Annotated in this window: 60 protein-coding genes and 4 pseudogenes (2 of these 64 only partly in view); 38 read left to right on the forward strand and 26 right to left on the reverse strand. The window is 59.7% G+C overall.

Annotated features, from left to right (window positions below):
• Positions 1-837, reverse strand: partial view of a P-type conjugative transfer ATPase TrbB gene (gene trbB / locus EGT36_RS29940; protein ID WP_125271761.1) — the 5' portion only. Its footprint begins 135 nt before the window's first position; the window shows 837 of its 972 coding nt (coding positions 1-837); its start codon is at positions 835-837; its stop codon lies off the left edge, out of view.
• Positions 834-1472, reverse strand: coding sequence for an acyl-homoserine-lactone synthase (traI, locus tag EGT36_RS29945; protein WP_125271762.1), 639 nt, complete (start codon positions 1470-1472; stop codon positions 834-836). The genes trbB and traI overlap by 4 nt, the downstream gene beginning before the upstream one ends.
• Positions 1473-1830: 358 nt before the next feature.
• On the opposite strand from traI, the gene repA reads away from it, so the two are divergent.
• From repA to repC, 3 genes are all read left to right on the forward strand, one after another.
• On the forward strand, positions 1831-3036 hold the full coding sequence (repA, locus tag EGT36_RS29950; RefSeq protein WP_125271763.1) for a plasmid partitioning protein RepA: 1206 nt from the start codon (positions 1831-1833) through the stop codon (positions 3034-3036).
• 62 nt (positions 3037-3098) lie between these two features.
• Positions 3099-4106, forward strand: coding sequence for a plasmid partitioning protein RepB (gene repB / locus EGT36_RS29955; protein WP_125271764.1), 1008 nt, complete (start codon positions 3099-3101; stop codon positions 4104-4106).
• A 161-nt stretch (positions 4107-4267) separates the two neighbouring features.
• Positions 4268-5482: a plasmid replication protein RepC gene (gene repC / locus EGT36_RS29960; protein WP_125271765.1), complete on the forward strand. Its 1215-nt coding sequence runs from the start codon at positions 4268-4270 to the stop codon at positions 5480-5482.
• A gap of 316 nt (positions 5483-5798) precedes the next feature.
• Here repC and EGT36_RS29970 read toward each other — a convergent pair whose 3' ends face one another.
• Entirely contained in the window at positions 5799-6728 is a 930-nt protein-coding gene (locus tag EGT36_RS29970) for a recombinase family protein (protein ID WP_125271766.1), read from the reverse strand.
• A 283-nt stretch (positions 6729-7011) separates the two neighbouring features.
• Between EGT36_RS29970 and EGT36_RS29975 the strand changes: the two genes are divergently transcribed.
• Positions 7012-8121: an RHE_PE00001 family protein gene (locus tag EGT36_RS29975; RefSeq protein WP_125271806.1), complete on the forward strand. Its 1110-nt coding sequence runs from the start codon at positions 7012-7014 to the stop codon at positions 8119-8121.
• A 78-nt stretch (positions 8122-8199) separates the two neighbouring features.
• Here the strand turns inward: EGT36_RS29975 and EGT36_RS29980 are convergent, their stop codons facing one another.
• Positions 8200-8904, reverse strand: coding sequence for a phage exclusion protein Lit family protein (locus tag EGT36_RS29980; RefSeq protein ID WP_502697454.1), 705 nt, complete (start codon positions 8902-8904; stop codon positions 8200-8202).
• A 6-nt stretch (positions 8905-8910) separates the two neighbouring features.
• Positions 8911-9456 (reverse strand): annotated as a pseudogene (locus EGT36_RS29985) (IS6 family transposase); the annotation flags it as partial.
• Between EGT36_RS29985 and EGT36_RS29990 the strand changes: the two are divergent.
• The 6 genes and pseudogenes from EGT36_RS29990 to EGT36_RS30015 form a co-directional block, all read left to right on the forward strand.
• Positions 9457-10215: pseudogene (locus EGT36_RS29990) on the forward strand (IS256 family transposase); the annotation flags it as partial.
• 55 nt (positions 10216-10270) lie between these two features.
• Positions 10271-11677 (forward strand): transposase, encoded by a 1407-nt coding sequence (locus EGT36_RS29995; protein ID WP_502697453.1) that lies wholly within the window; start codon positions 10271-10273, stop codon positions 11675-11677.
• Between the two features lie 30 nt (positions 11678-11707).
• Positions 11708-12163: pseudogene (locus tag EGT36_RS30000) on the forward strand (transposase); the annotation flags it as partial.
• Positions 12164-12293: 130 nt separating this feature from the next.
• Complete coding sequence (locus EGT36_RS30005; RefSeq protein WP_153187278.1) at positions 12294-12584, forward strand: hypothetical protein; 291 nt, start codon at positions 12294-12296, stop codon at positions 12582-12584.
• 89 nt (positions 12585-12673) lie between these two features.
• Entirely contained in the window at positions 12674-14014 is a 1341-nt protein-coding gene (locus EGT36_RS30010; RefSeq protein ID WP_125271769.1) for a DNA cytosine methyltransferase, read from the forward strand.
• Positions 14015-14174: 160 nt separating this feature from the next.
• Positions 14175-14579, forward strand: a complete 405-nt coding sequence (locus EGT36_RS30015; RefSeq protein ID WP_125271770.1) for a hypothetical protein — start codon at positions 14175-14177, stop codon at positions 14577-14579.
• A gap of 15 nt (positions 14580-14594) precedes the next feature.
• Here EGT36_RS30015 and EGT36_RS30020 read toward each other — a convergent pair whose 3' ends face one another.
• The 4 genes from EGT36_RS30020 to EGT36_RS30035 form a co-directional block, all read right to left on the reverse strand.
• Positions 14595-15158 (reverse strand): pseudouridine synthase family protein, encoded by a 564-nt coding sequence (locus tag EGT36_RS30020; protein WP_125271771.1) that lies wholly within the window; start codon positions 15156-15158, stop codon positions 14595-14597.
• Between the two features lie 59 nt (positions 15159-15217).
• Entirely contained in the window at positions 15218-15907 is a 690-nt protein-coding gene (locus tag EGT36_RS30025; RefSeq protein ID WP_125271772.1) for a hypothetical protein, read from the reverse strand.
• Between the two features lie 290 nt (positions 15908-16197).
• Positions 16198-17205: a hypothetical protein gene (locus EGT36_RS30030; protein WP_125271773.1), complete on the reverse strand. Its 1008-nt coding sequence runs from the start codon at positions 17203-17205 to the stop codon at positions 16198-16200.
• Positions 17206-17504: 299 nt separating this feature from the next.
• On the reverse strand, positions 17505-19562 hold the full coding sequence (locus tag EGT36_RS30035) for a DNA cytosine methyltransferase (protein ID WP_172965759.1): 2058 nt from the start codon (positions 19560-19562) through the stop codon (positions 17505-17507).
• 213 nt (positions 19563-19775) lie between these two features.
• On the opposite strand from EGT36_RS30035, the gene EGT36_RS30040 reads away from it, so the two are divergent.
• A complete protein-coding gene (locus tag EGT36_RS30040; RefSeq protein ID WP_125271775.1) occupies positions 19776-20261 on the forward strand; it encodes a hypothetical protein in 486 nt (161 codons plus the stop codon).
• A gap of 148 nt (positions 20262-20409) precedes the next feature.
• Here the strand turns inward: EGT36_RS30040 and EGT36_RS30045 are convergent, their stop codons facing one another.
• From EGT36_RS30045 to EGT36_RS30060, 3 genes are all read right to left on the reverse strand, one after another.
• Positions 20410-20799, reverse strand: a complete 390-nt coding sequence (locus EGT36_RS30045; protein ID WP_125271776.1) for a type II toxin-antitoxin system VapC family toxin — start codon at positions 20797-20799, stop codon at positions 20410-20412.
• 859 nt (positions 20800-21658) lie between these two features.
• Entirely contained in the window at positions 21659-21925 is a 267-nt protein-coding gene (locus EGT36_RS30055; RefSeq protein WP_125271777.1) for a hypothetical protein, read from the reverse strand.
• 270 nt (positions 21926-22195) lie between these two features.
• On the reverse strand, positions 22196-22546 hold the full coding sequence (locus EGT36_RS30060; protein WP_125271778.1) for a type II toxin-antitoxin system prevent-host-death family antitoxin: 351 nt from the start codon (positions 22544-22546) through the stop codon (positions 22196-22198).
• A gap of 445 nt (positions 22547-22991) precedes the next feature.
• Here EGT36_RS30060 and EGT36_RS30065 point away from each other — a divergent pair, with 445 nt between their 5' ends.
• The 13 genes from EGT36_RS30065 (at position 22992) to EGT36_RS30120 (ending at position 30508) form a co-directional block, all read left to right on the forward strand.
• Entirely contained in the window at positions 22992-24341 is a 1350-nt protein-coding gene (locus EGT36_RS30065) for a replication initiation protein (RefSeq protein ID WP_125271779.1), read from the forward strand.
• Between the two features lie 211 nt (positions 24342-24552).
• Entirely contained in the window at positions 24553-25098 is a 546-nt protein-coding gene (locus EGT36_RS30070) for a hypothetical protein (protein WP_125271780.1), read from the forward strand.
• The gene (locus tag EGT36_RS30075) at positions 25091-25528 is read left to right on the forward strand and encodes a hypothetical protein (RefSeq protein WP_125271781.1); all 438 of its coding nucleotides are present in this window, start codon (positions 25091-25093) and stop codon (positions 25526-25528) included. Before EGT36_RS30070 ends, EGT36_RS30075 begins: the two co-directional genes overlap by 8 nt.
• A 294-nt stretch (positions 25529-25822) precedes the next feature.
• Positions 25823-26248 carry a DUF6634 family protein gene (locus EGT36_RS30080; protein ID WP_125271782.1) on the forward strand — a complete coding sequence of 142 codons (426 nt, stop codon included), beginning with the start codon at positions 25823-25825 and terminating at the stop codon, positions 26246-26248.
• Entirely contained in the window at positions 26248-26742 is a 495-nt protein-coding gene (locus tag EGT36_RS30085) for a hypothetical protein (protein WP_125271783.1), read from the forward strand. Before EGT36_RS30080 ends, EGT36_RS30085 begins: the two co-directional genes overlap by 1 nt.
• On the forward strand, positions 26739-27221 hold the full coding sequence (locus EGT36_RS30090; protein WP_125271784.1) for a hypothetical protein: 483 nt from the start codon (positions 26739-26741) through the stop codon (positions 27219-27221). The genes EGT36_RS30085 and EGT36_RS30090 overlap by 4 nt, the downstream gene beginning before the upstream one ends.
• Entirely contained in the window at positions 27218-27739 is a 522-nt protein-coding gene (locus EGT36_RS30095; RefSeq protein WP_125271785.1) for a hypothetical protein, read from the forward strand. Before EGT36_RS30090 ends, EGT36_RS30095 begins: the two co-directional genes overlap by 4 nt.
• A gap of 89 nt (positions 27740-27828) precedes the next feature.
• A complete protein-coding gene (locus EGT36_RS30780) occupies positions 27829-27981 on the forward strand; it encodes a hypothetical protein (RefSeq protein ID WP_172965760.1) in 153 nt (50 codons plus the stop codon).
• Positions 27982-28023: 42 nt separating this feature from the next.
• Positions 28024-28707: a hypothetical protein gene (locus tag EGT36_RS30785; protein WP_125271786.1), complete on the forward strand. Its 684-nt coding sequence runs from the start codon at positions 28024-28026 to the stop codon at positions 28705-28707.
• On the forward strand, positions 28704-29330 hold the full coding sequence (locus tag EGT36_RS30105) for a hypothetical protein (RefSeq protein ID WP_125271787.1): 627 nt from the start codon (positions 28704-28706) through the stop codon (positions 29328-29330). Before EGT36_RS30785 ends, EGT36_RS30105 begins: the two co-directional genes overlap by 4 nt.
• A 30-nt stretch (positions 29331-29360) precedes the next feature.
• Positions 29361-29807 (forward strand): hypothetical protein, encoded by a 447-nt coding sequence (locus tag EGT36_RS30110; RefSeq protein ID WP_125271788.1) that lies wholly within the window; start codon positions 29361-29363, stop codon positions 29805-29807.
• On the forward strand, positions 29791-30045 hold the full coding sequence (locus EGT36_RS30115; protein ID WP_125271789.1) for a hypothetical protein: 255 nt from the start codon (positions 29791-29793) through the stop codon (positions 30043-30045). Before EGT36_RS30110 ends, EGT36_RS30115 begins: the two co-directional genes overlap by 17 nt.
• A gap of 16 nt (positions 30046-30061) precedes the next feature.
• Positions 30062-30508, forward strand: a complete 447-nt coding sequence (locus EGT36_RS30120) for a hypothetical protein (RefSeq protein WP_125271790.1) — start codon at positions 30062-30064, stop codon at positions 30506-30508.
• 162 nt (positions 30509-30670) lie between these two features.
• On the opposite strand, the gene EGT36_RS30125 is transcribed toward EGT36_RS30120, so the two are convergent.
• Both EGT36_RS30125 and EGT36_RS30130 read right to left on the reverse strand, forming a co-directional pair.
• Positions 30671-31312 (reverse strand): hypothetical protein, encoded by a 642-nt coding sequence (locus EGT36_RS30125; RefSeq protein WP_125271791.1) that lies wholly within the window; start codon positions 31310-31312, stop codon positions 30671-30673.
• Positions 31309-31650, reverse strand: coding sequence for a type II toxin-antitoxin system prevent-host-death family antitoxin (locus EGT36_RS30130; protein ID WP_172965761.1), 342 nt, complete (start codon positions 31648-31650; stop codon positions 31309-31311). Before EGT36_RS30130 ends, EGT36_RS30125 begins: the two co-directional genes overlap by 4 nt.
• A 283-nt stretch (positions 31651-31933) precedes the next feature.
• On the opposite strand from EGT36_RS30130, the gene EGT36_RS30135 reads away from it, so the two are divergent.
• Positions 31934-32254 carry a hypothetical protein gene (locus tag EGT36_RS30135; protein WP_125271793.1) on the forward strand — a complete coding sequence of 107 codons (321 nt, stop codon included), beginning with the start codon at positions 31934-31936 and terminating at the stop codon, positions 32252-32254.
• A 155-nt stretch (positions 32255-32409) separates the two neighbouring features.
• Here EGT36_RS30135 and EGT36_RS30140 read toward each other — a convergent pair whose 3' ends face one another.
• Positions 32410-33006 carry a hypothetical protein gene (locus EGT36_RS30140; RefSeq protein ID WP_125271794.1) on the reverse strand — a complete coding sequence of 199 codons (597 nt, stop codon included), beginning with the start codon at positions 33004-33006 and terminating at the stop codon, positions 32410-32412.
• 347 nt (positions 33007-33353) lie between these two features.
• Between EGT36_RS30140 and EGT36_RS30145 the strand changes: the two genes are divergently transcribed.
• From EGT36_RS30145 to EGT36_RS30165, 5 genes are all read left to right on the forward strand, one after another.
• Complete coding sequence (locus EGT36_RS30145) at positions 33354-33671, forward strand: hypothetical protein (RefSeq protein ID WP_035226437.1); 318 nt, start codon at positions 33354-33356, stop codon at positions 33669-33671.
• Between the two features lies 1 nt (position 33672).
• Entirely contained in the window at positions 33673-33876 is a 204-nt protein-coding gene (locus EGT36_RS30150; protein WP_125271795.1) for a hypothetical protein, read from the forward strand.
• A 47-nt stretch (positions 33877-33923) separates the two neighbouring features.
• Positions 33924-34274, forward strand: a complete 351-nt coding sequence (locus EGT36_RS30155; RefSeq protein WP_125271796.1) for a hypothetical protein — start codon at positions 33924-33926, stop codon at positions 34272-34274.
• The gene (locus tag EGT36_RS30160) at positions 34210-34641 is read left to right on the forward strand and encodes a hypothetical protein (RefSeq protein WP_125271797.1); all 432 of its coding nucleotides are present in this window, start codon (positions 34210-34212) and stop codon (positions 34639-34641) included. Before EGT36_RS30155 ends, EGT36_RS30160 begins: the two co-directional genes overlap by 65 nt.
• Positions 34642-34819: 178 nt before the next feature.
• Positions 34820-35863 carry a DNA-methyltransferase gene (locus EGT36_RS30165; protein ID WP_125271798.1) on the forward strand — a complete coding sequence of 348 codons (1044 nt, stop codon included), beginning with the start codon at positions 34820-34822 and terminating at the stop codon, positions 35861-35863.
• A gap of 468 nt (positions 35864-36331) precedes the next feature.
• On the opposite strand, the gene EGT36_RS30170 is transcribed toward EGT36_RS30165, so the two are convergent.
• The gene (locus EGT36_RS30170) at positions 36332-36583 is read right to left on the reverse strand and encodes a WGR domain-containing protein (RefSeq protein WP_035226543.1); all 252 of its coding nucleotides are present in this window, start codon (positions 36581-36583) and stop codon (positions 36332-36334) included.
• 178 nt (positions 36584-36761) lie between these two features.
• Here EGT36_RS30170 and EGT36_RS30175 point away from each other — a divergent pair, with 178 nt between their 5' ends.
• The gene (locus EGT36_RS30175; protein WP_210211255.1) at positions 36762-37007 is read left to right on the forward strand and encodes a hypothetical protein; all 246 of its coding nucleotides are present in this window, start codon (positions 36762-36764) and stop codon (positions 37005-37007) included.
• A 284-nt stretch (positions 37008-37291) separates the two neighbouring features.
• Here EGT36_RS30175 and EGT36_RS30180 read toward each other — a convergent pair whose 3' ends face one another.
• Together EGT36_RS30180 and EGT36_RS30185 are read right to left on the reverse strand one after the other, a co-directional pair.
• Positions 37292-37531, reverse strand: coding sequence for a hypothetical protein (locus EGT36_RS30180; RefSeq protein ID WP_035226443.1), 240 nt, complete (start codon positions 37529-37531; stop codon positions 37292-37294).
• An 18-nt stretch (positions 37532-37549) separates the two neighbouring features.
• Complete coding sequence (locus tag EGT36_RS30185; protein ID WP_244667914.1) at positions 37550-37768, reverse strand: hypothetical protein; 219 nt, start codon at positions 37766-37768, stop codon at positions 37550-37552.
• Between the two features lie 329 nt (positions 37769-38097).
• On the opposite strand from EGT36_RS30185, the gene EGT36_RS30190 reads away from it, so the two are divergent.
• The gene (locus EGT36_RS30190) at positions 38098-39351 is read left to right on the forward strand and encodes an ATP-binding protein (RefSeq protein WP_035226446.1); all 1254 of its coding nucleotides are present in this window, start codon (positions 38098-38100) and stop codon (positions 39349-39351) included.
• 408 nt (positions 39352-39759) lie between these two features.
• On the opposite strand, the gene EGT36_RS30195 is transcribed toward EGT36_RS30190, so the two are convergent.
• The 8 genes and pseudogenes from EGT36_RS30195 to EGT36_RS30230 form a co-directional block, all read right to left on the reverse strand.
• A complete protein-coding gene (locus tag EGT36_RS30195; RefSeq protein WP_035226447.1) occupies positions 39760-40290 on the reverse strand; it encodes a DUF1269 domain-containing protein in 531 nt (176 codons plus the stop codon).
• Between the two features lie 85 nt (positions 40291-40375).
• A complete protein-coding gene (locus tag EGT36_RS30200) occupies positions 40376-41221 on the reverse strand; it encodes a universal stress protein (RefSeq protein ID WP_035226450.1) in 846 nt (281 codons plus the stop codon).
• Between the two features lie 361 nt (positions 41222-41582).
• On the reverse strand, positions 41583-42185 hold the full coding sequence (locus EGT36_RS30205; RefSeq protein WP_051796448.1) for an HdeD family acid-resistance protein: 603 nt from the start codon (positions 42183-42185) through the stop codon (positions 41583-41585).
• A gap of 46 nt (positions 42186-42231) precedes the next feature.
• Positions 42232-43350, reverse strand: a complete 1119-nt coding sequence (locus EGT36_RS30210; RefSeq protein ID WP_035226453.1) for an alpha/beta hydrolase — start codon at positions 43348-43350, stop codon at positions 42232-42234.
• Positions 43351-43475: 125 nt separating this feature from the next.
• Positions 43476-44192: pseudogene (fabI, locus tag EGT36_RS30215) on the reverse strand (enoyl-ACP reductase FabI).
• Between the two features lie 3 nt (positions 44193-44195).
• Positions 44196-45371, reverse strand: a complete 1176-nt coding sequence (locus tag EGT36_RS30220) for an acetate/propionate family kinase (RefSeq protein ID WP_035226456.1) — start codon at positions 45369-45371, stop codon at positions 44196-44198.
• Positions 45368-46783: a bifunctional enoyl-CoA hydratase/phosphate acetyltransferase gene (locus EGT36_RS30225; protein WP_035226457.1), complete on the reverse strand. Its 1416-nt coding sequence runs from the start codon at positions 46781-46783 to the stop codon at positions 45368-45370. Before EGT36_RS30225 ends, EGT36_RS30220 begins: the two co-directional genes overlap by 4 nt.
• A gap of 175 nt (positions 46784-46958) precedes the next feature.
• On the reverse strand, positions 46959-47576 hold the full coding sequence (locus tag EGT36_RS30230; RefSeq protein WP_286084387.1) for a TetR/AcrR family transcriptional regulator: 618 nt from the start codon (positions 47574-47576) through the stop codon (positions 46959-46961).
• A gap of 1080 nt (positions 47577-48656) precedes the next feature.
• On the opposite strand from EGT36_RS30230, the gene EGT36_RS30235 reads away from it, so the two are divergent.
• From EGT36_RS30235 to EGT36_RS30260, 6 genes are all read left to right on the forward strand, one after another.
• On the forward strand, positions 48657-49724 hold the full coding sequence (locus tag EGT36_RS30235) for an HlyD family secretion protein (protein ID WP_035226460.1): 1068 nt from the start codon (positions 48657-48659) through the stop codon (positions 49722-49724).
• Positions 49721-52504 carry a ribosome-associated ATPase/putative transporter RbbA gene (gene rbbA / locus EGT36_RS30240; RefSeq protein ID WP_035226462.1) on the forward strand — a complete coding sequence of 928 codons (2784 nt, stop codon included), beginning with the start codon at positions 49721-49723 and terminating at the stop codon, positions 52502-52504. The genes EGT36_RS30235 and rbbA overlap by 4 nt, the downstream gene beginning before the upstream one ends.
• A gap of 3 nt (positions 52505-52507) precedes the next feature.
• A complete protein-coding gene (locus EGT36_RS30245) occupies positions 52508-53620 on the forward strand; it encodes an ABC transporter permease (protein WP_035226464.1) in 1113 nt (370 codons plus the stop codon).
• Between the two features lie 93 nt (positions 53621-53713).
• Positions 53714-54754: an alcohol dehydrogenase AdhP gene (gene adhP, locus EGT36_RS30250; protein ID WP_035226466.1), complete on the forward strand. Its 1041-nt coding sequence runs from the start codon at positions 53714-53716 to the stop codon at positions 54752-54754.
• Positions 54755-54918: 164 nt separating this feature from the next.
• Positions 54919-55242 (forward strand): hypothetical protein, encoded by a 324-nt coding sequence (locus tag EGT36_RS30255; RefSeq protein ID WP_035226469.1) that lies wholly within the window; start codon positions 54919-54921, stop codon positions 55240-55242.
• Between the two features lie 17 nt (positions 55243-55259).
• Positions 55260-55624: the beginning of a phosphoketolase family protein gene (locus EGT36_RS30260; RefSeq protein WP_035226471.1), read on the forward strand. The gene runs 2029 nt beyond the window's last position; 365 of the gene's 2394 nt are visible here — the first part of the coding sequence; it begins with the start codon at positions 55260-55262; its stop codon lies off the right edge, out of view.

The raw sequence follows: 55624 nt of genomic DNA on the forward strand, positions 1-55624 counted from the left end.
GACAGCCTCGCCGATCACTTCCTGCATCGGTTGCTGGCTTGCTTCGGCCGTCAGCTGTTCCAGTCTGCGCAGTGCCGACATCGCCGTGTTGGAATGGATCGTGGTGACACCGCCGGGGTGGCCGGTGTTCCAGGCTTTCAAGAGCGTGAGAGCCGCGCCGTCCCGGGCCTCTCCGACAATGATGCGGTCGGGACGCAGCCGCATCGTGCTTTTGAGGAGCCGCGCCATATCGACCGTATCGCTGGTATGGAGGGAGACAGCGTTCTCGGCGGCGCACTGGATTTCAGCGGTGTCTTCCAGAATGACCATGCGATCGTCCGGAGCTGCTGTCACGATCTCGGCGATGATGGCATTGGCAAGCGTCGTCTTGCCGGAGCCCGTCCCACCGGAGATGACAATCTTCATGCGGGAATCGATCGCGCTGCGGATGGCGGAGGCTTGGGCTTCCGTCATCACTTTCGACGTCACATAATCGTCGAGCGGTATGAGGCGTGACGCCCTCCGCCGGATCGTAAATGCCGGCCCGGATACGATCGGTGGCAACAGTCCTTCGAACCTGTGTCCCCCGATCGGCAATTCGCCGGAGATGATTGGCCGCTCATCGTCAGCTTCGGACTGCAGGGCATGGGCAACACTGCCGATCACGACCTCCGCGGCTGCCGGTGTCATGGCGCCGGCAGCCGCGACGCCATGACCGAGCCGCTCGATAAACAGTCGGCCGTCGGGATTGAGCATGATCTCGACGACCGTCGCGTCATCGAGGGCAACGCAAAGCTGGTCGCCGAGCGCGTCCTGAAGTTTGCGAACGAGGCGCGGATGCGAGCGAAGCTGGGTCACGCAGCGCTCCTCAACGGGCGGCCGCTATGGTCGGCGATGATCGAACGGTATCCCGGCGGGCAGATCCGTTCGAAGCTCTTTCGGTCGGCGGGTAAATGTCCGGCGATGGCAACGGTGTTGCCGATCGCGACGGGCTCGCCCAGTCGCGTCATCGGCCAACCGGCGCGCTTCAGAATGCGCTCGAAGCGAAGATCGGTTGCCGTGACGATTTCGTCGTAGCCGTTTGCCATCGACCATTCAATGATGCCGGCGAACATGGTGAGCGTCGCGAGATGCAAATGGCCCCCTGCCCTCCCCGTCGGCAATGTCGTGTCAACGCAGAAGCGTGAGCTTTCGACCATTGCCGCAGTGGCGCTGAGGGAGCCGGCTGCCAGCAATTGCGGAAACGTCCTCTCCAGCATGGTCGGGCCTGATGCGGGAAGAAGCCGCGCGCAGCCGACCACCCTCTGCCCGCCGAAGATGGCGAGAATGTAGGTCGGGCTGAGGTCGTCGTATTGATCCCGTTCGCCGCCCCCCTCGATTGCGACATCCCACTCCAGACGGTTTTTGAACACCTCGGCGCGAAGCCGGTGCATTTGCTTCAGGTAGTGGCTCTGGTGTTCATATTGGCCGGGCGAGACGGTCAGAATCAGCATGTTGATCTCCGCAACAACAAACGATGCGGAGAGAAAACATCTCGTTCAGCGTGTGGCTATGTGCAGATCTGCACCCGCTGATTCTACTGAGTCGGGTGTTCAAGGAGCGATTTTCGATCGCAATCGCTATCGGGAAACGTTGATTTCATGTGCAAATCTGCACCTATAGTTGGCTACCTTGAAAGTGGCGGCGCTGCCTAACCCTTTACGATTCAATCATGATTCATTTTTCGGCAAAGAAACCGGACGGCCGTGTTAACTTCCTGTTAACCTTATTCTTCTTGCCACCGTCGGGGAATCGCCGATAATGACGGTACTTGGGCTGATTTCAGCCAAATGCCGTCATTCGGGGGAAGTTATGAGTAGTGTCGCTTCTAGCGCTGCGAAAAAGATTGGTTTCGACGATATTATCCTTGCTCAGGGGAAGGATATATCGCGCAGGCTTAACCAGTTGCGCATGGAAAGCTATCCGCCCGACGCACGCAAAACCCTCCGCCAGTTTTCAATGGCAGAGGCTGCGTACTTTTTGGGAGTGTCGCCGAGCAATCTGAAAAAGCTACACTTGGAAGGCAAAGGCGTCGTTCCAACCGTCCATGCTGGGGGTCGCCGGACATACTCAGCCGAGCAAATACGCGAACTAAGGCACTGGCTGGATCAGAATGGCCGCTCGGATGTTAAGAAATATGTCCCAAGTCGCCGCGCGAACGAAAAGCTTCAGGTGCTCGCCGTTGTGAACTTCAAAGGTGGCTCGGGAAAAACCACGACAGCGGCGCATCTTGGGCAACACCTGGCGTTGACGGGGCATCGCGTATTAGCGATCGATCTCGACCCTCAGGGATCGATGACAGCGCTCTATGGCATCCAGCCTGAGGTGGATGACTACCCGTCCGTATACGAGGCAATTCGGTATGATGAGAAGCGTTGCTCGCTCGCAGATGTGATAAAGCCTACCAATTTCCCCGACCTTGATATTGTCCCCGCGTCACTTGAGCTTCAGGAGTACGAGTACGACACACCTCTCGCGATGCAAGTTGGTACCGAAGGGAAGCGTTTTTGGAATCGACTCCAGAGCGCGCTCGAGGATGTGGACCCCCGCTATGATGTCGTCGTGTTGGACTGCCCGCCACAGCTTGGCTATTTGACACTCACTGCACTCGCGGCGTCAACTTCCGTTCTTATCACGGTGCATCCTCAGATGCTCGATCTGATGTCGATGTCGCAGTTTCTCTTGATGCTCGGCGATATCCTCAAGACTGTGAAGCAGGCTGGCGGCGATGTCGATCTTGACTGGTTCCGCTACTTGATAACGCGGTTCGAGCCCACCGACATGCCGCAGGCGCAAATGGTCGCGTTCATGAAGTCAATGCTGATCCCGCATATGGCGAAGCATGAGATGGTGAAGTCCACAGCGGTTTCGGATGCAGGCCTGACAAAGCAGACACTGTATGAAGTTGAACGGTCTGCGATGAACCGCGGAACCTATGACCGCGCCATGGAAGCAATGGAAGCCGTCAACGGGGAAATTCGGGACCTCATTCATGAGGCTTGGGGGCGAAGGAAATAGACTGCGGTCTAAATTGAATTTTTTGTTTGTTTTTACAGTGACTTAAATGTCGGAGCATGGCGATGGCGAGGAAGAATATCTTCAACAGTGTAATGAATGACGATCAATCGGTCGATGAGACGATTGAATCGGCTGCGCCAGTTACACGGTTCGGAGCTGCCAAGTCGCTCTCGTCCTCCATTGATGCGTTGGCTCGACAAGCTGAACGGATCAATGACGGTGATGTGGTTGTCGAGCTTGATCCGGAACTGCTTGAGGCGTCCTTCGTTCGCGACCGACTTTCTGGGGCCGCAGAAGGTTCGACGACGACCGATGAGGAGTATAGCGAATTGTTGGCCGCCATCCGTGAAAGGGGCCAAGACTCGCCTATTCTCGTTCGGCCAATCCCAAACAAATCTGATCGCTACATGATCGTTTTCGGTCATCGCCGCGCGCAAGTAGCGAGAGAGCTTGGCCGAAAAGTCCGGGCTGTTGTTCGTCAGCTCGACGAGCAGGCACACGTTATCAGCCAGGGGCAGGAGAATTCTGCACGCGCGAACTTAAGTTTTATCGAGCGGGCGACGTTCGCGGATCGCCTCGAGAAGCTTGGTTACTCCCGTGAAGTAATCCAGGTAGCGCTTTCGGTTGATTACCAAACTCTGTCTAAGATGCTGACTGTTCCAGGGGCGTTTGGAGAACGGCTGATCGAGGCGATCGGTCCGGCCAAGGGCGTAGGGCGTGACCGATGGTTACAACTTCGCAAGCTCATCGACGTCCCCAAGAACAAGGCACTCGCAGAGGAATTCACCAACGAAGAAGAGTTTACTAGACTTGATCAGGTCGACAGGTTCGAGGCACTATTCAAGCGGCTTCGATCTGGCAAAGAAAAGGCGGCGGTAAAGCGCTCAGAGAACACCCAGCCTCGGCAGGTTTGGAATGCAAAAGACAACGCCGTGAACGTTTCGCGGAAAGTCACGCCAAAAGCTGTGACGCTTGTTCTCTCGTCATCCAACGGCATCGCATTCGGTGATTGGATCACGAACAATATTGAAAGCCTCTATGAGACTTTCCAGCAGCAAGGGAAAAACTGAGAAGAAAAACCGCAAAAGAAAAAGGCCCCCAATCGACGCTGTCGTGGAAGCCTCTCTCAATTCGTAGCAGGCTGAGAATCGCATTTCCACGAATCGCTGTCAAGAGTCGAACCGTCGTTTAGGCGGCCGGGTTTCTTTTGCCTTTTGAAAGGTGAAGGCGAATGCAAATCGGAAATGTGACGACGCCCTTTGGGCGGCGGGCGATATCTCTTGCCCTGGTGAAAGGGCAAGTGGCCGCAGCAGACATCAAGGCAGGCAAGACCGCTGAAAAGTGGAAGGTGTTCCGCGACATCAGCGAAGCCCGCAGCTTGCTAGGTCTCCAGGATCGAGCTCTAGCAGTGCTGGACGCACTGCTCAGCTTCTATCCGGAAAGCCAGTTGTCAGAAGAGTTCGGCATGGTGGTCTTTCCGTCCAATGCTCAGCTCTCGGTTCGGGCGCACGGGATTACCGGCACGACGCTGCGCCGGCAACTTGCCGCACTCGTTGATGCTGGTTTGATTCATCGCCGCGACAGCCCGAATGGAAAGCGTTATGCGCATCGCGGCAAGGAAGGCGAGATCGAGCAAGCCTTCGGCTTCAGCCTGGCGCCGCTTCTGGCCCGCGTCGAAGAACTGGCCCAGTTGGCGCAGCAGATTGCCGAGGAACGCCGGCTGTTCAAGCGTGCCAAGGAAGCGCTGACGATCTGCCGTCGTGACGTTCGGAAACTCATCACGGCTGCGGTAGAGGAGGGGGCCGACGGTGATTGGGAGGCGATCGAGGGCATGTATGTCGCTGCTCTTGCCAAGCTGCCGCGCAATCCGGGACATGATGACGTCGTCTCCGTACTGGATGAAATGACGCTTTTGCGCGATGAGATCGTCAACCTGTTGGAAATCCAGCAAAATACTGAAAATATGGCTAGCAATGGTAGTCAGAATGGCTGCCACATACAGAATTCAAAACCCGAATCCATCCATGAATCTGAACTATGCTCTGAAAAAGAGCAGAGCGGACCGATAGTGGAAGAACCGAAGCCGACAGCCGAGACGAAAAGGCCTTTCCCGTTGGGCATGGTGTTGCGGGCTTGCCCCGAAATTGCGATGTATGGGCCGGGAGGCGCGATCAACCATTGGCGGGAGTTGATGACCGCGGCCGTCGTGGTCCGGTCGAGCCTCGGGGTCAGTCCGTCTGCGTATCAGGACGCCTGCGATGTGATGGGGCCGGAAAATGCGGCGACGGCGGTGGCGTGCATCCTCGAAAGGGCTGGCCACATTAACTCGGCCGGCGGATATCTGCGCGACCTTACCCGGAAAGCGGCCCGGGGTGAATTCGGGCTCGGCCCGATGCTGATGGCTTTGCTGAAGGTTCAGTCCGGCGGAGACCGGAAGTCGGCGTAGCGGGGGAGGGCGCGTCAGATGCGAAAACTTAGGAGTCGCCGGGTCGGGTCAGTCCTCGGGGACCAGCGCATCGAATACCTTGAGGAGCGTATCCACGATTGCCTGACGCATCGCGTTGGCGCTCTAGGCAAGTTTGGTCTCGTCGTCGCGTGCAGCAAGCGCAAGATCTCCGCCCTTCTCGGCTATGGCGGCGGTCGCACGCTCGATTGCCGATTGTGCGAAGTCGGCGCGATTTTCGATCGTAGCGGTTTGAATCGTCTATCCCTCTTCAGCTTGTTCCGGTGCGGGCGGTAGTATCCTGGGTTGGATTAGCGCGTTATTCCCCGCCGGTCCCGACGAGACCTGTTTTCTTTGCCCGATCGAGCAGGTTCTTGACGGAGGATGGGGACCATTTTGTGCCACCGCAAGGCGTCCGCTCATGGAGACGTTCGAGCTGGATGGCGATCTCCCGCAGCGTCAGTTCGGAGTTGGACGCGTACATGCCCGCGACAAGCGTCATCAAGCGATCTTCGGGTGGCCGTGGGGATGACTTCTTCAGCAGGCCCGGATCGGCAAGGTGTTCGGCCACGAGCCATTTCACGGCGCGGCGAAGTCGTTCGGGCGTCCAGTCCATACCGCGCTGTTTAAGGACGCGCGCAATGTCGTCCCAGCTGTGGTCCGGGCGCATTCGCCTGACGGTCGGGAGCCATTTGTTGACGTCGATCTGGATGCGCTTGCCATACGCAGCTTTCTGAGCCGCCGTCATTTTGGCGAGCATCTCCGGCCGACGTTCTCTAATACCTGGATTGCCGGGTAGTTTGCCCTTCGACTTTGCCGCGTTGATACCAGCCTTCGTTCGTTCGGAGATCAGTGCGCGTTCGAGTTGGGCCACAGCGCCGAGGACCTGCAGCGAGAACATCCCCTGCGGAGTCGCAGTGTCGATCGGATCTCGCAGAGATCGGAAGTGCGCGCCCTTTGTCGTCAAGTCCTCGATCACGGCAAGCAGATGGCTGACGGAGCGCGCCAGTCGATCGAGACGGACCACGACAAGTGTGTCGCCGGCGGTGATGTGGCAAATCACCTTTGCCAGCGCCGGCCGGGTTCGCGATGCGCCCGAACCGTGCTCTTGGACGATCGTCTCACATCCGGCGGAGCGCAGCTCAATTTCTTGGGCTTCGGTTGCCTGCTCGTCCGTAGAGACGCGGGCATAGCCGATAAGTCGGCCCTGTGGTCGACGAGACGTTCGATTCAGCATGTCAGCGGCCATTTAGAGCGTCTGAGAGATAGTTGCGAAGCAGTTTTCCAAAACCAGAAGATAAGGATAACTGATCGTTTGTAAACGTCTCTTGAGCCTATGATGCGGTTGTTTCGACGTCTCAATGCCTTGGAAAACAACGCTTTTCGTCGATGTGAGGCCTGGCGGCTCTGATCCTGTACAGTCCGGAAGGCTCGTCTGCTCTATATTGTACGCGCGCAAGAAAAACTATCTCCTACGACTGAAGTGTATGTTAAGACAGCTTCAACATCGTTCAAAATATGACGTTTTAACAATGAGATACGAAGCAGGTGATTTGCCTCTGAAGGCCCTCCTTCCGGCCGTCGCAAGGGCCGAGGATCAACTTGCCCGCCTCGACGAGGTTGTCAGGCACAGCCCGGTAGGCCAGGGGTTTGCCAAGAGACAGCATTTTGCGGAGGCGACTGCCAGCATGTGGGTGGCCGGCGAGCTTGTCCATATCGAGGATCTGGTTCTCCACGATGCAGATCGGGATGTTCGCACGCCGACTCACGAAATCACGATCGCCCATGCGATCCTGCGGTCACGCCGGCGCATCGCGGTGGCCGACGTAGGATGGGCGTTGACCAGAACGGGAATGGCCAACCTGATCGGCCTATCATCCGACACGGCAAATGGCGTCGGGGAAGGGGAGGGGTATCGGCTCTCTCCAGCCGAAATCGAACCTAGAGAGGCCGGCTCTGGTTTTGCGGTGGACCTTGCGGAAATCGATGCGGTCCTTGATCGTTCCTCCCGGGTGCTCGAAACAGCGGAGAAGATCGAAAGACACATGGCGGATCCTCTCGTGGTTGGCGAGCTTGTCATCCGTGACCCGGAGTGGGACGAAGACAGTCGACTTTCGGAATGGAGGACAGTTGCGAAGGAAGTCGAATCCTTGCCCGCGACGTTGGCAGGGGCAATCCTATGGGACGCGTGGGAAAGCATAGAGCCGTTACAGCGCCAACACTGGCTTGGCGCGCAGCTCGTGAATTCCTATTTCCGGGCACAGAAAAAGGTGACCTCCCATTTGTTTGGATTCAATGTGGGTCTGAAGACTATTCCGCGTGATCGTCGGCGCGCTCGGGAGCGGGCATCTCGGCTGCTGGCCGGCCTCGAGGCAATGGCGGCAGGGGCGGAGGTTGCGATGAAGGAGGTGATCCGCCTCGGGCACGCGCGAGACCTACTCGAGCGAAAACTGCGGACGAAGCGTGCATCGAGCAGCCTGCCCGGTCTCGTAGAGCTAATGCTGACGCAGCCGATTGTGTCTTCTTCGCTGATCGTGAAGGAATTGAAAGTGAGCCATCGAGCGGCCCTAAATCTTGTCGAAGAGCTCGGAGTCCGGGAGGTTACCGGGCGAGGAAGTTTTCGTGCCTGGGGACTATTCTGAGGAACGCCCGGCATCGCCTTTCCACGCACGACCGTTCGCGTTCATTGATCGGCATCATGTTTTGATCGATGGGGGCGTTCACCGGCTGCGGGTGTAGTCTATGAGCTGATCGGTGAAGCCATCCTTCGCGCTGTCGGCCTGTGGGAGGTCCGTCGTCGGATCGAAGAAGGCCTTCAGCGCATAGTAGCTTACTTCCAAGGCCGGGCTCTCTGTCGGCACATTTCCAAAATTGTTGAAGGCATCGGCAAAGCGTTGGGCAGCAGGCGGATGGGTAGATGTGGCCTTCCGAACTTCATTGATGAGCCCGATCCAGATGAACGCTACGCAAATCGCCAGCGTTCGGAACTCACGATGGGCATCACTCGGAACTTTATGGAGGATCCAGGACACTGCCCACGCATCCGCCTCGCGCTCCTGTTGGTGCATGAGCGCCGTATATGCCTGATGTCCAAGTACAAGGTGCCCGCACTCGTGCAGGACTACGAAGCTTGCTGCCGCAAGGAACAGATTGTTGGTCAGGCCGTCCGGGGAAGAGGGATCGGCTGCCGTATCTGGGACTACTGGAGCAACGTCCCAAGAAAATTCTTCGTTTCGTATGAGCGCTAAAGCAGCGTTCTTCAGCTCGATTGCAGCAGAGCCCGCACCGCCCGGCGTGATGACGACCTGTGAAAGGTTCATCTCGACGGCGGTTTGCGTAAGAACCGATAGGACACGGATGGAGGCGGCGACCGCCCAGAGGGCGTTGTCACGTTGTTCGATTGAGGCCGGACGAAGCGCTTTCAGTTAAACTCAGGCAGTTGCGCCGGTCACGGCCTTCCAGTGCGCCATGGCGCGGATCCGATGAATGTGGGTGGCGAGGGCGGAGTGTTTTTGATGCGACGGGACAAAATGATTTCTAACCGCTGAAAACACGGGGACAAATTGTTGCAGACTGCCGACGGATCGGAAGCCCTGCATCACTCGTTCTCGTTTTCGCAGCGGCAGATGGGAATTTTCCGCACGGTTGTTAAGGCCCTTGTGTGATCTATGTTCAATGGCCGGCATCACATCTCGCTTTGCCGCCCCGTATGAACACAGTTTATCGGTGACAATCCTCTTTGGCGCGAGGCCTTGCTTCTTCAGCAGCCTGATCAGCAATCGCTTGGCAGCCTTGGTGTCTCGACGGGTCTGCACGATCTCGTCGAGAACATATCCGTCCTGGTCGACGGCTCGCCAAAGCCAATGCTTTCGCCCGCCGATCGTTACGACCACTTCGTCCAGATGCCAGATATCCTCTCGCGACGGCGTCTTTCTGCGCAGTCGCTTTGCGTAGGCCGCACCTGAGGGACACCACCGATGACCGACGACATGATGAACCTGCGCTCACTCGTTGAGAAGAGCGCCGACGCCGATTTGCTGCGCGAGATGATCGGCTTCGCTGCCGAGAAGCTGATGGCGCTGGAGGTCGGCACAAAGACGGGCGCGGGTTATGGCGAGAAGAATGGCTTCCGACTTGCCCAGCGCAACGGCTATCGCGACCGGGACTGGGAGACACGGGCGGGCACCGTCGAGCTGCGCATTCCAAAGCTTCGCACAGGCAGCTATTTCCCGAGCTTTCTCGAACCACGCCGCATGGCAGAGAAGGCCCTGACGGCGGTGATCCAAGAGGCCTATATCCAAGGCGTCTCGACCCGATCCGTCGATGACCTCGTTAAGGCCATGGGCATGTCGGGCATCTCCAAGAGCCAGGTATCCCGGCTCTGCGAGGAGATCGACGAGAAGGTGAAGGCCTTTCTCGACAGGCCCATCGAAGGGGAATGGCCCTACCTTTGGATCGATGCGACCTACCTCAAGGTCCGGCGCGGCGGGCGCATCGTCTCCGTTGCCGTCATCATCGCCGTCGGCGTCAACACCGACGGTCGACGCGAGGTGCTCGGTATGGAGATCGGCACATCCGAGGCCGAGGCGATCTGGACCGAGTTTCTTCGAAAGCTGACCAGGCGGGGTCTGCGTGGCGTCAAGCTCGTCGTCTCCGATGCCCATGGGGGCATCAAAGCCGCAGTATCGAAGGTGCTTTCCACCACCTGGCAGCGCTGCAGGGTGGGGCTGTTGAAGAAGTCAGCCTCACGTGATTCGATTCATTTGCGATTGATTCTCTGGGTGCACCGGCATGTTGGGACATAAGGAACGCGGTCAGCTCGAGCTGTTCATGACGGGCTCGCTTCGACAGCTCATCCCCGACGACTACATTCTCGCCAAAGTGGATCGTGTCCTCGACCTCACGTGGCTTAGGGCAGAGGTTGCGGATCTCTACTGTGAGCATAACGGACGACCTGGGATCGATCCGGAGGTCGCTGTCCGGCTAATGCTTGCGGGCTTCCTGCTCGGGATCGTTCACGATCGTCGCCTGATGCGGGAGGCGCAGGTCAACCTCGGGATCAGGTGGTTTATTGGCTATGGGCTGCACGAGACACTGCCTGACCATTCCTCGCTGACGCGGATACGGCAGAGATGGGGGGTGGAGCGCTTTCGAAGGATTTTCGAACGCACGGTGGAGGCCTGCATTGCGGCAAAGATCGCGAAGGGGGACGTGGTGCATGTCGATGCCTCACTCATTCGCGCGGATGTGAGCTGGGAAAGCCTTGCGGTGCGCCACGTTGAGGCGGTTGCCGAAGCGAACGAAGATGCTTCCGTCGCTGAACGTGATAGCCGCAAGACTGGGAAGTTCAAGAAGGTCTGCGTCACCGATCCCGATGCGACGATGGCGACGAGTGGGCGCAACCGTCGGCTCGAACCCTCCTTCAAGCAGCACGCCATCGTCGATGACGTCTGCGGCGTGGTTCTCGACGTCGAGGTAACCACCGGCGAAATCAACGAAGGTCAGGTCATCATTGAGCGCATCGAGGCGACCATTGAGACCACGGGCGTAGATGTCGAGATCGTCACGGCCGATGCAGGCTATGCCTATGCGAAGGTCTTCGGCGGGCTCGAGCGGCGGGGCATCAGTGCCGTCATCCCACCGAAGGCGGAGCCGATCCGCAGCCCAGTGCCGATGCGCAGATTTCGCTACGACGCAAAGAACGACACCCTAAAGTGCCCGCGTGGAAAGACCCTCAGACCGACCCGACCGGTCAAGCACGGTCGGTTCTTCTATTCCAAGGCAGCGGACTGTCGGGGATGCGATCTGGCAAGGCTGTGCCTCTCGAAGGGGCGGGCAAACAAGGCCGTCGTTGTAGGGGACGATTACCCGGCGCTCCTGCGAGCCCGAAGACGCCGTGAGAAATGGACCGAGGAAGACCGGCGTCTGTACCAGCGGCATCGCTGGCGCTCAGAGGGGTTCCATGGCGAGGCGAAGAGCTGGCACGGACTCGCCCGCGCCGTTCGGCGCGGACTCTCCAACATGAAGATCCAATCCTACCTCACGGCCGCCGCCATCAACCTGAAGCGGCTCGCGGCAGCCCTTTTGCGACTGTTCTTGCTCATGACTTCACCCCAGGCACCTATCTGCGAGCTGAGGAACGCTTTCAGCCGCCTTCTACTCCAGCAGACGTTCATCAACGTGCGAAAAGCTGCCTGATCAGCCGTGGGCGACTTCTTCAACAGCCCCAGGGTTCACTTCATGCGCAACGCGCTGGCCCATGCGGGTAAGAGCGGACGGCGGGTCGTCTCCGCCTTCATCGCCACGGTTTTCGCTCAGGACACGCCGGACGCGGCAAGCAGCCAATGGCGCAATGTAGCAGACCAGATCAGGCCGAAGGTGCCGAAACTCGCCACGCTGATGGATAGTGCCGAACAGGATGTGCTCGCATACATGACCTTTCCCAAGCAGCACTGGGCAAAGCTTCACAGCACAAATCCAATCGAACGCCTTAACGGCGAGATCAAGCGACGCACTGAAGTCGTCGGCATTTTCCCCAACGACGACGCAATAGTCAGACTGGTCGGTGCCTTGCTCCTGGAGCAGAATGACGAATGGGCCGTCCAGCGGTCCCGCTACATGACACTGGAAACCATCGCAACAATGAGCGATGATCCGCTTATCAGCCTGCCAGCAGCAAGCTGACACTCATCCGGCCCTCGGGAATGAGCCGTGGTCGTCTAAGCTACACCACGTCCTGGGACACGATCTGCGAAAATGCGAAGGAAGGTTTGAACTCGACCTCGTCAGCCGAAGCCGAACAGGCGAGGGCGCGGTGGCGAAGAGCCTGCCCGCCTGCGGGCGGAGAATGATCTGGCCGATCATCTGGCCAATTCCGCTAGCGTTTCGTCGCGCGGCCCGTATGAAAATGGTGGCGTCGATTGCCTTGGGGCTCAAGCGGAAAATGGTTGGTCGCGACAAATTTTCATCGTTCTGCACCGATCCGTATTGTCTCGAACATCGTCTATGGATCTCCGTCGCGAGCGTGCTCTCGATCAGGGCGTGTGCTTCACGGAGCATCATGATTGCTCTGGAAAATCGCCGTCGTTGGGCAAGCCTCGCGTGAATCAATGGCCAGATATCGTTGTCGACAATTAACCGATGCGCAATGTGCCTGCCTTATCGAACAGACCGATCCGTTAGGGGAGGCATCGAATGCGCGTCGTTGATTTTTTCTGTGGTGCCGGCGGAATGAGCTGCGGGCTTTACCAGGCCGGCATGAAGCCGGTCGCGGGTTTTGACATCTCGGAGGCTGCTCTGGCGGTTTACGCTCAAAACCTGTGGGTCGATCATGGCCGGATGGGTAGCATCTCGGATTTTGCAAAGATCGTGCCCCAACTGCTCCGGCTGAAGCCGACCCTGATTGCCGGCGGGCCGCCATGCCAGGATTTTTCGGCGGCAGGCCAGCGCACGGAGGGAGAGCGAGCCGATCGGACCCGCGATTTCGCCTACGCGATCGCTCTGGTCCAACCTGAATGGTTCATCTTCGAAAACGTCAAGGAGGCACCGGATTCGAACTCCTACCGCGATGCCCGGATTGTGTGGAAGGCGCATGGCTACGGGCTGACGGAAGTCCAGCTCGACGCCTCCCATTACGGTGTCCCGCAGAGACGCAGAAGGTTCTTCTGTATCGGCCGCAAGCACGAGGTCGACGGCTTTCTCGAACAGGATATTCTCGCCGCCGCATCAGCAAGACCGATGACGCTAAAGGATGCATTCGGCGATCGGGTCGCCGATGCCATCTATGTCTATCCGCGCAGCCTCGAGCGCCGGCGGCTGTGGGAAACGTCAGAACCCGGTCCGACGGTGCGCAGCACCTATGCTCGCGGCAAGCCGAGGCACTACAAGGGACATCCGAAGGACGCCACGGGTGAAGTGACCTATCTCGACCGCCAGATGGTTGCCGATATTCAGGGGTTCCCGCCGGAATGGGACTGGTCGGGCCAGAAGGCGGCGGACGTCAACCTGATGATCGCCAATGCGGTTCCACCGCCGCTTGCCAGGGCGCTCGGGCAGGTGATCATGGCCCGCCACGACGGCAAAAGCGTGCCGCCGATGGCGGAAGGTTTTCCGGAATATCTTGCTGCGCAGGGTCTGGAGGATGCTTCGGTTCGCAACGTCGTGTCACGCCTCAAGCGGGCGCGCAATCTGCTGAACGGCCGAGACTATGCCGACATCGAGCTTGCGGTCAGGGAGATCGAGAAGGCGCCGGGATTTGAACGACTGGGCACCAAACAGCGGAGCGACCTTCGTTCCGCCCTCAGGCTCTATGCCGAATTTACCCGCAAGCCCGACGGGCCAAGGGAAAGCCCAAGAGCGATGTGGACGCGCGTGCGTATGGAGAAACGCACCCTTTCTCCGGCCGGTTATATGGCTCGGATCAGACCCAGCCATCTGCCGCATGCCCGCAAGATCACGTTAGACGGCGGCTCCGGCTGGCGGTCTGCTGATATCGGTCACGACGATGTCGCCATGCGAGAACGGGAAGACAGCTGAGCCACTCCCATGGCGGCAGGCTGCGCCCGCATGGCTCGACGTCGCCGACGGCGTAGACATCAAGCGACCGCCTCTACCGGCTTTCCATACATCCGATTCAAAACCGAGAAGTAATGGGGGGAGGGGATCCGCCTATTGCGGTTTGTGACCGGCACCTGTGATGTCGCTGACCTTCACGAGATCCGATCGCCGTGTCCATCCGGCGCATGAGCTCCGTGTTGGCCTCGCGCTTGTCGAAGCCCTGGTCGACCAGAAGCTTTTGGGCACCCATGACAATATCCCGAAGCGTGAAACGATCCGGTTCGTCACCATGCAGGTCAGCGGTGAGAAAGGCGGCGACGGAGGCAGCGACCGCGCGATCGATCACCGATGCTTCCGGCCGGCCGGCAATCCGGCGTCGCTCACGCCACCGCTCAGTGCGAAGGCGGTTCCGTCCGCTGGTCGGATTTTTCGGTCTGGGCTTCGCATTTCTTCGTTTGATCGCCTCCGATGGCATCACTGCGGGACGCAAGTCACAAACAACGCCCCGTCACTACCCAAAATAATCTGCGGCAAATCGAGATGAATTGCCGGCAAGTGTTCACGCCTTTCCCGCAAGTGCTGCCACAGGCACGCAAGGCTCATCTTCCGCTCTCCGACCGGCACCACGGTCGACATGCTCATTTCGCGGCGAGGCCGTGACGAAGGCGCGGAACTCGGCAGCCTCCCTGTCGATCAGATCGGTAAAAGTCCGCGGTGCCGACGAATGCGGAGGGTGCCCGTCCAGAAGTGCCTTGTTGACCGCCCAGACCCAGACCTGAATCGTGGCGAGGTTCTGCAAAGCTGGCGGCTGCAACCTGGCAAGCAACAGGCTCTTGTCGACCTCGGGCGGCAATCCGAACCAGAAGCTGTATTCATCGGCGGCCTCGCTCAACTCCTCGTCCGAGGGCATTGACGATCTGAGAGCGACCTCGGCCTCGGTCCGGCTGACCCGGATGCACAGCCGGCCACCCTCCGGATCTGATGCCGGAACGTCAAGAACACCGACCTGTCGGGAAAATTGGCTGGCGATGCGGGTTCCAAAGGCAAAGATGATGTCGGCGATCCCGCTGGCCAGGTGGTAAATTTGCTCTGGCGATCGGGTGGCGGTTGCTGTCGGCGGCATGGATGGCTCCTGGTCTGTGATGGATAATGCGAATTTGGCGCGACCGAATACGGACTCGGTCAGGCTGCCGCGAAATTCGAAGTTGGCACTGCGGGGTTACCTGTGACGGGAGATGTTTCCTCGAAAACTTTCGAGCAAGTCGCTTTCTGGACGATCCGCGAGACCGGATCTTCGTCACCAAGCTCCCAATCGCTGCCTTCGAGAACATGGCGAACCATCATCCCGGCGCTGTCGATGACGCCGGCATATTCCAGCCGCAAACTAAAGTAATAGGCCGCCTCGACCGCGCGCACGACGTCCGACGTCTCTGTGGCAAAGAGGGAAGGGGCGGTGACGATCGACACCTCTTTCAGGAGTTCATCGAGATACCCCAGCAACTGCGGGCGGATTTCCAGGGTCGCGTCGCTCAGGTCCAAACCATCGCTGGGCTTCTCGAGATCCAGCTCGAATGCTTCCGCGATCCCGAGTTCGCGGCAATGCCAGACATCGCTGTCATAGGGATGCTGCCGCTCGAGGTGGTCGAGGCAGATATCGGATTCACTGTCGTCACCCCATGCATGGATGCAGGTGCCATCGCGTTTATTGGCATATTCCCACCAGGACTGGCAGGTGAGTTTCTCGGGTGCGATCTCGAGATAGCCGTCAGGGTCTCCCCGCTTTCGTTGCGCGATGAAGGCAACGGCTTCGTCGTTTTCGAGGACACGCGCGACCGGGTGATAGTCGTTGGAGTTCTGAACCACATAAAGCATCTTCTACCCTTTCAGGCTGATGGAAATCCGGGAGCGGGGCAGGCGTGCCGCGTGGAGACGGACGTCAGGGGCCACCGATATCAAAAGGCTGTCCGGCTTATGGACGGGGCACAAGCGGGGGAGGGCGGAAAAATCGCCACCGTCAAATCTGCTGTCACCCGGTGCGAAACAAACCGCCGGGTAGCCAAGTAGAAGGGGGCAAGCCGACTGTGGACCACGCCACAAATAATTCCTTCAATCCACAATTGATCGGCCGCGATGTTTTTGCGACAGGGGGCAAGCGCCGCAGATCATCCGACCCGGATCAGCGGAACCCTCGTCTCGATCGGCTGGTGAAGCGGGCCCTTGTGATGTTCGAGGATCCAAGTCCGTCGCCGTTGCAGACGGCCCTTCCCGCAGGCGACGTTCTTGAAATACCCCGCAACCACGATGTGCTTCGAGAGCGTCTTGCCGGAGGCGCTTGTGCGCAATCCTCCGGCATCACGCTGCTCGGCGGTCAGTCGCTCGACACGGAAATGGCATCCCACGTACGTATCGGCAACCTCGGCAATCTCAGTCGCAAGGCAGGAAGGATCGCTGCTCTGTTTTGTCTGTCGCCGTGAGGTGGACGCGGAACTCCGGGCGGAACGGGAAATGCACGACAGACAGGTATGAACCAGGCGCGTCAGCTCGTTGCAGATCCTGTTCCAGTCCGCGATCACGGGAGCCTTGCCCGCAAAGATGACGTTGGTATACGGCTCGGCGATACCCCTCGTGACATACCAGCTCACGACACAGGTCTCGGCGAATTCTCCGGTCGGCTCAAGCACCGCCGACCACTTGAACCGCTGAGCGTCCACGACGGTGATGATGACCATCCGGGCGCCAACCTCGCCACACGAAAGGATCGTCTCACGCGGAAACTCGATATAAACGCTTTCGCGTGCCTGCAAGGCGGTCATGGCGACGGCGGTGGTGTCCGAATGACCCTCAGGCTCGAACGCCGGGTGCAGGACACTCCGATCCACAACGAAGGCTGCCGCTTTGTGTGCCAGCTCGGGAAGGACGAACGGCGCCAGCCGGCGAATGAAATCCGTTTTGGCCCGTACCTTCGCGGCCGTGTCCCAGTGTCCATCGACCCTGTCGAAATTCGCGGACCGCACCGCGTCACGAGCGATCTCAAAAAACACATCCCGCCTGATCATCGAACGCGTCTTGCCGCGAGCCTGACGGTTGTTCAGTTCACGACGGGTCACCGTGGTTTTAAGGTCGATATTGTTGATCGACGCGGTTACAAAACCTTGAATGTAGAGTTCCATGATCACCCCTTTACGCACAACAGGTCCGGTTGATCAGGACCCTGCAGATGATCGTGAGAGGCGTCAAACCGGAATTGTTGCCGGTGATATGCGGGGGTCTCCTTCAGGTGAGCGAATGGACCCGGAAGACGTCTCCATGCCATGCACGAACACGAGAAAGGACAGCGCGACGAGGCAAAATGGGTCCGAACGGGATGGCTGCCCGTGGGTGCCATCACCATGCCACGCGAAAGAGGGCAGTCCGGATGACCGTGATGTCACCCGGACGTTTCCATACGCACCCTTGAGCGGCCCTCGGATCAGGCCAGGAGGTGTTCCGGATATGCCTCGGCTTCTTCTTCCAGCCGATCGCGAATTTCGAGATACGCCTGGCTCGGATGATAGCGTTTGGAAGGGGTGTTCAGTGTCCTCGTCTTCTTCCACGCTGCGTTGCTCGGCGAGCGTTTCATCGGCTGCGCGAGTTCAGTTTCGTAGTCGATCGTCACTCCGGTCAGCGCTGCGTAAAGCGCAAGCCCTACCACGCGCGCCATGACGGGCGGAAGCGCGTTGGCGATCTGTCGTTTGCGATGCTGGGTCGCCCCTGTGAACGCCCAATTGTCCGGGAACCCCTGCAGTCTCGCCGCCATCTCAAACGTCAAGGCAAAAGGCGCATCCTTCGGATGATTGCGATCGGGTGCCGACTTTGCGAACTTGTTCGGGACGATCTGGTAGGGTTCGAAACGTTCGTCACCGTGTGAGAAGAACGATGTCGCGCCTGACTTCTTCGATCCACCCGCCAGAGTGTAGATCGGCCGGTCAACGCGCCTGGCCCAGGCGTGCGCATGCGGCCAGCCATTGGCGGCGACCAGATCGACGAGTGCCTCTCCCATCGATCTTCGCATCAAGGGAATTGCCTCGGGTAGCTGGAAGCGTCGCAACGATCCGTCCCGGAACCCGACGAACGCAATCCGCTCGCGCATCTGCGGCAAACCGAAATCCGCGCCCTTGATCGTAAACAGGCGGCTCTCGTAGCCGAGGCGTTGATATCGATCATGCAGTTCGGCACGGTAATCCGTGTGCTTGTTCTCCTTGAAGCCTTCGACGTTCTCGAAATAAAAGGCCCTCGGCCTCACTACATCGATGATATCGACAGCGTCCGAGAACAGGTCGCGCTCATCCTCGCGGCCAAGGCGCTCGCCGGCGCTGGAAAAGCCCTGGCATGGTAGACCGCCAGCGACCAGATCGACGCCCGCGTAGCGCCGGAAATCGACCTTCGTCAGATCCCCTTCAATTACTTCACCGAGAAAATCGTTGCGACGCAAGGTCTCCGCGGCATGCTTGTCAGCCTCGAACAGGGCCATCGCATCAAAGCCGGCGGCGTGAAGTCCCAGAGCGGCACCGCCCGCGCCTGCACAAAGCTCTATCGAACTCAGCCGATGCTCCGGATCAAGATAGGGCGCTGGAACGGCGCTCGGCTTCGGGCGCGGGACGGTGTTCCAAGGATAGGATTTGCCGCAAAGCCACAGAATGGCATCTACGTAATACCGATCGACCAGACCGGGCTCGTTTCCATACGGACGAGGATCGTCGAGGTCTCCTGACCAGGGTTCGAAGACACCCTTGGCTATATCCGACAGGGCGGCATGCGCGCGTGCCAGCCGTGCATCGTCCATCATGCCCGTATAGCAGTCATTGTCCCAGATCTTGGAAAGGCTTGCCGTATCGAATATACCGGCAAAATCGGTAGCGGCCCGTCCGGCAATCTGCGTGAGTTTCGCCATCCTGGCGTCGATATCCTTGCTCTCGTCAGGTGTGATCGATCGCTCATCGGGAAACAGATACTCGAGATGCAGGTCCAGGAGGTCGTCCGCGAAGGGCGCATATTGCGCCCTGAACGTGGTGAGCGACTGATCGGTCCTGCGGCGGGCCGTCTGGCTAAGGTAGGCTGCCTGACGCTTGAGTTCCAGTTCTTTCGGTGATGACGGCTTCTCGTCCCGGGTCAGGGCGAGGATCTCGCGGCTGCCGAGCAGGGTGCCGGAGCGGATCTTCTCGGCGGCCTTGATGCGCACCGAGCCCGGCTGGCGCGAAAGCGTCTTCAGCGTCGAGAACGGCATGGAAAGTCCGCGCAACGCATCACGCTCGGCGGCCGGCAGCCTGGCAAGCGCGATATAGCCCGCGGCGTCGGCTCCGAACAGGCCGAGTTCGCGCACCAGGTATGCCTGGAGCTTGCTGGCCGGCGATACGGTGGCGATTTCGGCGAGGATATCGGCAATCGCAAATGTTGCCTTCCGGATCGTCTCCGACTGTGTCCTCAGCTTTTTGTTGGCCCCCTTCCAGAACGCTCCGTCCGCCTGCTGCACTGCTTCAATCTGCGTCATGACCACTCCCGAATTCATCTGCAACGCAGACATAGGAGCTCAGCCGTTTAAGATGCGCGAACGGGAATGCTTAATGAAATCAATCGGCAATGGCTTCAATTCGGCCGACTTCGGTGAGCGTCGCGAGCCACACCAAAAAAGTTGCCATACCCGCTAGACGTGCAGCGCGATGCCGGGCAGGTTGCCTTCGTCATCAACAGTCTGGAGTTAGACATGACCGCCACGCCATACCTCAAGCCCTCGATCCGCGACAGTTTCGGGCCTCTCGCGAAGATGCAGGACGATCTCACCGATGGCTCGATCAACCCCGTGACGCCGGTTGCGGACCTCGTCAAGCGTTACGAGACCGATGCGTTCAAGGTTAAGCATGCGTTGCGCAAGGCACTCATCAATCACGGCGTATGCAACGGGCAGGTTCTGGTGATGCTCGATCCGGGCGAGACCCGGGTACTCGCCGTCACATCGGATCCTGTAGAAGAACTTGGCACGGCGGAGATGGCGGAAGCCGGGACCCGGCTTGTGGCGGAATTTGTGAGCAACCCGGGACAGAGCGGGATCACGAACAAGGCCGTTGGATTGAAGAATGCTCCAATGCCCTGCCCGGTCTACAGCATGCCGGCATTTGACTACCGTGTGGTCCACGGCGCGCATGTGGCGGCCGTCGGCAACTACGTCTGTGACATTGCGGTACCGCTGTAGGCGTCGAGCCTGGTCGTGGGCTTACGCAGGATGATCAGCGGTTCGTGCCTCGGGCGCATCAAAGCTCCGCCTGAGACTTCAACCACATGGGCGGAGCTCATTACTTGCATTATTGCGGCGCCGCCCATTCATCATTCCAGGTCGCATGTCATGCGGCCGAACGGATGTCCGTCTCGGTGAAATCACTGCCCTTGCACAGCAATGGTTCGCCGAAATCCTTTGCAAGCGCGTAGGCAAAACAGTCACCGAAATTCAGCCCGGCTTTGTGTCTGCCCTTGCCAAAATCGAGGAATGCCTGCCGGGCCAAATGGCCCTGCTCGACGCTCACCGGCTCGATGCCGATCGCTGCACGGCGGACGAAGGCATCGGCCTGCCTCATGCCTTCCGGCCCGAGCTGCCTTTCGATTACCATGGATAGTTCCAGATAGTTTGCCGCGCTGTTCCGGGTGGTCGCGGAATCGTGGATCAGTCGCGTGAACGCGACGGCTTCCGGCTCGCTGCAAAGGATCGCCACCATGGCGGATGTATCGATAATCATTTCGGCAGGCCGTTCTCGTCATAGAGGAGTTCAGCGTAATAGGTACAAGGCCGCTTCAAATGAACCGCGGCCCTGTCGGCGATCGCCATAAGCTCTTCAACTGAAGCCCTACCTCTCTGTTTCCAATGTGCGCATATCTCTGACGCAGAGCATCTATCACGAGCCTTTGGACCTGATGGCTACAATAACAGTCCACTTTTTTTGAACCCAGAAATCCCGGAACGGCCCTCCGCCGGTGACGGCAGCTTGCCTCACGCTCCGCCGCAACAGTCTGAGTTCAGCGAAGAGCGATACATGCGCCCTCCGTCAAACAACGTGACAACACCAGTTCTGTCATTCCGCGATCCGGCCATCGGTGACAAGGGGCAATCCGTGCAAAGTCGGCGGCAGACCAAAGGAAGATAACCCGGGTAGAGGGATGATAGACGTCAGGCCTTCGAACGCCGGATAGGCAACCTCGACGGAACGGTTTCACTCCCCGGCCAGCGGGCGCTCCAACCCTTACGCTGTGATGCGAGGCCCGAGAGAGCCAAAGGGCCGTCGAGATCCCTATCCGTGTACTCTCTTAGAGTATCCACCGGTGATCGGCACACTCCGCCCTTCAGTCGTGACGGGTTGTCAATGTCTTTGGACTTCATCCTGACCAGAATACCATTGTTCCGGCTGCATTGCAGCACTCGGGGGACCGCAAATTCGGCGATGAATTCTCCGACTACAACCTTGGAGCAAGCCGTTTCCCTGGATCCAACGTCGCGCAAGATCTTAGCAAAATCTCCGGCGGTCATCGCCTTCTGATCAATACCGGATCGTCTTCCTCGCCCTCATCCGCGGCATGGTTGGTTGCCATTCGGACAGCCTGTCATGCTGTCGCCGCTGCCGTTATTTCCAAATCCTCATCCATCCAACGGACAAACGTTCTCGTGCCCATCAGCGTTATGTCGGCACGTACTGCCCGTACCGCATCACGGCCGTTGGGATCATCCATGACAACAATAATCTCTTCATGCTGCGCGAGGGCCGATTTGAAGTCCTGGACAGCCGAAAACACGCTGCGTTCTCCCCTATCCGTCCAATCGGGATGCAAGTCTTGAGGCTTGCCGGCCCGCTCCCAGCATTTCTCGCTCATACCGTCGACCTTCGGTCGTCGCGAGAACCTTGATTCGATATCGGTTGCGTTTCAGCCACTGAGCCACATAGGCTCGATCATCTCGCCGCTGGTCTTGTCCTTCACCAGGGTCACGGACGGCTTCGGCGATCACCATATCGGTTATCGTCACCTCACATCCGGGCTCAAAGAACCAATCCAGCGCCTCGATGCTACCAAGGAGGGATAGAGGCGTGTTCTCCATGATCAAAAAACGTGGCGACCTCTGATCTTCTGTTTGCGGCTAGTCGATCATCGCCTATCCCCGCCGAACAGGCTTCTAACCCTGTCCAGCTCGACCTCGACCGCATCGTCATTGACACCGTTGATCGCCTCCTCGGACATCTGGGCCGCGACGTGCCTGAAGTCGCTCACGTCGTAGCCGAGAGGATCTGGAACATGGCGAACGACCACAGGTCTGCGGAGGAGAAGCGCGGCTGGGATCGGCTCGTGGGCCATGCATTTGAGGCGGCAGTATTGTTCGACGGACAGCATGACGTTTCGGGGCTTTCCATGAGACGTCACCACGACACCCTCCCGTGATGCTGCCCGTTGAACGTCGCCGGTCTGCCGCTGCAAATCGACCGAGGTGAAGGACTGCATAGGAGCATCTCCAAAAATACATGTTTTATGTAATTTATCGCGACGCGTGGCGTGGGCAAATATCTTGTCCAAAATTCCGCCCGCCCAGGCTACATCCGCCCACTCCACGACCCGACCGTTGGCGACAGGGGCAAGCTGGACGGGACAGTTCCACTTCCCGGCCGGCCGGCGCTCTACCCCTCACATCGGAGCGAGGCACGAAAGAGCCGAGGGATCGGCGAAATCGCTGTCCGTGTATTTCCTTAGAGTATCCACTGGTGATCAACGCAATCTACCCTGCCGCCGTCACGGGTTGTCAACGGGTTCGGGCACCATCCTGATCCGGAAACTGCCCGTTCCGGCTACATCGTGGCGCCGCGCGAATCAAAAGTCTCCTGTCCGCACCGAATGCCTCTTGTCATCTTCGCCTCGACGCCGAACCATCAAAGGGGAGAGAGGAGGATCCATGCCCGCACCGCGATTTTCGAACTTCAGGACACGCCTCGAACGGAGAGCAGCCCGTCCGGGGACCGGTGCCAACAGGGTTGGCGTGCGCGGAAACCTTGCCGCAGTTCTTGATCCGAAGTCCGAACAGGCAGCGGACATTTCCGTCGAGCGTGCGGCCGTGCTGATCAGGACGCTCCGCTACGCCGGAACTTGCGATAGCGCGGAATCTGCAGGAGCAGTGACGGAAACCTTGGGCGCAAAAACAATCGCGCTTTATGAGTACTTGATGGCCCATGCACGGCGAAAGTTGGTCGAGCAGACCGAATTCACGGTGCCATTTTCCTCTGTGAGGGCTTTCCTGCAGGTCACGCGGACGGCCAGGATCAGGGAATATATGGCCGATCTCACCAACACACGGGTGAGCTACAACTTCATGGCCAGAGACGGAGTTGAGCCAGGCCGGCGGCATGTCCGATTGCTGCAATGCTCCGAGGACGTTGACGCTTCTGGAGAACGTTGCATCCGATATTCTCTGCCCGACGTCGTCCGGCAGGCGATCCTCGCCGCGAAGGGATACACCTGGCTCGAACTCGCTCCCTTCGCCAAGTTTTCCTGCAAATACGCCGCTCGGCTCTATCCTGTCCTGGCCCTTCGCGCCGGCATGTCCTTCGAACGGCCACATCCGATCAGCGTCACTCCGGAAGAACTTGCCGACCAGCTCGGCTGGTCATACGAACCGGGAAAGTTCAAATTCTCGAATTTCGAACACCGCTGCCTGCTGCCGGCGCTGGCCGATATCAGTCTTCACGTGCGCCGTTTCCAGGTGATCGCTTATGACCGGATCGAGGCGGACACCCGCGGACGTCCGGTCACCCGGATCCTCCTCACCGTTTCAAAGGCCAGCAGACCCCTCTCGGAGCGGCAAAAGGCCGAGGTTTCGTCGCAGCAGGTCACGATCCTGAAGGCGCTGATGATCCGACGCGGCATGGATCTGGAAAAAGACCTGCCGCCGATCGGCATGCTCGCGAGGGCTGCCACCGTACTCAACACCGACGTCATCGAGACGGCAAAACGCTGGGCCGATGCCCTCGATCGCGCCCGCGAATCCCCGGCGCTCAGCGTTGGACAAACCGTCCTGTTCGACGGCCGTGAACTGATCGCCGCTCTCGAGCACCGCGGCGTCGGACATGCTTTTGAATTGTGGATGCGGGATCCCGAGGAGCCTTCTTGTGTTTCCGGCAGATACGATCTGCGGAACCTTCCACCGCTCGATCCCGACTATGTCGAAGTCGAGATGGAACCCGATGCCGGCAGATCCACACGCGATGTGCTCAAGGACTTCATCAACTCGGTTTGTGATCCCGTGTAGCGCGTACCCGTCATCCGATCGGATGACATTTGCCCTTCGCTGATATTTTCTCGTCTGACGTCCATTTTTAGGGCTCACAACCGCTCCGGGTCCTATACAAGGATCCGGAACAAGGACTACACCGATGACCGCAGGACTCCGAATAGACCGAATAGCCGCCTGACCCCTTGGCGGGGCACCGCTTTCGCATGTCTGTTTCCGGAGTCTTTGCATGTCTTGCTTCACGGCAAAATATTACACCGCCGATCTGCACCTCGGCCACCACGGAATTCTCCGTCACTGCCCGGCGACCCGTTCGTTCGGCACCGTCGAAGACATGGACGCCAGGATCGTCGCCAACATCAACGAGCGCGTCGGTCTCGACGACATGCTCTACATTGTCGGAGATTTCGCATTGTCCGGCGACGCAGACTATGTCCGCCACCTGTTTCACCAAATCCGCGGTCGCAAGATCCTGATCCTGGGCAACCACGATCTCGACAGGCAGGGGCGCGTGAACAAGGTGATCCGCGATCTGCCATGGGATCGGCGGCCCCTGGCAGCACTTGAAACGACGGACGACGGCTGCCGTCTGTATCTGCATCACTATGCCTGCCGCACCTGGCCCGCCGCCCATCACGGCAGCTACCACCTCTATGGACATAGCCACGGCACCCTGCCGCCGCTCGGGCGCAGCCGCGATGTCGGTATCGATTGCCCGATCGCAAATTTTTCGCCGATGACCTTTGCCGAGATCCGGGAGACGCTCGATGCCTGACACTTTTCCGCTGCGGCCCGATGCCACCTGGTACAACCACCTCATTGCCCGCTACGGCGATGCCGTCCCGCCGATCGAGCATTTGCAGTTCCGTCGCGGCCTGCAGGTGATCGTCGATGACCTGCTTCATGATCTCGATATCGCCGACCGGTTTTGCGCCTCTCGCGTATACGGCATTACGACGCGGAATGCGGGGTTTGTCGTCATCGACATCCGATATTCCGACGGCGCCACCGAGGCCGACCGCCGGATGTGCAATCGTATCGTCGAGCGGGCACAGGAACGGCTTTGCGAGGCATGCGAACATTGCGGCAGGCCCGGCGAGATCATCGCAAAGACCGGGCTCGAAGCCCTCTTCGACGACCTTAACGCCGTGCTTGGCGATCGTTTTCTGTGCACCGAATGTCACCAGAACTGTAGCGGCCGATGACGTCCGAGCAGAAATTCGCGATCGGCTGGCTGGCGCTTATCACCGACCTGCGACTGACCCTGATGCGCGAGTTTCCGGGTCTTTCGGTGCTTGAGATGAACGGTGACCGCGGCTGGCTTCATGTGCGCTGCGACGATCGTGATCTGACACCCGCCCGAGCGCACCCGTCTCGACCGGATGATCCAGGAATCCGTCACCCGGTCGCTGGCGACCTGAATGTCCTGCGGCTGCGGACACGGCCGCGACCGGGAAGGGCGTCGCGAGGTTACCTATGCATGCGAAGCGGGATGTGACATGGGCAGTGCACCAAGCGAAGTCGACTTGGAATCGGCGCCGCTGATCGAGGGCTGGGAGCTTCAGGGAACGGTATTCTTCGGAGAAAGGCAGCAGATCCACGGGTGGTTTTTCGGGCATCCGGGAATTGGCGACGGCCACTACGGGCACTCGTCGCTTGTCGTCGAGATCGACAACAACATCCGGCCCCGTTGGGCACGTTGTGAAACGCGTATCTACCGGCTCGGCCGCAGCTACCGGCCGGCCGAGCGCGAGATCCGGCTGACGGCACACCGTCTGAGGCAGCAGCCTCTGGCAAAAGGCAAGGCGCCGGGTGGCAGCGCCGACGTCCAGGCCCTGTGGGATCTGCTGCAGGCGTCCGGGAACTACGAGCACGCGTGGCTGGCGAAACTCTGGCAGGCCTACCTCATGGAAAGGATGCACTGATGCCGATAAGCGAATATCCGCGCATCAAGCTTGACGATCTAGTCGAGGATTTCCCCGGCGTGTTCGATGCCGCCCGCCATGTCGACGTCGGGATCGGTCGGCCACCGCTTGTCAGGGCTTTTGTCAGCGAAACCCTGCCGCACGATCCGTCGCTGGCGGTTCTCGAGATCAAGGAGAAGTGGGGCGGAATGCGGATCTGGTGCGAGACGCCGGTTCTGCAAGCGAGGCTCGCAACAGGCAAGGTCGAGATCAAGAGCGGCCTGACCTGCGAGGTCTGCGGTGCGGCCGAATTGATCCGCCGTCCGCCACCGGGCCGTTACGCCTGGTGGCGCTGCCTCTGCGACAACCATGCCTCCGATGATCAGAAATCGTGGGGTACGCACGGTGCCGGCCGGATGGACGGGATGTTGCAGTGCCAGGGCGGCTGGTACCGCTACGACGAAATCACCGATGCGATGCTGCCGACCGCACCGCCGGAAGGATGGGGCCGATGACGCACAGATGGGAAGATCTGAGCAAAAAATATCCGCGGCTGATCCCGGCATGGTTCGGGTTCCAGTGCCAATTGGGCTGGCTGCGGATTCTGGATGACTATCTCGCGGTGATTGATCGCAAAATGCCGGTGAGCGCGGCCTACGAGTTGAGGCAAGTGAAGGAGAAACTTGGCACGCTGAGGATCTATGACGCGTCCTACGGCGAGACGCTTTCATCTGTCACGGCGATCACCGACGCGCATCGGCTGGCCGAGGCTCGGTCCCTGCACACATGCGAATATTGTGGACGGCGCGGACGGTTTCGCAAACGCGACAGATACCTGACCGTCACCTGCGACGACCACGCCGTCCAGCATGGCGTCATGGCGATCCCGGAAGAACCCGAACCGCGTGACTATCGCCAGACGCACGAGGGCTGGATTGTCTATGATTCGGATCTTGATGCGTTTGTTGAAACCGAGGCACCGGACTGGGCATGATGAACGGATTGCTCCGTCGCCGCCGCGCAAGTCTCGGCATTGCGCGCGCAGGCGCCATCGAAACCATGGATCGCAAAACCTTGCTGTCCGAGGCCGTCCGTCGCTGCCCGGATATGGAGCCCAACCTCGCGACCGACTGGGTCGCTGACGACGAGACCTGCCGGCGAGCGGGATGGCTGTTGGTCGAGCACACCGGGACGCTGTTTCATCTTGGTCGCCGGCTGCTGGAACTGTCGGCGCCCGGCGGGGCCTTGTTGCCACCGCTGGAGTTTCGCCTGTGCCGAAAGACCGAGCCCTCGGCAGCCGAACTGATCTCGGCGCCGCTGCTGGAGCCATGGTCGCTGGTCCTGTTCCAGAGCGGCGACCGGCCGGCCTGCTGGAAGCTCGGCGAAATCGTACATCATCCGGATCATCATCAGCTATGGGTGACGACCTGGCTTTTGTACCTGCATCGGGAAAAACAGATGGCCCACACGGAGGAGGGGTGGGTGCGGCTCGGACAGAGGATGCCGGCATGAGGAAGACTTTTGAGGGAAGACAGGGATTGGCTCGCCGCGCATGAGCCGAACATGCGGCCAGGACTGCGCAGCATCGCTTGAGGGGTAAAATGACAAAACTCTGGAGCCAGTCCGACCAGCATTTCGAGATCTACGGAACGCCGCGGGAGTTTGCGGTTCCGCAGGCGGACATCGTCGCCAATCCGCAAGGTCATGCCGGTAAAAACCCGAACTTCAACCCGGGCCTTATCATCGAACTGTGAGCAACAAGCCGGGCCCAAACACCCGGCAACAGAGATGTCCGCATGAGCATGAATTCGGAAGATCGAAAACGATGGCTGCGCGGGGCCTATCTCGGCCGCATCGTCGAGATTGCGCAGCACTACGCGGCGACGCGGACATATTTCATCGATGCCAATTTCGTTGCCTTCGTCGCCGGCGAGTTCGAGGATTTGCGCGATCTTTCGGATGACGATCGTCAGTACCTGAGGGATCAGGTCGGACTTGAATCCTTGCGACGTGTCGCCCTATCGCGCGCAAGAGACCGCGAGGAGATCTTCGGACAGCACATCGCCGACAACGATGATGTCGTGGCTCGCGACGCCGAATTCATGTTCGACATCGGGTGGGTCTCGTGCGGGATGCTGTTTCGCGCATGCGGACCTATCCGACGTCGTGGAAAGTCCGGCTGGACGGCGGCAAGGAAAAGTTCGGCTGCCTGGTGCTTTTTGTCTCATTCGATGTCGATGCTCGGGGCGCCATGCCAGAAATCCGGCGATTGCGCGAGGAGGTCAGGCTGCGATCGCTGGCAACCTGCGACATTTGCGGGGATCCCGGCAGACTGCGGATCGGGCAGTGGGCCAAGACGACGTGCGGCAAGCATGCTGCCGTGCTCGGATCGTTCAGGGAGGACGACGGACGATGGGCAGATCCATGGCATTGGCTCGAAGACGGGCAAGACGATCCTCCCGAGGCCGCCGAAGTTTTGAAAGATCTCCTTCCTGGGCGCAAACGTCCGAAGAGCCATATTGTCGATCTCGTGCCACGAACCGACATCGCCCGCCAGATCGAGGCTGATATCGAGACCAATTATGGACGGAAGGCTGATCTGCTGCTGGAATTCATCGACAAGCTCGAGATCGCGGTTGTCGCCGCGATGTCGGTTGCCGATCACGATGTGGATTTCTGGCTGAGGTCCGAGGTCGATCGGTGGGTTGGTGTACAGCCCTTGTCCGACGACGACCGGGCGTTTCTCCGCCGCTATCTTCAAAGCCTGGCAATCGACGAACGTTGCCGGCGACAGCGGCGCGACAGCGGAGCGCAAGCGATGGCAAGATTTTTCGGCGACCATCCGGTGCTGGGGCAGGAGGCTGCTCTGCTCACGGGGCGCGAGAGAAAACTGCTCGAGGCCTATGCCGGGGACCTGACCGACGCTGCCTGCGGCAGCGTGGTGAAGGAGGGATATCTCGACCGCTATGTCAGCGACGAGGTGGCGCTGTTTCCCTTCGTGCTCGACCTGTCGCCGGCAGACGTTGCGTGGCTGCGGCACTGGCTGCGCCGCATGATCGACGCCGAATATGCGCGGATACGGGAGAGGCAGCCAAAAAGCTGATGTCGATAAGAACCGACCAAAAGGTGGACAATGCCGGATATCCTCATCGCCGCAGGCTGGCGTCGCATTCTTGTCGAGGCCCGCGGCGAGGTCTCAAGACTCCCGCGTGAATGGGATATCGAGAACGTCTCGGCGACACGCGCGCCGGACGGTTCGCTGCGGCTGGAGGCAGCCTACAACGCCTTCGACATGTCGCTGGATGAGAGTGTTGCGCACCCCTGGCGCGCCTGGCAACTGATCCGGCAGGCTGCCCGGGCACGCTCGCTTCTCACATGCGAGATCTACGGATCTGCCGGTCGGGCGAGGGGAGGTGGAAACGCTGGCCTCGTCCGGTGCGATCACCATGTCGATGTCGCCTACGACCCGAACGACAAAGAGGATCTCAGGCACTTTCTCGAGGATTATGGCGACGGGCTGGACTTCATGCAAGAAATGCAGCGGATGTCCAGGGACAGCGACGATGACACGCGGCGCTAAAGTCGATGTGGGAGACGGCTGGGCGGCCATCATCCTCAACATCATCGTTGTCGGATCAGCCTGGCCGCCAGCATGGGGATTTCGGCTTCACCGGGCCTGCCGAAATTCTGGCCGCATGCGGATCCATGTGACGACGGACGGCGATGATCCGGTATCGCTCGAGGCAACCAGCCCTCAGCCGGATCGCCTGGCATCGATCCGGCCGAACCTGAACCCGATGGACCACCGGAATGGATAACGACGAATAAGAATGCGTGTGTGACTGGCTGCAGCTCAAATGGCTGCCAATCGAAAATCCGTCCGCAGCCGAGACCGAACGGATGGACGAATACCTGGCGCTGCCGGATAGCGAGCGAAGCGCCGCGATACGGTCGATGTCCGAGGACGAGGCGGAATGGTACATCGAACTGGAGACTGCCCGGGCGCTCTATGTCGACCCTGTCGATCGGGGCGGTATAACCGCCGCCAAGCTCGCACGTTATCCCGACCGATATCGTTGGGATCCCGAAAAACCGGCGGACTCTGAACGCGGCCGCCAGTCACGAACGAACGTCCTTCAAAGATTCTCAGACAGTTTGATATTGGCAGGATCGTTCATGGTCATGGCCTGCGAAAAGGATAATGCGACGGCGTTCAACTCACGCCAGACATCGGCGACAAAGATCGGCAAATGCAGCATGGTATGCTCTCCAAGCCTTTAATCATAAAACCGTTTATGTGACATCAGGATCGGCAAAAAATGGAAGAGGTTCCAACACGGATAGAACCAGCCTTTTTCGAGGAATCCATACCAGCATCGATGGCGCAAAATTGCGGAACCAAGGAGCAATAGCCCCACTGCGTACAACGTAGCCACGCTCTTCCTACGGCTTGCGGACATAGATGGGATCCTCAGGCAGCGGATCAGGAACGCGCGATTTTCCGTGCTCGTTCACGCCGGCGCCGATTTCGATGATCTGCCAAAGGTCGTCCGCATTCTCCATACCGAATTCATGTTCCAGCATCGCGATGAACGCCCTTGTCGAAAGAATGTCCAGATTAAGATCTTCGCTCTGCCTGAGGGCTGCGCGGGCGCGTCGGTCATCGACCAGGAGAACGACAGCCTCGCTGTCCTCGACGATGGTTTCTGCCGCCTTAAGAATGTCGAAAAGACTGTAGTCGCCGCGATCAGCCCAGTCCGGCTTCAGGTCAGGATGGCTTCCACCCAACGTCCAGTTCGTCATCGCTTTCGAATATTCGCGTCCGACGGCGGTTTCAATCACCGAAACTCGATGCCTGTTTTCGTCAAACCATCCCGCTATCGTTCGACGTTGATCCGTCCGTTGATCGTCGCCAGGATCTGGATCTCGTGTGGCCTCGATTTGCACCATATCCGTGATCCAGACGTCGACGCCGGGAACGAACAGACAATCCAGCGCCTCGCGCCCGGCCATGGAGAGCAGCGAAAGCGGCGAATTGTCCGGGATGAGAAGGCGTGGCCTACGAGAGATATCGTCATCCATCATCGCATGCGCCACCGGCTCATCGCGCGATCAATCTCTTGCTCGATCTCCTCCGAGTTCCGTCCATTCAGAGCATCTTCGGCCATTCGGACGACATAGGAGGGATCGCGCGTATCGTAACCAAGCGGATCGACCGATCGTCTATGGAGTGTCGGTCGGGATTTGCGAACTTCAGCGGGGACGGGTTCCCCTGCTGCGGTCTTCAGTCGAATGAACTCTTCCGCAGACATAACCACTGCCCGAGGCTGTTCCCGGTTCGTCACCAGAACAGCTTCGACATCGGCCGCCCTTAAAACGTCACCTAAGTTCTTTTGTAGGTTGATCGAGCGAATAGTTTGCATCATACACCTCCGGGCAATTTACGTAAATTTACATATTTCGCCTTTCAGCGCAAATTCTTCATGAGAGTGGAATGGGGCTCGGCTCCGCCCCTCCCTCATGCGGCAATCGAGGCCCCGATGCCCCGGCCGCGATCCGCAGCCTGCGGCAACACTGTCTGGATAACCGGACGGATCTGGAGGCAAGGCCGCCGATCGTAAAATCTTAAGTCTGCAGGCAGTTTTGGGGCTCCCAGCGTTGCCAGGTCCCTGTAGCGTCCGGCTTCGATCCGCTGGAGGTAACACGATGACGATCTTCAACTCTCGCAATCCCGCCGGCCAGGCGGCGCTGGAACTGGGCCTGCTCACCGCCGGCATCGCGTCGACGTTCCATGACGCGCTCGCCGCCGGCATCCAGGCTGCCGACCGCGCCCGGGAGCGCCGCGCCGCCTATCAGTTCGCGTGCGACCTGGCGGAGGCCCGTGGCCGCGCCGACGAACTCGGCCATATCGCCATTCGCGCCGTCAAACATGTTGCGGCGCTCGAAGCCGAAGTCCGTCGTCTGCAGACCGCTCTCACTCAGCGCCAGGCCCATATCGACCGTCTGCGTGCAGGAGGTGGCGCGTGAGTGTTATCCCCGATCTTTCCGATGAGGGTCTGGTGAAGCAGTTTGGTGATGTGATGCACGAGATTCCGGAATTGTACGAGGCGCTGCGGCGCTTAGAGATCGAACGCCGGCCGCGATCCGGGCCGGGCGCTTTTGCAATGAAGAGCAATGGTATCTCAATGCAGGGTGCCGGCAGTGCGATACGTATCCGTGTTGGCAGCACCAGGCACCAGAAGTAGCTCGCGAAACCGGGCGGCCACCACTTGTCGCTTTGCCTCCTCGGTTTCTTCGGCGCTCGGGATTTTCAGGATCTCGGGCGCCTCCACCTCCGGCTTCGGCCTGGCATAAGCTGGTTTGACACTCCTGGCTTTCAGGCTGCGAGCGCACGCGGCCGTCGTCGACATGCTGAGCTTGACGAGATCATCGTCGCTCAACCGCAGCAGCCAGTCCTGTTCCGCCACTTCCAGCACAGACAGATCCATCGTGGCACGGCCGGCAGCGTCCGCCCGGGCGTAAAGGCGAACGACCTCGGCCGGAGACATCGCCCGGGCCATCGCGTCGGCCGCCGCCTGCTGCTGCCTTGCGAGCCGATCGGCATCATCGACGTCCGAAGTTTGTATGTTTTCGAACGCTTCCGTGTCTGGCGGCGGCATCCGTCCGAACAACCGCAGGATTGGAGCAAAAATCGCCACAAGCAGCCCCAGGACGGCGTCCAACCAAGTCAGCGGATTGAGCAAGCGCCACAGCGATTTCTTTGGTTTTTCCTTCTCCATGACGGGCTCCCTTGGCGATGAGACCAAGCGTCTCGCCGGCGTCCGCAAGTGACAAATGGCGCGAAGCCGTACGAACCCGCCCGTCCGCGATCGTTCACCTGTCGAACCCGGGATTATTCCCACTCCACCGACACCGGGTATCGAAGTGCCTTCAAGAAAAATGCATCGGACTTTCATTTTACCTCTTGCGCCCGGTTTGGTTTGCTCCAACACTTTTGATGTGGGGTCGCACAAAGGCGGGTTTTCCACAGTCCATAACCTCCTGAACAAACAGGATATTTTACCGCACGACGACCTCGGCGCGAATGGCGAAGCCATGCTCCAGGTCTCCAACAAAAGGCCATGCAATGTCGCACAAGATCACCAAGATCATCGAAGGTCTCCGCTATAGCACCCTCACGGCGACCGAAGTCTGCAACTTCGAGAGCTCCAACGGTTCGAGGGACTTCCGCTGCGAAGATACGAGCCTTTACCTGTCGCCTCGCGGGCGTTTCTTCCTGGCGGGTTGTGGCGGTCCGCTGAGCAGGTGGTCGCGCTCTGATTACGGCGGCTGCACTGGCGGTGAGGGATTAATCCCCGTCACCATCGCGGAAGCCCGCTCGTTTGCCGAGGAGCACGCCTCCGCGCAAACCATCGCAGAGTTCTTCGAAATCGAGGACGCGTGACATGCAACGCATGAGAGCACGCAAAAGCCCGGGACGGCAGAGACAAATCGATGCGCTCCTGCAGCAGACGAACCGCCACGAGATCGACATGGCGGCGCGCATCCTGACCTGCCTCGTCCGAGGCTCGTACTTTGACGCGGACGCCATCAACGAAGCGCACCCCCGTGCCCTTGAACTGGCATATCTCCACCTCGGCGACGACTGAGGAACCTGGCTGATCACGGCGGGTAGCGAATACCAACGGAGTCCAGCATGAACAAGAACGACGCGAATGCCCTGCCTCGGCGGGAGCGGCGAAGCCATACCAGTCGACTGACGGTCGATCTGCCTTCAGGGACACTGACGGCCCTCAAGATTCACGTCGCCCGGCGCGAAACTACCATTCGTGCAGTGGTGACCTCGCTGATCCAGGGGGAGATCGCGCCGGAGGTCAGCGCGAATGAAAACCGCAAGCAAATGGCCGGTCAAGCGACCCTGCACTTGCCGACACCAACTACACCGGCCGACTGGCCGTCTATTCCTCGAAAGGACCTGACGTATGGACTTGAACAAGATCGCAGCTCAAGAAGCTCTGTTCCGAGCATGCTGGAAAACACTGGTTGACCAGACGCGCAGCATTGACGAGGCCGATTGTGGCGATGGCCTCACTGCAGGTTGGTACCTGCAACTCGCTCCTACGGGCATCAGCTTGCGGCAAGAGGCAGACGTAGAGGGCAAGCCGCGGACGCTGTTGGTAAGTTTGCCCTCAAATCTGCATGTCTGGAACCTGGCCCGGGCTTTATCCTCATCGACCGGCTGCATGGCGATCTCCTATGTGCTCTTCATGTTCGGACAGTTTCCCGCCGACATGCCACGGCAGTATCGCGACGAGATCCGAAAGGCCGCCGAGGCCGTCGTGTCCCATGCCGTAAAGCTGCAGCATGACGAGGAAAAAGCTGAATTCGGCCGCAAGTCAGCGACGCGGCACTAGGTCGCCGTGACGCTTCGACCACTCTACTGAGCCTCGGGGGAGGGCGCCCGAAACCCTTTCCCCTCCCACCACACGGGATCGCTACCCGGAATCCCAGTCCTTCTCATCAACACGTGTCTTTCGACGCGGCCATTAGTCCGCGAACGGAAAGCCGCGATCATCACCTGGAATTCTCCTGATGAACCCTGCTCAACCACTCTACTCGACCGCCTATGGACAAGCCTGGTGCGGCAATTCGCTCGAACTCATCGATCGGCTTGACGATGAAAGCGTCAACCTGGTCATGACCTCGCCACCGTTTCCGCTGCTGAGACCAAAAGCCTATGGCAATGAGGACCAGACCGCTTATGTCGACTGGCTCGCCGCCTTTGCCGAAAAAATGGTGCCAAAACTCACCACGGACGGCAGCTTCGTCATCGATCTCGGCGGGGCCTATCAACGCGGCACCCCTTCTCGCAGCCTTCACATCTACAAAGTCGTTCTTCGTCTCTGCGAAGACCTGGGGTACCATCTTTGCCAGGAGTTTTACTGGCACAATACGGCCAAGCTGCCGAGCCCGATCGAATGGGTGAACAAGCGCAAGATCCGCGCCAAGGACGCCGTCAACACGATCCTGTGGCTCGGCAAATCGCCGTGGCCAAAGGCAGACGTCCGAAACGTCCTCACCCCATACAGCGAAAGGATGCGCAAACTTCTCGCGGAAACAGATAACCGCACGGAAGAAGCCGTTCGACCGAGCGGGCACAGCATGACGAAAACCATTGCACGCGATAACGGCGGAGCTATTCCTTCCAACGTGCTGGAAATTCCAAACACGAGCAGCAATGATGCCTATCTGCGCCGCTGCAAGAGACTTGGGGTGACCCCACACCCGGCCCGGTTTCCAAGATTGCTTCCGGAATTCTTCATCAGGATGCTGACCGCTCCCGACGATCTCGTCGTTGATATCTTTGCCGGATCAAACACGACCGGCGAGGCGGCGGAGAGGTTGCATCGGCGCTGGATCTCATTCGAGATGAACAGGGATTATGTCGCGTCCTCGCTCCTTCGTTTCGCCACCGACACATGCGACGACGATTTGCGCGCTGCCTATACAGCCGTGTTGGCACCGAATGAACTGGACCTTGCCAGCATGTCATCCACCCCGACGCACGTGCCGGACGCCGGCTTTCGGGAGATTGTTCATTCGAAGCGGATTTGGAGCGCGTCGCCGTTGGGTTGAACTTATGACGGCGCCGATCCGCGATAACCAAACAGTGGGCGCGAACCACATGCCGGGAAAGGCCAGAGCAGGGGGGCCAGAACAGGGCAACCTCACCAGAGGCAACGGCATCATTCTCCCCACCTTTCCGCCATGTCATTCAACCCGCTCGAAATGTTGGGAAATCGATCTGCCGAGGTTGCCGCGACCGGCCGATCTGATCACCTTCGAATGAATTCAATGGGAATCTCAGTATGCGCGTCTGTGCCCCTGCTCTCTCCAAGGCCCGTTTCGAACAACTGCTGTGCGCATCCGCCGTGGAGCAGGACGAAGAGAGGCAAGTCGTCGAGATCACGATCCGAGAGCGGATGAAGGCCGGTGGAGGCCAGTCCGCGGAAAAGAACAGTCGAGCCTCAACTCCAGGCTCAAAACTGATCTTGGGTGGCAATGGGATCCTTGCCGTTGCCTCGGTGAGTGCGCGTATCGCCATCAAATCAGTCGGACCGGCACATAGCCCCTTCTCCGCTTTTTGCGCGCCAGCATCAGGAAACGGATCGCAGCGTCCCGCTCGGTCGTGAAAACTTCGCTTTTCTCGCCGCCGCGCTTGCCGATCCGTCCCCATTGCCGCACGACGGCGATTTCGCCGAAGAGCGTCGGCTGGATGGCGAGCGCATAGTAGCGCGCTTGGTTTCTGGCGCGGTCGATCTTGCGACAATAGAGACGGTACGGGTAGAGAGCCATGCCGGCAGCATCGCCAAACCGCCCAATCCTGTCCAACGACACTTATGAATCGATCGCGCCTTTCCGATTCATCGGAGTGATGGATTGGCCATAGGAAGCCGGAAGTTCGCACGGAAAAACCCGTTGGCGCAGGACCAGGGGTGCCAATTCTTCGCATTGTTCGGGGCTGTGCCTGGAGATGATGCGACCCTATTTGTCGATCCAGCAGAGTTCCAGCATCTCCTCCTGCGTCATGGAGCGCATCATGCCGGTTATCGAGTCGCCGGTGTTTTTGGTTTTGACGTCTGCGCCATGCGCCGAGAGCCTGTCGTCGCGCAACCCCGAGCAGGGCGCAGGCGGCCTTGGCCTGACTGCACGCGGCTCAGCGGGCATCGCATCAGGAAAGTGGAACCTGAAACGCGTCCATGTAATTATATCCGCATGAAGCATGACCTCCGCTCAATCATGAGGTAATCCCCATGCGGACCGTAGATGACTGGCTCGAAGACTGGCTTGCCGAGCATCGCAATGTCAGGCTGGAAGACGCGCACCCGATGGCCAATGCCGTGCGAGCCGCTGCGCTCGCCGATGGTTATAGCCTGGAGCTACTTCGTGATGCCGGCGACGGCGACATAGAACGGTTTGTAGGTCGCGTGGTGGTTTCGCAGGTTATCGCGGGGTCTACCGTAGCGCCGCTGGAGGGGACAATCGGAAGAGTGCAAGGCGGGCTCAGAAAATGCCCTGTTCGGCTTCCACCTCAGCAATGGCCGCTTCAAGCTTTTCCATCATCCTGCGCAGTGCCGCCTCTGACGGCCTTGGATCCAATCGATCCACGCTTTTGGTCACGCCCTCCCGCGCCTTGGCGTATACCTCAAGGCGGGCTGTTGGCGTGTTTTCCGGTAGCCGGGCGAGAGTGCTGCGCAGGATGATGAGGTAAGGGTTCATGGCCTTGGACCCTACCCGAAGCATGTAAACCGCGTGTTAACCTCAAACGTGGCCGTCCAGCCTGGCGAGTATCCTCAGGGCCTCCACACGGTCAGGCTCCCAGAATTTCAGGCGGGTCCTTCCGTCCTCACCGGTAGTCACAGTAAACGCTTCGCGGTGCATTCCCATTTCGAGCAGCCGCTCTTCCACGGCGGCTATGTTTCCGGCGAGGGACGACAGCGGATCCACGACCACGTATTGAGTGCGCATCTGTGCCAGCATTCGTTCCCCCTTGCCGCTGAGGAGCCCCATCGGGTGAAAACTCTACAATCCAGAGATGCTAAGCAAGGACATGCCTGAATGTTGGTAAGCAGGTAAGGTCACCCGCTGAGGCGACAATTGATGCCGGGCGGAGCAAGTCATGAACGCACGACCAGACCACCTTTAGATGGACGAGAATTAACCGCAGGCGGGTCGCCGTGAAAGAATTCGTGGTGCCGGGATTGAGCCGGAAGCGTTGATCGGCCCGACGGCATCGCCAATGCAGCGATGATTTAAAATCGTCGACTTACGACTTTGAATTGGCCGTAATTTGGTTTAAAAACAGTCGAATGAAGGCTGAAGATTCGTCGCTACATTACTATGATCGGAAAGTCGCCCCGAAAATCCGGGAGGCGCTGGAAGATACCCGTGTTGTTCTCATTTCCGGCCCACGACAGGCAGGCAAGACAACCCTTGCACGGCAGTTCGTCGCCGACAACCGGCCATATTTCACCCTCGATGATATCGGTACCTTGGCGGCAGCCCGCAATGATCCCGTCGGATTTATCCGAGGGCTGGATGGGGCAGTTATAGACGAGATCCAGAGAGCCCCAGAGCTTATGCTCGCGCTCAAAGAAAGCGTCGACATCGACACCAGACCGGGTCGGTTCTTGATTACTGGTTCTGCAAATCTTGCGACGGTTCCCGCCATAGCAGATTCCCTGGCAGGTCGTATGGCCGTAATCTCGCTATTTCCATTGGCTCAAGCCGAAATCATCCGCGCGCCGGGCGAGTTCCTGCATCGGGTGTTTTCGGACGAACCGTTTACATCAGCAGGGTCGCCCGTCAATGCGGGAGACCTTATCGAGATTGTCCTCAAAGGGGGATATCCCGAAGTCTTGCGAAGAAAGAGTGCCAGTCGAAGACAAGCGTGGCTCGACGACTATATCTCCGTGATTCTGGATCGTGACGTTCGTGATATCGCAAATATCGACCAACTCGATCGGCTTCCGAGGTTGCTGAGCGTATTGGCCGAACACGCGGGTCAACTTACGAACAATTCCAGTTTCGGATCGGCGCTGGCGATCTCCAGCGTCACAGCTCAAAAATACGTCGGCATCCTTGAGCGCCTCTATCTTCTGAAATTGGTCTCGCCTTGGTCGACCAATAGCCTCAGCCGTCTGATTAAAACCCCGAAGATGCACTTCGTCGACAGTGGCCTGCTTGCTGCCGTGCGCGGCGATGATGAGGAGAGGCTACGGCGAGACCGGGGGCGCTTCGGACCCTTGCTCGAAAGCTTCGTCGTATCCGAAATCCTAAAGATCGCAGCCTGGACCGATCTCCGGCTATCGTTCTCTCACTATCGCACGAAGGACCAGGATGAAGTGGATCTCGTGATCGAGGACCGTCGCGGTCGGATTGTTGGGATCGAGGTGAAGGCGTCGGCAACAGTCCGTCCGTCGGACATCAAGGGTTTGCGCCAGCTCAAAGCTGCGACAGGAGATCGTTTCCTGCGTGGGCTCGTTCTCCATGATCACGATCGGGTCACGCCGTTTGATGAGAATATTTCGGCAGCTCCACTGTCAACACTATGGACGTTATAACATCACATAATGCGATTTATGGAACTACGACAGAACGTGGAGCGGTCAGCCACTGACGGGACGACCGCTTTCACGCGATGAGTGTCGGGCCGACCAAGAAGCGCCCCCAGAACCGTCTCTCCTTGCACGGTGGGCGGATGTTAGGCATATCGCCTCGCCCTCCGTCTTACATGAATGGACAAAACGACAGAGTCAGGGTGCCAAATGCTGCTCATCAGGATGGCAAAGATCGTTGTTCCAAACCGACCGCCCAGACAGAGGAAGCCGACGAGCAGCCGGCGGCACGCCCTGCACTCGGCGGCCGCAGGTGTTGGTCAGGACGGAGCACGCGGGATCGGGCCACCAGGAAAAATAGAGCACGAAAAATCGTGCATGCCCTTTCCCTGTTCGGTTCAAGGTTTTACTGCTTCAGGCATGCCCCGAAGCGGGCAGGCTTTCCGACAGCGCGATCTTCAGCTTCTCTTCTTGTTCTGGCGAAAGGGATGTCTTGAGAACCCGGCCTCGCAGACCTTCAAACTCGGCCAGGACCTTCTCAGGCTGAACCTTTCGCACAAGAACGAACAGCGCTGAGGAATTGTTTGGAATGGTCTCACCCAGTGACTTGATGAACGCATCATCGATACCGTAGTCCGCAAGTGACCCGGACAAGGCGCCGACACCGGCCCCGGTCAGGCCACCGATGGCGATGCCCGCCAGAGGATTGAGGAACAGCAGACCCACCAGGCCGCCCCAAAGCGTACCCGACAGAAGGCCCGACGTAGCGCCAAGGGCGGTCAGGTTGAGGCTCTGCTTGAGATGGACCTTCCCTTCGCCGTCACGAACAACGACCACCGCGTCTTCCAGATCGACCAGATATTCCTTCTTCAGCGCAACGAGTTTGAGAAGCACCTTGTCGGCTTCATCAACCGTGTCAAAACCGACAACAACGAGATCGGACATTATTTGCTACTCCTCTGTTATAGTCTCTTTTGTGAATGTTGCCCTTCGCTCAGGCGTGCTTACCCAACCCCCGGAGCGACGGCACTTATCGTGACAGAAAGATCGGAACCTCCGGGTTTGCCAGGAGCGTCCGGGTTGCACTGCCGAAGACGAACTCAGTGATACGGGGCTGCCCGTAGGCGCCCATCACCACCATCTCAGCGCCGAGGTCTTCTGCGTGGGCCAGAATAAGCTCGCCGGCGTTGCCGCCTTCCAGGCGGTCGAGCGTCACCTTGATGCCGTGGCGCGCAAGATGGAGAGAGATATCGCTGCCGGGGTCTTCTCCCAGCAACCGCGCAACCTTGGGCTCTGGAACAACGACAACGTGCACGGCGCGAGCGGCCGCGAGGAAAGGCATGGAATCGGCGACGGCGCGGGCCGCTTCCCGGCTGGCATTCCAGCCGATCACGATCGTTTCGGGCGCGCCGCCTTCCGGCCATGAAGGGGGTAAAAGGATCGACGGCCGCCCGGACGCGAAGATGATATCTTCCGAAACCGTGAGAGCCGTCTCCGCGCGAGCGGGTTCACGCCCTGTCCCAACAATGGCAAGCGATGCATGACGGGCATGCAGCATCAGCGCCTCGCCCGTTTCGCCTGAACATATCCTGAGTTCGCACTGGACGCCGGTTGCGGCCGCAATCTCCGCCAGGAGTGCACGCAGCCGCTCTTCGGCCTCATGCTTGCGTGTTTCGTAGGACGCTATCATGCTTCCGATCGCCGCCCCTCGAGCAAAGCCATGAGAGGGATTGGCGATCAAATCTTCTGGCACGAAAGCAACAATCAAATGCGCGTCCCATGAGCGCGCAAGATCTACAGCATAGTCGATATAAACCCGACAGATGGAAGCATCCGCTGTATCGATATAGACGACGATATCTTTTGGCGTATTCATTCCATCCCCTTGCCGACCAGCAATGGCCCTAAACTAACGATCGCCCCCCGCGAGTCAACAACTGATGATCAGCAGGGTGACGAAAACCTGCTTGCGTGGCGCGCTACAAAGATTGTCGTCCGCAGGCCTGGCTGCCGCGCGCATGCTACTCCCGACACGGTCGCTGAAGGCGTTCTCCGCTGTCGCCTTCAGGTTCTGGCTCTTCTAGCGTCCCCTCTTGCTTTCCCTCTTGCTCCCCCTTGCCCCGGCTGGCTTCGGCTGTCGTCTCCGGTGCGCACCAGATAGAGCCTGCGTCAGTTTTTTTAGCGCGACGCTTCCTTCGCACCTCCACAGTGAACGGCTTTGTTTGTCTCATCGGGTTTTACGCTCCGGATCTTTTATCAGCGATTGCGCTCGATGCTGGCGATCGCCGCAAGGCAAGCGCCAATGCGCTGAGCGCGCAGCCGGTCAACATGAGGTCGATCGCCAGCAGCGCGCCGATGATCCACAGACTGTTGACCAGCCAGCCCGCAAGGACGATCAGGGCAACGAGCACCGTGACGACGCCAGCGGCCGCGAGCCACGGCCAACCTGAAACAGGGCGGATCGCCAGACCGGCGGCAGTCCTCATAATGCCTGCCACGAGCATGCTGAGAGCCATCAGTAGTGTGAGGAAAGTGGATGCCAGGACCGGGTTCCAGAATGTCACCAGACCGGCCAGCACATAAAGCCCGCCAACCAGGAGCAAACCGAAAGTCTGGCTCCAACGCTTCATCTGAAACGCAAAGACGATATGCGCCGCACCCGCCAACAGCATCGTCGCACCGACAAAGAGGACGGAAACGATCGTGGCCAGCAAGAGGTTGGAGAGGGCGACAAGCGCGATCAGCGCCAGCACGATGCCTGCGCCCAGCAGCCATCGCCATCGTGACCGCAGCAATTGCAGGTCGGTGGCGTCGAGGCTTGCGGTATAAATGGTCAACATAAGTATTCTCCTCTAAAAAACATGAAGAAAGCTGCGCCGCGTCGGGTCAGTTTCCACCGACGATCTTGCCGGCAAGGACAAACGGGCTGGAAAGGACCGCACCGGCCGAATTGAAGACAAAGGCTCCGGCTTGCCTGAGATTCTGGGGGTTGCGGCTTCCATCCCGGCCCGAGAGCTTCGGATAGTAGGCGGCGAGACCGACGAAACGATTGTGTCGGAAGCTGTCTGAGGCCTCGATATCCGAGATGTCGATCACCTGCACATTCGCCTTGCGCGTCGCCTCTTCGACTTTCGGATCCGTCACGTCAATCCTGCCCAGGCGCTGACGTTCAGTGGACAGGAATTCCGAGACCTTGAGCGCCCTGTCATCCTGGGAAACAAGGATTGTCATCGGCGGGTTCAGCGGCCCAATCGTCGCAAGCTGTGCCTCGAACACATCGACATCGATATCGGGCGCCGCCAGCACCACCTGCAGTCGACGGATCGCCGCGTCCTTGCCGGTAAGCCGCAGCTGGCGCACGGCTTCCGTCGTCAGCCATCCACCCATGCTGTGGCCGACGAGCGTGATGGGGCCTTGCGTCTCCTTGCGTGCGAGCGTGCCGAGCAGATCCGCCAACTGGTCGCGCGAGAACGTCACCGCGTCCTTGTCGGCGACGTAGCCGCTCAGAGCGCCTTCGGACGGCCAGGCAAACAGGATTGGAGCGGCATCGACACCGGCGTCCGCCGTCATCTGGGCTATGCGATAGACGGCCTCGGTGAAATTCGTGTTGTAGCCGTGCACGAACACGCCGACGCTCGGCGGTTTGCCGTTACGCTTGCGCGTTACCTCCGCCTCGAATGTCGCCGCGTCGAGAACCCGCTGCTCGACCGTGACGAAATCCGTCTTCGGATTCGGCTTCGATTTCGGCCATTCCACATTGCCGGCCTTGTGCCCCGGCGGGATGGATATCCCGTAGCGGATGTAGCTGACCTCGCGGGACCGCCCGGACGTATAGACACCGTTCTCGTCGCGCTTTCGCGTGGTCGCCACATAGACCGTCGTGAGCTTCGCTCCCGGAAGGGTCTCGGCGGTTTGGGCAAGCAGTTCCGGGGCGGGGCGACCGGCACAGGCTGCAAGCAGGCTCGTGAGAAGCAGAAGCGTAAGGCGAAGACTGAATTCACGCATTGACTGAACCAATTTCTTGTTTTGAAGAGGCGCTGGAACCATCGCGCCTCTCGGTACGACAGAGTTCGTCCTGCCGCCGCGCAAGCGGCGACGTCGATGTAGTTTGCCGGCAGCCAGCCTTCCGGCTAGGCCGTGATGTGAAAACCGTTATCGGCGTAGACCACCGACCCCGACAGAGGCGTTGCCGCCTCGCTCGCCAGGAATGCGGCGATACGCCCGACCTCTGCGATACTCACAAGGCGCCGCGATGGCGTGCGCTCGCGCACCGTGTCGATGAGCTCGTCGAAACGCTCGATACCCGAGGCTGCCCTGGTGGCGATCGGCCCGGTAGACAGGGCATGGGCGCGGATGTCCTGCGCTGCGAGATCCGCGGCCAGGTAGCGTACGCTTGCTTCCAGCGCGGCCTTCACCGGTCCCATCAGATTGTAGTTGTCGACGACGCGCTCAGCTCCGAAAAAGCTGACGGTTATCAGGGATCCGCCTTCCTTCATCAGCGGGGCGGCGAGCCGCGCCATCCGGATGAAGGAATGGCACGATATATCCATGACCTGCGCAAAGCCTTCGGCCGAGCAGTTGACGATGCTCGTCTGCAAGTCCTCTCGCGGCGCGAAGGCGATCGAATGAAGCAGAAAATCGAGACCGCCCCATTCATTCGCTATGGTGTCGAACACCGCCTCGAGCTGGCCTGCAATGCGAACGTCGCAGCCTTGTCGTTGAGATAGGTGACCGCCAGATCGGCGCCGGCCCCTGAACGCGGCTGCACAGCCGGCCGCGATGGAGGAATCGTTGGCGATGCCGACGACGAGGCCACGTTTCCCGAACAGATCGACGAGCGCAGCCATCGCTCAGCCTCCCGAAATTCTCAAGGCCTCAGTGGCGATCACCTGCTCCTCATCGGTTGGGATCACAAGGACGGTGAGACGACTGGCAGGACTGCTAATGACCGGGCGGTTCCCGGCGTTTGCTTCAGGGTCGAGGTCGATGCCGAGCCACATCAGCCGCGTGCAGATGTCCTGCCGGATCGCCGGCTGGTGTTCGCCGATACCGGCCGTGAATACGAGGGTGTCGAGACCGCCGAGCGTCGAGGCAAGCCGGGCGATCTCGCCGGCGATCCTGAACGTGAACAGCTCGATTGCTTCCTTCGCCTGGCCCTCGTCGCTGTCCAGAAGCACGCGGCTGTCGGCGCTGATGCCCGACACGCCCAAGAGACCGGAGCGGTGATAAAGGAGATCCTCGATTTCGCCGAGATCGCGACCGGTCTTTGCCAGGTGCATGACCACGCCGGCATCGAGCGCCCCGCAGCGCGTCGCCATCGGCACGCCGTCCAGCGTCGAAAAGCCCATGCTGGTGTCGCGGCTGACGCAGTTGTGCATCGCGCAAAGGCTGGCGCCGGAGCCGAGATGGGCGACAACGACCTTGCCCGGCGCGTGCTCTGGCCAGTTCTTGAGAAGCTGGTTGGCAATCGATCGATAAGAAAGGCCGTGGAAGCCGTAGCGTTTGATACCCTCTTCGTAGAGCTGCCTCGGCAGGGCGAAGCGGCGTACGACTTCAGCATGCGTGCGATGGAAAGCCGTGTCGAAGGAGGCGGTCTGCCTGATTTCCGGCCGAAGGCGCGTGATCGCCCGGACAAGGCGCAGCGCCTGCGGCTGATGGAGCGGCGCGAGCGGTATGAGCGCTTCCATCTGCGCCATCGCCTGATCGTCGATCAGCACTGGCCCGTCGAACAGGTCGCCGCCGTGCACCACGCGGTGACCGATCGCGACGATGCCGGACAAATCGTAATGCCATGAGAGCCGGGCGAAGGCTTCGCTCAAAACCTCGTCCAGCTCGTCTCCGGCTTTGGCTTCCAGTTCGATATCGAAGCGATCCGGCCCTTCGGAAAGCTCGAAGCGCAGTGGCGCCTTGCGGAAATCGATCATTCCCTTGCCGATGCGCGTAAGGCTGCCGTCCGCAAGGGCGAACAGGCCAATCTTGACCGTGGAGGAGCCGGCATTGAAGGTGACAAGCAATTGCTCGCTCATATCGTGGCTCCCGTACCGGGCACCTGGTTGCGGGCGACGAGCAGTCTTGCGAACGTTGCCGAGGCGATGCGCGCCGAAAGCGGATCGGAGCGGCTGGTCAGCACGATCGGCACACGGGCGCCGAGCACGATGCCGGCCGCGGTCGCCCCCGCGAAATAGATCAGTTGCTTGGCGAGCATGTTGCCGGCCTCGAGATCCGGCACGAGCAGGATGTCGGCCTCACCCGCGACGGGAGAGACGATGCCCTTCGTCTTCGCCGCATCGAGGTTGATGGCATTGTCGAAGGCAAGCGGGCCATCCACACGCCCGCCTGTGATCTGGCCACGCGCCGCCATGACTGTCAGCGCGGCAGCGTCGAGCGTGGACGGCATCTTCGCATTGACGGTTTCGACCGCCGCGAGCACCGCCACGCGCGGTTCGTCGACGCCTAGCGCGCGAAGAACGTCGATGGCGTTCTGGCAGATGTCGCGCTTCTGGTCGAGTGTCGGTTGGATGTTGATTGCGGCATCGGTGACGATCAGCGGCTTGTCGTAGGCCGGGACGTCAAGCGCGAAGACGTGGCTGATGCGCCGTTCCGTCTTGAGACCAGACCCGGTGGCAACGACGGCGCCGAGAAGCTCGTCGGTATGCAGGCTGCCCTTGACCAGAACCGATACCGCACCGCCGACCGCGAGTTCCACGGCGCGCGCGGCTGCCGCATGACTATGGGGAACGTCCTCGATCGCCATATCGCCGAGATCGATCCCCGCGGCGCCGGCGGCGGCGCGAATCTTCGCTTCCGGCCCGACCAGCAGCGGCTCGAACAGGCCCTGTTGGCGCACCTCGACCGCAGCCAGGATGGCTCCGGCGGAGCACGGGTGAACGATGGCGGCCCGAACCGGTGGGAGGCTACGGGCTTCCGCGACAAAGGCTTCATAGCGGCTTGCACGTTTCGTATCCGGCAATGCGACGGAGGGCGGCGCTTCGGTCCATTCGATTGATTTGTCGGGCGCGATCACCATGGCCGTGCCGGTCAGGACATATTCGGCTTTTTGATTGGAGCAGATCGTCTCCAGTGCAACGGTGCGATTATCCGGGTTTTTCTGCACAACCCGCACGGTTGCCGTGATCGTGTCGCCGGCGGCGACCGGCTTCACAAAGCGGAAATCCTGTCCCAGATAGATCGTCCCTGGCCCCGGAAGCCTTGTGCCGATCACGCGCGAGACCAGCGCTCCTGTCCAAAGCCCGTTGGCAACGATATCGTCGAAGACGGTCATTGCCTCCGGTGCCGCATCGCCAGGAGCCGGCATGTTGCCGCCGGCCATCGCCGCCAACAGATCGATGTCGTTGCGACCTGCGACCCGTGTGAGGTTTGCGGTATCGCCAACCCGCAAGTCGGTGAAGGTATAATTTGTCAGCGAGCTGTCAGCCATCGCCCTCTCACTTGTGGAACACGTAGGCGCCGGGCGCTTTGGCAGTGACAGAGCGACTTGTGTCGGTTAGCCGCGCTCAGCGCCTCGCGCCTTCGATCATTGGCGTGGTAGGCTTCTATGTCGAGAGTGCCGTAAAGGAATTTGGCTGCCTCGATTTGCGGCACGTTCAAATGATTCATTGCGGCTCCGGACTAATTGGCATGGTAGTCGTCATGGTCTGGCATTCCTTGTCTTCGTTCATGATGAACTCGACGACCTGAGAGACCAGAGCCGTCAGTTCACGATCATTTCCGCTCTTCTGGAGGGCCGGAGTGCCGATAACGTGACGAAGGATGCTAACCCCGGCCAGGAACGCGGCGACTATTGCCGCGCGCTGCTCTGACACGACCGGGCATTTGGAAGCGAAAGGTGTGACGAACCCGTCGTCGATAAGCTCGCGAAAAACACGTGAAGCCTCGGGGCTGGAAAAAGATCGAGCAAGGATGTCAAAAGGCCGGATTTCGTTGGCGCCTTTTTCGGCAAGCACGTCTTCCGCCAGCGTCATATGCAGCTCACTTGCCTCACCGACGAGCCAGACCTCTGGACGTATCATGGTCTTGACGGCTTCCCGGAACAACTTCTCCTTTGATCCGAAGGAGCGATGAACATAGGCCATGTCGACGCCGACATCGGCGGCAATGTCTCGCAGCCCGGTTTCCTCGTAGGAGTGGGTGGAGAAGCGCAAAATCGCGGCTTTCAGGATGCGCTCCCGGGTGGTATCGTCCGCGGCGGGACGGATCAGTCGCTTGGGCATACATCTCTCCAGATTGACGGTAAAAGGGTTATCGGCATAACAGCCCCCGGTCAACGACTGATGACTGCCATCTCCGAACGATGGAAGTGGACTACTGTTCCGCTCTGTCCACGCGTCCGGAAGCGTAGTGCAAGATCGTGATTCTGAACACGCTAGTGCTGCGAACGTATGCCAAGCCGGAGTCTGTCATCAGCTGGCTACTGTGCAATCTCGTGGTCGTCCCCGCCTAAGTGGTTCTTGAATGAGACGTCTTCTTCGATCTTAGATTGCGCAATTTTCCTACTTCGCTGTTTTTCGCTGGAATCAAAAGGCGAATATCAAGACATTGATCACCGATGGTTGCCCCCGGGCATTCTTCTTTCTCGTGATTGTGTCATCCTGAATCAGGACATTGTTGGCATGAGCGTGCCTGGGCGTCGCAGGCAACACCATCGGCTTGCTTGCCGCCTGCATGATCGACGGTTCTGCCGCGTCAACGCTCTAATCATCTCCGCTTTCGTCGGCTGATGGCGTGCCCGATGCCGACGGCGGGCGACAGTGCCCGCTCCCGGCATCGCGCCCTTCCGGCTATGTCCCCAACGCGAAGGTCGCATCCCTGCAACGATCATCAACTGACGACAAATTCGGTCGGGATCATTGACATGCTGGTCATCGGCTGATGATATGCTTCAGATTTCCAGACATGCGGTGACGATACTGGGGCTAGCAGCAGTTCTTCACACAAATATTAAGGTTGCCAATGAAGAACACGCCTAAAGAACCGCCAGGAGCGGGACTTCCTTCAAGTATCGAGCCAACGCCCCCAGGGCGAACCGCCTTGCAGACACGCAAAGCAGGCGGATGGCAACGCCACGTCATCTTTGTCAGGCTTCAGAAATATCTCGATGATCGCGTCAGATCGTTCCTCCAATTTCAATCCGGCAGGGCAGCGGCGACGTCTCGCGCATGCCCGATATCGGGTCTCCGCGACCAAGGCAGGCTCCCCCTCATGACACCGACAACTTGCACGATGACATCGAACCTTTTCCGCGGCCCCCGGCAGCCTGTTTCTGCAACCATCGCGCAAGGGGAGGCTCGCTCGTGAAATCGCTGAAAAACTGGATCGTCGCGATCGTTGTCATTGCTGTCATTGCCGCCGCCTATTACGCCTTGCGCATTTATGATGGAGGGGGGCTGCCGGCCGGGATCGCCGGCGGAAACGGCCGCATCGAGGCGACCGAAATCGACATTTCCACGAAGACCCCCGGACGCATCAAGGAGATTCTGGTCGACGAAGGCGCGTTCGTCAGCGCAGGCCAGGTGCTCGCCGTCATGGATACCCAGCAGCTCGAGGCGCAGAAAAAGCAGGCCGAGGCCTCGCTGCAGCGCGCGGTGATCAGCGTCGATACCGCAAAAAGCCTTCTGTCCCAGCGCGAGGCGGAGCGGGAAGCTGCCGCTGCGGTGATCGGCCAGCGCGAAGCTGAACAGGACGCCGCAGAGCGGAAACTCGCCCGCACCGAACAGTTGATCAGAACCAATACGACCTCGCAGCAGACGCTTGATGACGACCGCGCGGCAGCGCAAAGAGCACGCGCAGCCGTTGCGGCGGCAAAGGCGTCGCTGTCCGCCTCAGAGGCTGCCATCGGCGCGGCCAAGGCCCAGATCATCGATGCGGAGGCCTCCGTCGTGGCGGCCCAGGCAGCGATTGAAAGCATCGTCGCGGATATCAACGACAGCACGCTGAGGTCGCCGCGAGAAGGCCGTGTGCAATATCGCGTCGCGCAGCCCGGTGAAGTGCTGTCGTCAGGAGGCCGCGTCCTCAACATCGTCGATCTGAGCGACGTTTACATGACCTTCTTCCTGCCGACCGAGCAGGCGGGCCGCATTCAGATCGGATCCGAAGTTCGTCTGGTTCTCGACGCCGCTCCCCAGTACGTCATCCCCGCTACGGCAAGCTTCGTGGCGGACGTCGCACAGTTCACGCCGAAGACGGTCGAGACCGAGGAGGAGCGCCAGAAGCTGATGTTCCGCATCAGGGCCAAGATATCCCCCGACCTGCTGCGCGAGCATATCCAGTATGTCAAGACAGGGCTTCCTGGCATGGCCTATGTCCGCATCGCACAGGATGCCGAATGGCCCGCTCACCTCACCGAGGCTCTGGTCAAATGAGCAGCCTTTCGCCAGGAGAGCACGATGCAAAGACGCTCTCTCCCCCTGTTGTGACGGTCAAGGCTGTCAGTCTGTCCTATGGCAAGACGCGGGCGCTCGACGCCGTCAGTCTCGACATTCCTGCCGGGATCATGGTCGGATTGATCGGTCCCGACGGTGTCGGAAAATCCAGTCTGCTCAGCCTGATCGCCGGCGCTCACAAGATCCAGGACGGCCATGTCGAGGTTCTGGGCGGCGACATCGCCAGCAAGAAGCATCGTGACCGGACCTGCCCACAGATCGCCTACATGCCGCAGGGTCTCGGCAAGAACCTCTACCCGACGCTTTCCGTCTTCGAGAATATCGAATTCTTCGCGCGGCTGTTCGGGCAGGACAAGCGCGAGCGCGAGCAGCGCATCGGCGACCTGCTCGAGCGCACCGGGCTGGCGCCCTTCCCTGACAGACCGGCCGGCAAACTCTCCGGCGGCATGAAACAGAAGGTCGGGCTCTGCTGCGCGCTGATCCATGACCCCGATCTTCTGATTCTCGACGAACCCACCACCGGCGTGGATCCGCTGTCGCGCCGGCAGTTCTGGGAGCTGATCGACGATATCCGCCGCGACCGCCCGTCGATGAGCGTGATCGTTGCGACCGCCTATATGGAGGAGGCACAGCGCTTCGACTGGCTGGTGGCCATGGATGACGGCAAGATCCTTGCGACCGGCACGCCCGACGAGTTGCTCGCGCGAACGGGTGCCGCCAACCTCGATGCCGCTTTCGTCGCGCTCCTTCCGGAAGAGCGACGTCGCGGCCACCACGAGGTCGTCATACCGCCCCGATCCGAGGAGAACCAGGCCGACTTCGCCATCGAAGCCGAACACTTGACCATGCGTTTTGGGGATTTTACCGCGGTCGACAATGTCAGCTTCCAGATCCCGCGCGGTGAAATCTTCGGGTTCCTCGGCTCCAATGGCTGCGGCAAGACCACCACGATGAAGATGCTGACCGGCCTTCTGCCGGCAAGCGAAGGCACCGCGAAGCTGTTCGGCCACGAGGTCGACCCCAATGATATCGAGGTGAGGCGCAAGGTCGGCTATATGAGCCAGGCCTTTTCGCTCTACAGCGAACTCACGGTTCGCCAGAACCTCGATCTGCATGCGCGGCTGTTCAACCTGCCACCCGACGAAATCCCGGCGCGCATCGCCGAGATGGCCGAACGCTTCGATCTCAACGAGATCATGGATGCCCTGCCCGATGCGCTGCCACTCGGAATCCGGCAGAGACTGTCCCTTGCCGTGGCGATGATCCACGCCCCCGACATCCTGATCCTCGACGAACCGACATCGGGGGTCGATCCGGTGGCGCGGGACGGGTTCTGGCAGATCCTCTCCGACCTGTCGCGCAAGGACGGCGTCACCATCTTCGTTTCGACCCATTTCATGAACGAAGCCGAGCTTTGCGACCGTATCTCGCTCATGCATGCCGGCAAGGTTCTCGTCAGCGATACGCCGCGCGCCATTGTCGAAAAGCGGTCCGCCGGGACATTGGAAGAGGCCTTCATTTCCTACCTGGAAGAGGCCATCGGTGAGGCTTCAGCTGCGCCCGCCCCAATCGCGCAGCGTGAAGAGGCGGATGAAGTCATCGCCCCCCAAGCGGCTTCATCCGCCAACTCCACCTTCAACCTGCGCCGCATGTTTGCCTATACCCGGCGTGAGGCGCTGGAACTGCGCCGCGATCCGATCCGCGGGACGCTCGCCATCCTTGGCAGTGTCATCCTCATGTTCGTCGTCGGATTTGGCATCAACATGGATGTCGAAAACCTGGCGTTTGCCGTTCTCGACCGGGACGACACGACGATCAGCCGCGACTACACGCTTCAGATCGCCGGATCGCGCTATTTCACGGAGAAGGCGCCGATCATCGACTACAATGACCTCGACCGGCGCATGCGCAACGGCGAACTCAGCCTCGCCTTGGAGATACCGCCAGGCTTCGGGCGCGATGTCGCGCGCGGCAGCAAGGTCGAGATCGGCGCCTGGATCGACGGCGCGATGCCTTCACGAGCCGAAACGGTGCGGGGCTATGTGCAGGGCATGCATCAGACATGGCTGACCCAGAAGGCGCGTGAACTCTACGGAGACGCGGCAACGACCGGCAACTTCCAGATCGCCCTTCGCTACCGCTACAATCCGAGTGTCGAGAGCCTCAAAGCCATGGTGCCGGCCGTCATTCCGCTGCTTTTGATGATGATCCCGGCCATGCTCGCGGTTTTGAGCGTGGTGCGCGAAAAGGAACTGGGGTCGATCATCAACTTCTACGTGACGCCCGTCACCCGCATCGAGTTCCTGCTCGGCAAGCAGTTGCCTTATATCGCGCTCGCCATGCTCAACTTCTTCATGTTGACGGCATTCGCAGTCTTCATCTTCGATGTACCGCTGACCGGCAGCTTCCTGACGCTGACGGGTGCGGCTCTTCTGTACGTCACGGCGGCGACCGGGCTCGGACTGCTGATCTCCACCTTCATGAGCAGCCAGATCGCCGCGATTTTCGCAACCGCGCTGATCACGCTCATTCCGGCCGTCCAATATTCCGGCATGATCGATCCGGTGTCGTCCCTTCAGGGAGCAGGCGCCTATATCGGCCAGATCTATCCGACGACCTATTTCGTGACGATCGCGCGGGGCACGTTCTCCAAGGCGCTGGAGTTCAAGGATCTTGCGGCGTCTTTCATTCCGCTGCTGATCGCTGTCCCGGTTCTTCTTGCCAGTGGCGCGGCGCTCCTCAAGAAACAGGCGGGGTGATCCATGCGCTTGGCCAATATCGCCCAACTCGGCGTCAAGGAGCTCCGCGGTCTCGCCCGAGACCCGATGCTCGTCGTCCTGATCCTTTATGCCTTCACCCTGTCAGTCTATACGGCATCGACCTCCATGCCCGAGACGCTCAACAAGGCTGCCATCGCCATCGTCGATGAGGACCAGTCACCCGTCTCGTCCCGCATCCTGACCGCCTTCTACCCGCCGTATTTTTCCATCCCGAAGATCATATCGCAGCACGACATGGACAGCCGCATGGATGCGGGCATCGATACCTTCGCCCTCGACATCCCGCCTAATTTCCAGCGCGATCTGCTCGCCGGCAGAGCGCCCACGATCCAGCTCAATGTCGATGCTACACGCATGTCGCAGGCATTCAGCGGCGGCGGCTATATCCAGTCCATCATCTCCAGCGAAGTCAGCGAATATCTCAACCGCTACAGGGGAGGAAGCGACGTTCCCGTCGATCTCACTCTGCGTTCCCGCTTCAACCAGGAGCTCAACAAGGGCTGGTTCGGCGCCATCACCAATGTGATCTCGTCGATCACCATGCTCTCGATCGTGCTGACCGGTGCGGCCCTGATACGCGAACGCGAACATGGTACGATCGAGCACCTGCTTGTGATGCCGGTGACGCCGACGGAGATCATGCTGAGCAAGATCTGGTCGATGGGGCTCGTCGTCCTTGTCGCTTCGGCCGTGTCGATCGTGTTCGTGGTGCAGGGCGTTCTCCAGGTGCCGATCCAGGGTTCTGTCGGTCTTTTTCTCGCAGGCGCGGCGCTGCAACTCATCGCCACCACATGCATGGGGATCTTCCTGGCGACGGTCGCCGGTTCCATGCCGCAGTTCGGCCTGCTGCTGATGCTGGTCCTGCTTCCACTTCAGGTCCTGTCGGGCGGCGTCACGCCGCGCGAAAGCATGCCGCTGATCATCCAGGATATCATGCTGGCGGCGCCTAACACTCACTTCGTGATCCTGGCTCAGTCCATTCTGTTTCGCGGAGCGGGCTTCGACGTTGTCTGGCCGCAGTTGCTGGCGCTGGTGCTGATTAGCGCGGCGCTTTTCGTCCTTGCCCTGCGCCGCTTCCGAAGCTTCCTGCGATAGGCAAAGGTTGGGCCACGATGACCGTGAGACGTAATCCGAGCCGCTTTAATTGAAAGGCATACCATTCAATCCGCAACAGGAGAAAACCTAGCCATGCAAGAACACATGAGGGCTGCGGTCGTTCATGAATTCGGTGCGCCGCTGACGATTGAAAGCGTTCGGGTACCCGTGCCCGGACCTGGGGAACTGCTGGTCAAAGTGATGGCCTGTGGCGTGTGCCATACCGATCTGCACGCCGCCTCCGGCGACTGGCCGGTCAAACCATCCCCGCCCTTCATTCCCGGCCACGAGGTTGCCGGTACCGTGGCGGCCATCGGCCCGGGCGTGACGGACTTTACGATCGGCGATGCGGTCGGCATCGCATGGCTGCACGACGCATGCATGCGATGCGAACACTGCGAGACGGGTTGGGAAACGCTTTGCGAACATCAGCACAACACGGGTTACAGCTGTGATGGAGGTTTCGCGGAATATGCGATCGCCAACGCTGCATTCGCCGCAAGACTGCCCGGCAATGTCGATTTCACAGCCGTGGCGCCCATACTGTGCGCGGGCGTGACGACCTACAAGGGGCTCAAGGAAACCGAAGTCCGACCCGGCCAGTGGGTGGCGATCTCGGGCATCGGTGGCTTGGGCCAGGTTGCCATCCAGTACGCCAAGGCAATGGGATTGAAGGTGCTTGCATTGGATGTCGCACCTGAAAAGCTTGCTCTGGCCAGGCAAACCGGTGCCGATCTGGCTCTCGATGCGCGGAGTCCCGATGCGGTTACTGACGCGCTTCAGGCGACAAATGGCGGCGCACACGGCGTTCTGGTCACCGCCGTATCACCGCCAGCATTCTCGCAGGCGCTTCAGCTAGTTCGACGAAAAGGCACCGTTGCCCTCGTTGGACTGCCACCTGGTGAGTTCCCGACGCCTATCTTCGATGTCGTCTTGAAGCGCATTACCGTGCGGGGCTCCATCGTCGGCACACGCCGGGATCTGGATGAGGCAATCGCCTTCTTTGCCGAAGGCAAAGTCAAGGCGCATGTCACCTCGGCGCCGCTCGAGGACATCAACCGGGTTTTTGGGGAGTTGAAAGCTGGCCGTGTTGAAGGCCGCGTCGTGCTCGACATGACAGGCAAAGCCGCCTGATCAGATCAAGGCGCGTTTCAAATGGGGATGAGCATGAGTGCGTCTGACACCATGGCCCGCGACGTCGCCAAGATCAGTGTGGATGCTCATGTGCGCCACGCTATTTCGCTCAGCGTTTGCCGTCTGGCAGCACCCTCAGCGCCTCAAGAAGGATTGGAACGGCTATGACGATAGACCCGCCTCCGGCACCGCTTCATCTCGAGCACATTATCGCAGAAACAGTGACGGCGGATATGCGTGATGCCTTACGCCTTTCTGCCGCTCGCGTTTGGAATACGGGAGAGATTGCCTTCGGCGGCGATGTCGGCTTTGCGATTGATTCAATCGCGCAATCGTTGATGTCGACGAGCCAGGACGTCGTTCGGCTTCTGATACAAGAATGGAGGAACGAGTCTGATTTCGTTGCCATGCCGGCCTGCAACGAGAAGACTATCGGATCCGACGTCTCAGAAGCATTCCTATTAGATAGCCCGTTCCAAATTCAATGATATTGTAAGGACCGACTATGACTGAAACCCGAAGCAACGCGGCTCCAGAGCTCAGCGCCAATGAACTCCACAAGATTGACGGTTGGTGGCGAGCAGCGAATTATCTGAATGTGGCGCAGATCTATTTGTTGGCCAATCCTCTGCTGCGCGAGAAGCTGACCGTCGATCATATCAAGCCACGCCTGCTCGGGCACTGGGGTACATCCCCCGGCTTGAACCTAATCTACGCGCATATGAACCGGCTGATCAAGAAATACGACCTGAACGCGATCTACATGGCCGGTCCCGGACATGGTGGGCCGGCGCTTGTTGCCAACGTCTATCTCGAAGGCAGCTATTCAGAGCTTTATCCGGAGGTGACCCAGGACGAAGCCGGTCTCCT

Source organism: Agrobacterium sp. FDAARGOS_525, assembly GCF_003938925.1.
In the GTDB taxonomy this organism is placed as follows: domain Bacteria; phylum Pseudomonadota; class Alphaproteobacteria; order Rhizobiales; family Rhizobiaceae; genus Agrobacterium; species Agrobacterium pusense.

Bases quoted from the DNA above. Each gene is read 5' to 3' on its own strand.
- traI (WP_125271762.1), bottom strand. From the start codon at position 1,472: ATGCTGATTCTGACCGTCTCGCCCGGCCAATATGAACACCAGAGCCAC.
- repA (WP_125271763.1), top strand. From the start codon at position 1,831: ATGAGTAGTGTCGCTTCTAGCGCTGCGAAAAAGATTGGTTTCGACGAT.
- repB (WP_125271764.1), top strand. From the start codon at position 3,099: ATGGCGAGGAAGAATATCTTCAACAGTGTAATGAATGACGATCAATCG.
- repC (WP_125271765.1), top strand. From the start codon at position 4,268: ATGCAAATCGGAAATGTGACGACGCCCTTTGGGCGGCGGGCGATATCT.
- EGT36_RS29970 (WP_125271766.1), bottom strand. From the start codon at position 6,728: ATGGCCGCTGACATGCTGAATCGAACGTCTCGTCGACCACAGGGCCGA.
- EGT36_RS29975 (WP_125271806.1), top strand. From the start codon at position 7,012: ATGAGATACGAAGCAGGTGATTTGCCTCTGAAGGCCCTCCTTCCGGCC.
- EGT36_RS29995 (WP_502697453.1), top strand. From the start codon at position 10,271: ATGTTGGGACATAAGGAACGCGGTCAGCTCGAGCTGTTCATGACGGGC.
- EGT36_RS30010 (WP_125271769.1), top strand. From the start codon at position 12,674: ATGCGCGTCGTTGATTTTTTCTGTGGTGCCGGCGGAATGAGCTGCGGG.
- EGT36_RS30015 (WP_125271770.1), top strand. From the start codon at position 14,175: ATGTCGCTGACCTTCACGAGATCCGATCGCCGTGTCCATCCGGCGCAT.
- EGT36_RS30020 (WP_125271771.1), bottom strand. From the start codon at position 15,158: ATGCCGCCGACAGCAACCGCCACCCGATCGCCAGAGCAAATTTACCAC.
- EGT36_RS30025 (WP_125271772.1), bottom strand. From the start codon at position 15,907: ATGCTTTATGTGGTTCAGAACTCCAACGACTATCACCCGGTCGCGCGT.
- EGT36_RS30030 (WP_125271773.1), bottom strand. From the start codon at position 17,205: ATGGAACTCTACATTCAAGGTTTTGTAACCGCGTCGATCAACAATATC.
- EGT36_RS30035 (WP_172965759.1), bottom strand. From the start codon at position 19,562: ATGACGCAGATTGAAGCAGTGCAGCAGGCGGACGGAGCGTTCTGGAAG.
- EGT36_RS30040 (WP_125271775.1), top strand. From the start codon at position 19,776: ATGACCGCCACGCCATACCTCAAGCCCTCGATCCGCGACAGTTTCGGG.
- EGT36_RS30045 (WP_125271776.1), bottom strand. From the start codon at position 20,799: ATGATTATCGATACATCCGCCATGGTGGCGATCCTTTGCAGCGAGCCG.
- EGT36_RS30055 (WP_125271777.1), bottom strand. From the start codon at position 21,925: ATGAGCGAGAAATGCTGGGAGCGGGCCGGCAAGCCTCAAGACTTGCAT.
- EGT36_RS30060 (WP_125271778.1), bottom strand. From the start codon at position 22,546: ATGCAGTCCTTCACCTCGGTCGATTTGCAGCGGCAGACCGGCGACGTT.
- EGT36_RS30065 (WP_125271779.1), top strand. From the start codon at position 22,992: ATGCCCGCACCGCGATTTTCGAACTTCAGGACACGCCTCGAACGGAGA.
- EGT36_RS30070 (WP_125271780.1), top strand. From the start codon at position 24,553: ATGTCTTGCTTCACGGCAAAATATTACACCGCCGATCTGCACCTCGGC.
- EGT36_RS30075 (WP_125271781.1), top strand. From the start codon at position 25,091: ATGCCTGACACTTTTCCGCTGCGGCCCGATGCCACCTGGTACAACCAC.
- EGT36_RS30080 (WP_125271782.1), top strand. From the start codon at position 25,823: ATGGGCAGTGCACCAAGCGAAGTCGACTTGGAATCGGCGCCGCTGATC.
- EGT36_RS30085 (WP_125271783.1), top strand. From the start codon at position 26,248: ATGCCGATAAGCGAATATCCGCGCATCAAGCTTGACGATCTAGTCGAG.
- EGT36_RS30090 (WP_125271784.1), top strand. From the start codon at position 26,739: ATGACGCACAGATGGGAAGATCTGAGCAAAAAATATCCGCGGCTGATC.
- EGT36_RS30095 (WP_125271785.1), top strand. From the start codon at position 27,218: ATGATGAACGGATTGCTCCGTCGCCGCCGCGCAAGTCTCGGCATTGCG.
- EGT36_RS30780 (WP_172965760.1), top strand. From the start codon at position 27,829: ATGACAAAACTCTGGAGCCAGTCCGACCAGCATTTCGAGATCTACGGA.
- EGT36_RS30785 (WP_125271786.1), top strand. From the start codon at position 28,024: ATGAGCATGAATTCGGAAGATCGAAAACGATGGCTGCGCGGGGCCTAT.
- EGT36_RS30110 (WP_125271788.1), top strand. From the start codon at position 29,361: ATGCCGGATATCCTCATCGCCGCAGGCTGGCGTCGCATTCTTGTCGAG.
- EGT36_RS30115 (WP_125271789.1), top strand. From the start codon at position 29,791: ATGACACGCGGCGCTAAAGTCGATGTGGGAGACGGCTGGGCGGCCATC.
- EGT36_RS30125 (WP_125271791.1), bottom strand. From the start codon at position 31,312: ATGATGGATGACGATATCTCTCGTAGGCCACGCCTTCTCATCCCGGAC.
- EGT36_RS30130 (WP_172965761.1), bottom strand. From the start codon at position 31,650: ATGCAAACTATTCGCTCGATCAACCTACAAAAGAACTTAGGTGACGTT.
- EGT36_RS30135 (WP_125271793.1), top strand. From the start codon at position 31,934: ATGACGATCTTCAACTCTCGCAATCCCGCCGGCCAGGCGGCGCTGGAA.
- EGT36_RS30140 (WP_125271794.1), bottom strand. From the start codon at position 33,006: ATGGAGAAGGAAAAACCAAAGAAATCGCTGTGGCGCTTGCTCAATCCG.
- EGT36_RS30145 (WP_035226437.1), top strand. From the start codon at position 33,354: ATGTCGCACAAGATCACCAAGATCATCGAAGGTCTCCGCTATAGCACC.
- EGT36_RS30150 (WP_125271795.1), top strand. From the start codon at position 33,673: ATGCAACGCATGAGAGCACGCAAAAGCCCGGGACGGCAGAGACAAATC.
- EGT36_RS30155 (WP_125271796.1), top strand. From the start codon at position 33,924: ATGAACAAGAACGACGCGAATGCCCTGCCTCGGCGGGAGCGGCGAAGC.
- EGT36_RS30160 (WP_125271797.1), top strand. From the start codon at position 34,210: ATGGACTTGAACAAGATCGCAGCTCAAGAAGCTCTGTTCCGAGCATGC.
- EGT36_RS30165 (WP_125271798.1), top strand. From the start codon at position 34,820: ATGAACCCTGCTCAACCACTCTACTCGACCGCCTATGGACAAGCCTGG.
- EGT36_RS30170 (WP_035226543.1), bottom strand. From the start codon at position 36,583: ATGGCTCTCTACCCGTACCGTCTCTATTGTCGCAAGATCGACCGCGCC.
- EGT36_RS30175 (WP_210211255.1), top strand. From the start codon at position 36,762: ATGATGCGACCCTATTTGTCGATCCAGCAGAGTTCCAGCATCTCCTCC.
- EGT36_RS30180 (WP_035226443.1), bottom strand. From the start codon at position 37,531: ATGCTTCGGGTAGGGTCCAAGGCCATGAACCCTTACCTCATCATCCTG.
- EGT36_RS30185 (WP_244667914.1), bottom strand. From the start codon at position 37,768: ATGCTGGCACAGATGCGCACTCAATACGTGGTCGTGGATCCGCTGTCG.
- EGT36_RS30190 (WP_035226446.1), top strand. From the start codon at position 38,098: ATGAAGGCTGAAGATTCGTCGCTACATTACTATGATCGGAAAGTCGCC.
- EGT36_RS30195 (WP_035226447.1), bottom strand. From the start codon at position 40,290: ATGTCCGATCTCGTTGTTGTCGGTTTTGACACGGTTGATGAAGCCGAC.
- EGT36_RS30200 (WP_035226450.1), bottom strand. From the start codon at position 41,221: ATGAATACGCCAAAAGATATCGTCGTCTATATCGATACAGCGGATGCT.
- EGT36_RS30205 (WP_051796448.1), bottom strand. From the start codon at position 42,185: ATGTTGACCATTTATACCGCAAGCCTCGACGCCACCGACCTGCAATTG.
- EGT36_RS30210 (WP_035226453.1), bottom strand. From the start codon at position 43,350: ATGCGTGAATTCAGTCTTCGCCTTACGCTTCTGCTTCTCACGAGCCTG.
- EGT36_RS30220 (WP_035226456.1), bottom strand. From the start codon at position 45,371: ATGAGCGAGCAATTGCTTGTCACCTTCAATGCCGGCTCCTCCACGGTC.
- EGT36_RS30225 (WP_035226457.1), bottom strand. From the start codon at position 46,783: ATGGCTGACAGCTCGCTGACAAATTATACCTTCACCGACTTGCGGGTT.
- EGT36_RS30230 (WP_286084387.1), bottom strand. From the start codon at position 47,576: ATGCCCAAGCGACTGATCCGTCCCGCCGCGGACGATACCACCCGGGAG.
- rbbA (WP_035226462.1), top strand. From the start codon at position 49,721: ATGAGCAGCCTTTCGCCAGGAGAGCACGATGCAAAGACGCTCTCTCCC.
- EGT36_RS30245 (WP_035226464.1), top strand. From the start codon at position 52,508: ATGCGCTTGGCCAATATCGCCCAACTCGGCGTCAAGGAGCTCCGCGGT.
- adhP (WP_035226466.1), top strand. From the start codon at position 53,714: ATGCAAGAACACATGAGGGCTGCGGTCGTTCATGAATTCGGTGCGCCG.
- EGT36_RS30255 (WP_035226469.1), top strand. From the start codon at position 54,919: ATGACGATAGACCCGCCTCCGGCACCGCTTCATCTCGAGCACATTATC.